The organism is Capnocytophaga sp. oral taxon 878 (genome assembly GCF_002999135.1).
Classification (GTDB): Bacteria; Bacteroidota; Bacteroidia; order Flavobacteriales; family Flavobacteriaceae; genus Capnocytophaga.
This window is the reverse complement of record NZ_CP027229.1, coordinates 1,209,333-1,255,000: the sequence shown is the minus strand read 5'-3', so window position 1 is coordinate 1,255,000 and position 45,668 is coordinate 1,209,333. Positions and strand designations below refer to the sequence as shown.

At 38.1% G+C, this 45,668-nt stretch carries 40 protein-coding genes (2 of these 40 cut by a window edge); 31 read left to right on the top strand and 9 right to left on the bottom strand.

Translation table 11 applies throughout. The features are described 5' to 3' along the window. From C4H12_RS05840 to trxB, 4 genes are all read right to left on the bottom strand, one after another. On the bottom strand, nt 1–1,262 hold the 5' portion of the coding sequence (locus C4H12_RS05840; protein ID WP_106098081.1) for an LTA synthase family protein. It extends 667 nt beyond the left edge of the window; the window shows 1,262 of its 1,929 coding nt (coding positions 1–1,262); its start codon is at nt 1,260–1,262; its stop codon lies beyond the left edge, outside the window. A 15-nt stretch (nt 1,263–1,277) separates the two neighbouring features. Continuing rightward, nucleotides 1,278–1,580, bottom strand: coding sequence for a hypothetical protein (locus C4H12_RS05835; protein ID WP_106098080.1), 303 nt, complete (start codon nt 1,578–1,580; stop codon nt 1,278–1,280). Then, complete coding sequence (surE, locus tag C4H12_RS05830; RefSeq protein ID WP_106098079.1) at nt 1,568–2,338, bottom strand: 5'/3'-nucleotidase SurE; 771 nt, start codon at nt 2,336–2,338, stop codon at nt 1,568–1,570. The genes C4H12_RS05835 and surE overlap by 13 nt, the downstream gene beginning before the upstream one ends. A 157-nt stretch (nt 2,339–2,495) precedes the next feature. Beyond that, nucleotides 2,496–3,428, bottom strand: coding sequence for a thioredoxin-disulfide reductase (gene trxB / locus C4H12_RS05825; protein WP_106098078.1), 933 nt, complete (start codon nt 3,426–3,428; stop codon nt 2,496–2,498). A gap of 555 nt (nt 3,429–3,983) precedes the next feature. Between trxB and C4H12_RS05820 the strand changes: the two genes are divergently transcribed. The 6 genes from C4H12_RS05820 to murI all read left to right on the top strand — a co-directional run bounded on the left by C4H12_RS05820 (nt 3,984) and on the right by murI (nt 10,382). Continuing rightward, nucleotides 3,984–4,679: a DUF6089 family protein gene (locus tag C4H12_RS05820; protein ID WP_106098077.1), complete on the top strand. Its 696-nt coding sequence runs from the start codon at nt 3,984–3,986 to the stop codon at nt 4,677–4,679. 12 nt (nt 4,680–4,691) lie between these two features. Next, complete coding sequence (locus C4H12_RS05815; RefSeq protein WP_106098076.1) at nt 4,692–5,414, top strand: isoprenyl transferase; 723 nt, start codon at nt 4,692–4,694, stop codon at nt 5,412–5,414. Nucleotides 5,415–5,418: 4 nt separating this feature from the next. Continuing rightward, nucleotides 5,419–7,956 (top strand): outer membrane protein assembly factor, encoded by a 2,538-nt coding sequence (locus tag C4H12_RS05810; RefSeq protein ID WP_106098075.1) that lies wholly within the window; start codon nt 5,419–5,421, stop codon nt 7,954–7,956. Between the two features lie 20 nt (nt 7,957–7,976). Further along, nucleotides 7,977–8,909 carry an OmpH family outer membrane protein gene (locus tag C4H12_RS05805; protein WP_106098074.1) on the top strand — a complete coding sequence of 311 codons (933 nt, stop codon included), beginning with the start codon at nt 7,977–7,979 and terminating at the stop codon, nt 8,907–8,909. Between the two features lie 43 nt (nt 8,910–8,952). After that, nucleotides 8,953–9,486 carry an OmpH family outer membrane protein gene (locus C4H12_RS05800; RefSeq protein ID WP_106098073.1) on the top strand — a complete coding sequence of 178 codons (534 nt, stop codon included), beginning with the start codon at nt 8,953–8,955 and terminating at the stop codon, nt 9,484–9,486. A gap of 83 nt (nt 9,487–9,569) precedes the next feature. After that, nucleotides 9,570–10,382 carry a glutamate racemase gene (murI, locus tag C4H12_RS05795; protein WP_254424827.1) on the top strand — a complete coding sequence of 271 codons (813 nt, stop codon included), beginning with the start codon at nt 9,570–9,572 and terminating at the stop codon, nt 10,380–10,382. 18 nt (nt 10,383–10,400) lie between these two features. Here the strand turns inward: murI and C4H12_RS05790 are convergent, their stop codons facing one another. Then, complete coding sequence (locus tag C4H12_RS05790; RefSeq protein WP_106098072.1) at nt 10,401–11,372, bottom strand: lytic transglycosylase domain-containing protein; 972 nt, start codon at nt 11,370–11,372, stop codon at nt 10,401–10,403. 89 nt (nt 11,373–11,461) lie between these two features. On the opposite strand from C4H12_RS05790, the gene C4H12_RS05785 reads away from it, so the two are divergent. From C4H12_RS05785 to C4H12_RS05725, 13 genes are all read left to right on the top strand, one after another. Then, nucleotides 11,462–12,736, top strand: a complete 1,275-nt coding sequence (locus tag C4H12_RS05785; RefSeq protein WP_106098071.1) for a hypothetical protein — start codon at nt 11,462–11,464, stop codon at nt 12,734–12,736. A 321-nt stretch (nt 12,737–13,057) separates the two neighbouring features. Then, a complete protein-coding gene (locus C4H12_RS05780) occupies nt 13,058–15,526 on the top strand; it encodes a M1 family metallopeptidase (protein WP_106098070.1) in 2,469 nt (822 codons plus the stop codon). A 134-nt stretch (nt 15,527–15,660) separates the two neighbouring features. Beyond that, the gene (locus tag C4H12_RS05775) at nt 15,661–16,344 is read left to right on the top strand and encodes a hypothetical protein (protein WP_106098069.1); all 684 of its coding nucleotides are present in this window, start codon (nt 15,661–15,663) and stop codon (nt 16,342–16,344) included. Nucleotides 16,345–16,788: 444 nt separating this feature from the next. After that, the gene (locus C4H12_RS05770; RefSeq protein WP_106098068.1) at nt 16,789–17,328 is read left to right on the top strand and encodes an RteC domain-containing protein; all 540 of its coding nucleotides are present in this window, start codon (nt 16,789–16,791) and stop codon (nt 17,326–17,328) included. A gap of 10 nt (nt 17,329–17,338) precedes the next feature. Continuing rightward, nucleotides 17,339–17,614, top strand: a complete 276-nt coding sequence (locus C4H12_RS05765) for an RteC domain-containing protein (RefSeq protein ID WP_106098067.1) — start codon at nt 17,339–17,341, stop codon at nt 17,612–17,614. A 342-nt stretch (nt 17,615–17,956) separates the two neighbouring features. Continuing rightward, on the top strand, nt 17,957–18,367 hold the full coding sequence (locus tag C4H12_RS05760) for a helix-turn-helix domain-containing protein (RefSeq protein WP_016420649.1): 411 nt from the start codon (nt 17,957–17,959) through the stop codon (nt 18,365–18,367). After that, nucleotides 18,339–20,417, top strand: coding sequence for a bifunctional DNA primase/helicase (locus tag C4H12_RS05755; protein WP_106098066.1), 2,079 nt, complete (start codon nt 18,339–18,341; stop codon nt 20,415–20,417). The genes C4H12_RS05760 and C4H12_RS05755 overlap by 29 nt, the downstream gene beginning before the upstream one ends. A gap of 63 nt (nt 20,418–20,480) precedes the next feature. Continuing rightward, entirely contained in the window at nt 20,481–20,822 is a 342-nt protein-coding gene (locus C4H12_RS05750) for a helix-turn-helix domain-containing protein (protein ID WP_009389008.1), read from the top strand. 54 nt (nt 20,823–20,876) lie between these two features. After that, nucleotides 20,877–22,409 (top strand): DUF3945 domain-containing protein, encoded by a 1,533-nt coding sequence (locus tag C4H12_RS05745; protein ID WP_106098065.1) that lies wholly within the window; start codon nt 20,877–20,879, stop codon nt 22,407–22,409. 32 nt (nt 22,410–22,441) lie between these two features. Then, nucleotides 22,442–24,559: a type IA DNA topoisomerase gene (locus tag C4H12_RS05740; protein ID WP_106098064.1), complete on the top strand. Its 2,118-nt coding sequence runs from the start codon at nt 22,442–22,444 to the stop codon at nt 24,557–24,559. Between the two features lie 177 nt (nt 24,560–24,736). After that, on the top strand, nt 24,737–25,600 hold the full coding sequence (locus tag C4H12_RS05735; RefSeq protein WP_106098063.1) for a type IV toxin-antitoxin system AbiEi family antitoxin: 864 nt from the start codon (nt 24,737–24,739) through the stop codon (nt 25,598–25,600). Nucleotides 25,601–25,640: 40 nt separating this feature from the next. Beyond that, nucleotides 25,641–26,114 (top strand): DUF1896 family protein, encoded by a 474-nt coding sequence (locus C4H12_RS05730; RefSeq protein WP_106098062.1) that lies wholly within the window; start codon nt 25,641–25,643, stop codon nt 26,112–26,114. Then, entirely contained in the window at nt 26,101–31,635 is a 5,535-nt protein-coding gene (locus C4H12_RS05725) for a helicase-related protein (protein WP_106098061.1), read from the top strand. The genes C4H12_RS05730 and C4H12_RS05725 overlap by 14 nt, the downstream gene beginning before the upstream one ends. Nucleotides 31,636–31,722: 87 nt before the next feature. Here C4H12_RS05725 and C4H12_RS13865 read toward each other — a convergent pair whose 3' ends face one another. After that, nucleotides 31,723–32,115, bottom strand: coding sequence for a transposase (locus C4H12_RS13865; protein WP_254424826.1), 393 nt, complete (start codon nt 32,113–32,115; stop codon nt 31,723–31,725). 28 nt (nt 32,116–32,143) lie between these two features. Beyond that, entirely contained in the window at nt 32,144–32,554 is a 411-nt protein-coding gene (locus tag C4H12_RS13860) for a transposase (protein ID WP_254424825.1), read from the bottom strand. A gap of 157 nt (nt 32,555–32,711) precedes the next feature. Between C4H12_RS13860 and C4H12_RS05715 the strand changes: the two genes are divergently transcribed. From C4H12_RS05715 to C4H12_RS05700, 3 genes are all read left to right on the top strand, one after another. Next, on the top strand, nt 32,712–34,760 hold the full coding sequence (locus tag C4H12_RS05715; RefSeq protein WP_106098060.1) for a hypothetical protein: 2,049 nt from the start codon (nt 32,712–32,714) through the stop codon (nt 34,758–34,760). Further along, nucleotides 34,754–35,284: a DUF3828 domain-containing protein gene (locus tag C4H12_RS05710; RefSeq protein WP_106098059.1), complete on the top strand. Its 531-nt coding sequence runs from the start codon at nt 34,754–34,756 to the stop codon at nt 35,282–35,284. Before C4H12_RS05715 ends, C4H12_RS05710 begins: the two co-directional genes overlap by 7 nt. A 223-nt stretch (nt 35,285–35,507) precedes the next feature. Further along, nucleotides 35,508–35,795 carry a hypothetical protein gene (locus tag C4H12_RS05700; RefSeq protein WP_106098057.1) on the top strand — a complete coding sequence of 96 codons (288 nt, stop codon included), beginning with the start codon at nt 35,508–35,510 and terminating at the stop codon, nt 35,793–35,795. Between the two features lie 319 nt (nt 35,796–36,114). On the opposite strand, the gene C4H12_RS13855 is transcribed toward C4H12_RS05700, so the two are convergent. Beyond that, complete coding sequence (locus tag C4H12_RS13855; protein ID WP_254424824.1) at nt 36,115–36,351, bottom strand: hypothetical protein; 237 nt, start codon at nt 36,349–36,351, stop codon at nt 36,115–36,117. A gap of 96 nt (nt 36,352–36,447) precedes the next feature. Then, nucleotides 36,448–36,660 carry a hypothetical protein gene (locus C4H12_RS13850; protein WP_254424823.1) on the bottom strand — a complete coding sequence of 71 codons (213 nt, stop codon included), beginning with the start codon at nt 36,658–36,660 and terminating at the stop codon, nt 36,448–36,450. 255 nt (nt 36,661–36,915) lie between these two features. Between C4H12_RS13850 and C4H12_RS05690 the strand changes: the two genes are divergently transcribed. The 9 genes from C4H12_RS05690 to C4H12_RS05650 all read left to right on the top strand — a co-directional run. Next, nucleotides 36,916–37,980, top strand: coding sequence for a PKD domain-containing protein (locus C4H12_RS05690; RefSeq protein WP_106098056.1), 1,065 nt, complete (start codon nt 36,916–36,918; stop codon nt 37,978–37,980). Nucleotides 37,981–38,007: 27 nt separating this feature from the next. Beyond that, on the top strand, nt 38,008–38,736 hold the full coding sequence (locus C4H12_RS05685; RefSeq protein WP_106098055.1) for a DUF4280 domain-containing protein: 729 nt from the start codon (nt 38,008–38,010) through the stop codon (nt 38,734–38,736). Nucleotides 38,737–38,741: 5 nt separating this feature from the next. Continuing rightward, nucleotides 38,742–39,521: a hypothetical protein gene (locus C4H12_RS05680; RefSeq protein ID WP_106098054.1), complete on the top strand. Its 780-nt coding sequence runs from the start codon at nt 38,742–38,744 to the stop codon at nt 39,519–39,521. Nucleotide 39,522: 1 nt separating this feature from the next. After that, nucleotides 39,523–39,978, top strand: coding sequence for a hypothetical protein (locus C4H12_RS05675; RefSeq protein ID WP_129588212.1), 456 nt, complete (start codon nt 39,523–39,525; stop codon nt 39,976–39,978). A 25-nt stretch (nt 39,979–40,003) separates the two neighbouring features. After that, nucleotides 40,004–42,472: an AAA family ATPase gene (locus C4H12_RS05670; protein WP_106098052.1), complete on the top strand. Its 2,469-nt coding sequence runs from the start codon at nt 40,004–40,006 to the stop codon at nt 42,470–42,472. 101 nt (nt 42,473–42,573) lie between these two features. After that, entirely contained in the window at nt 42,574–43,215 is a 642-nt protein-coding gene (locus tag C4H12_RS05665) for a C40 family peptidase (RefSeq protein WP_106098051.1), read from the top strand. Next, nucleotides 43,215–44,174: a type VI secretion system baseplate subunit TssG gene (locus tag C4H12_RS05660; RefSeq protein ID WP_106098050.1), complete on the top strand. Its 960-nt coding sequence runs from the start codon at nt 43,215–43,217 to the stop codon at nt 44,172–44,174. Before C4H12_RS05665 ends, C4H12_RS05660 begins: the two co-directional genes overlap by 1 nt. 14 nt (nt 44,175–44,188) lie before the next feature. Continuing rightward, a complete protein-coding gene (locus C4H12_RS05655; RefSeq protein WP_129588211.1) occupies nt 44,189–45,127 on the top strand; it encodes a TssN family type VI secretion system protein in 939 nt (312 codons plus the stop codon). A 23-nt stretch (nt 45,128–45,150) separates the two neighbouring features. Further along, nucleotides 45,151–45,668: the 5' portion of a LysM peptidoglycan-binding domain-containing protein gene (locus C4H12_RS05650; RefSeq protein WP_106098048.1), read on the top strand. Its footprint extends 490 nt past the window's final position; 518 of the gene's 1,008 nt are visible here — the first part of the coding sequence; it begins with the start codon at nt 45,151–45,153; its stop codon lies beyond the right edge, outside the window.

Sequence of the window (45,668 nt, the reverse complement as noted above, 5' to 3'; positions counted from 1 at the left end):
TTGTATACATCACACATATATTGGAAGAAAGGCTCATCCCAAATACCCCACATACCATCAAAATCTGCATCATTATTATACTCATTCTTACCGTAATAATGGTCAAATCCTAAAATGTTTGAAAAGCCCAAAAAGCCCATTGAACCATTAGGTGCCGAATGGAAAAATGAAGTGTCATAACCCATCTCTTTAGCTACCGATACTACCGATTGCACCTTCTGTTGTGAATAAGGTGATGACATATAAGCTACTTGTATCGTAGGTATCCCTGCCAATACTGATGACATACCGTGTATTGATTGTCTGCCAGTAGAATAAGCATCATCTAATACGTATGAGTGTTGTGCAAGCGAGTCTAAAAAAGGAGTATAACTTTGGAAGTTAGGTATATTAGTTCGTTTATTCATCGCGCCCCAATATTCTTTACTAAAACTTTCCAATATAAATACTACTACATTAGGCTTATTTGGCACTTGCCGATTGTATTGTTTAATAGGTTTTAAATTAGCATTAATATATGCCTCATCTACAAAATGATATTCTCTAAATCCTTTATTTTTACCCAAAGTACGAATAAGTGTAAAAGGGGTATTTAGTATAGCATCTGCTTGTCCTGTAATATTAGTATAACGGCTTGCATCTACTATATTAATAGGGCGTGAAGAATGATCCCAAGTACCACCACGGATACCATATACTATACCCACAGCAGCAAGCGAAAATGCCAGTGTCGATGTTATAAAATAAGGTTTTGCAGCTATTTCTACTTCAGTTACTTTTACCCTTTTATAAAGGAAAATCCATAGCCATATAAGTCCTATAAAAATAAGAGCCATATACCAGTATGTGCCTAAGAAACTAAATAGCAATGCTGTTTTGTTCTGTTCGTTCTCTACCACTGCTAATGAGGCACTTGTAAGGCGTGATTTACTAAACGGATAGTATAGTACATCAATAAAATTAGTAAGGTAAGCTATTCCGTTAGTAATAAAATAAACGTAGAATAACATTTTTTGATATGTAGCTCTTGCATTGATGCGTAAAGGCAGTAAGCTAAGCAGTATAAACAGCAAGTTTACATAGAAGATACCAGAGGTATCAAACTGTAATCCGTAATAAAAAAGCTTTGAAATCACCCCAAAACTCATATCATCACCCATCGAACTCATATTGAAGGCAATAAAAAGTCCACGAGCTATCGCATAAAATATGTATACCAATAAAATACGATACAAAAAAGCTGAATATTCTTTAATTCTCATAATATTAAATTGTTTTTAAGTGAATTGTAATATCAAAATAGCAACAGTCAGGGCTATACAAGCGTATAACACCCCTCGAGCTCGTTCATTCTCTTCTCTTTTAAGGAAGAAAAAGAATACCGCAAGGTCAAGTAGTGCTCCTAAGAGGATAAGTTTCCCTAAATACCCCTTGTAAAAAGCATCTAAAAATGTAATCTTAATACTGTACTTTGAAAAAATAAGGATATACGCCCAAATACCCAAAGCATTGGCTAATATCCCTATTACAAAGCCCAAAAGCTGGTCTTTTCTTTCACTATTCATATTTAAAATTCCCATTGCTGAAATTGCTGAATATTTTGATGGGCAGTTAAGTCAAATTGTACTGGTACTACCGAAATGTAACCATTTTCTAGCGCCCATTGGTCAGTATCTTTCCCCTCATCTTGATTTACAAAAGTACCAGTCATCCAATAGTACACTCTCCCTTGCGGATTTACCCGTTTGTCAAACTTTTCTATCCATCGTGAGCGCGCTTGTCTGCACACCATTACTCCTTTTATATCTTCTTTTTTTAAGTTTGGAATATTCACATTTAGCACTGTACCCTTAGGAAGTCCCTCTGCCAATACTTTTTCAGCTATACTTTTAATATAGTTACGTGCTTGTGAGAAGTCAGCATTCCAACTCGGGTCTAATAATGAGAAGCCTATTGCAGGTATACCTTCTGTACCAGCCTCTATAGCAGCGCTCATTGTGCCCGAGTATATCACGTTTATGGATGCGTTTGAACCATGATTAATCCCACTCACACAAAGGTCTGGCATACGCCCGTTCAGTACCTCGTGTTTAGCAATCTTCACACAGTCAGCAGGCGTACCACTACAAGCAAACTCTCTACTAGCACCATTAGTGCTTGGTACAGGGTCGCAATACATAGTAGCGTCAAGGGTTACAGCGTGACCTTTACCACTCTGTGGCGAATCAGGGGCTACCACCACTACATCGCCTAATTCTTTCATTATCTCTATTAAGTAACGGATGCCAGGGGCAGTAATACCGTCGTCGTTAGTAACTAATATTAAAGGTTTTTGCATATTTTAGATATTGTAAAAATAAAATTGAGCGCACAAAAGTACAAATAATTTGCCAATTACCAAATATATTAATTAGCAAAATTGCATAAAAAAATACATAAAAGGCTGTTCTTCTTGCAGAACAGCCTTTTGTTATTATCATCCTCCGCTCTCCTCTTTATTCAAGAGTTAGCAGATATTTCTCAGCATCCAAGGCAGCCATACAGCCCGAACCAGCAGCAGTAATAGCTTGTCGGTAACGTGTATCAGCAGCATCGCCAGCTACAAATACCCCTTTTACATTCGTCAGTGAAGTTCCAGGTACATTCTTAATATATCCCACCTCATCAGTATCAATATAAGCTTTGAACACATCAGTATTAGGTTTATGACCTATAGCAACAAAAAAGCCCGTAACAGGTATTTCTCTTATCTCTCCACTCTTGTTATTACGCACTTTAATGCCCGATACCACCTGTCCATCTCCCAATACTTCCTCTGTTTCTGTATTAAAAAGAACTTCTATCTTAGCCGAATTCATTACGCGGTCTTTCATAATTTGCGAAGCGCGAAACTCATCACGGCGCACAAGCATAGTTACTTTCTTACAAAGATTAGCAAGATAAAGCGCCTCTTCGCAAGCCGAGTCTCCAGCCCCTACTATAGCCACTTCCTGATTGCGGTAAAAGAAACCATCACATACAGCACAAGCCGATACACCTCCACCCATTTTTAGGTAGTGTTGTTCCGATTCCAATCCCAAGTATTTAGCCGATGCCCCTGTAGCAATAATCACCGCATCAGCCTGAATCTCCTTATCCTCAACCCATACTTTGTGTGGGTGAGCCGAAAAATCTACCTTAGTAACCCAGCCATTGCGAATATCAGCCCCAAAGCGTTTAGCCTGTTGCTCCAACTGCATCATCATTTCAGTACCCATAACCCCCTCAGGATAACCAGGGAAGTTCTCTACCTCATTGGTAGTAGTAAGCTGTCCACCAGGCTGTTCCCCTTGATATAACACTGGGTTTAAGTTCGCACGTGATGCATAAATAGCAGCAGTATACCCCGCAGGGCCCGAGCCTATGATAAGGCATTTTACTTTTTCCATAAACGTTTAAATTAAATTATTAATAGTTAGTGATTAAATACCAACAGCAAAAATTGTACCAACTTTCAACCATCGCCCTCATATCCCAACCCTCTCATCCCTCCAGCTCCCTCCCAATACCCATTTTACATCTCACACCCCACCCCCCCAAGAATATCTCTCCATTCTACCAATCTTCAGCCATAACCCAACCACAACCACCCTATGCACCCCCTCCAATATAATTTGAACGAACGAATAACGAAGGATAAACGAACTATAAACGAAGGATAGCCATTAAGCTACCACCCCCCAAAAAAACTATTACCAAAAAAACTTTGGCACAATATTGGTATGCCATACTACAAATAGAGTCATTTTAGCTAACACTTTTTGTATTCCAACTAAAAATAGCAATAAATTTTTAAATAATATAAAAGGTGTATTTGCTTAATAATCAGTTGTGTATAGAGGGGTTGCTCAAAAAACGGTGCCTTGGGAATAAAAAAAATGTAAAAAGATGAATGCTATGTCGGATAAAACTCCTATATTTGCACCTTGCATAGAAATAGCATAATGTATAGAAAATTATATATAATCGGATTACTATTAATGGTGCAGATCGCATCAGCACAACGTTATGAGATAGGCGTATTCCTCGGCGGAAGTAACCCAATATCCGACGTTGGAAGCACTTATTACGTATTGCCTAATCAGCCAGCCTTTGGCGGATTGTTCAAATGGAACCTACACCCCCGATTGGCAGCACGCCTGCAAATCAATAAAACAACATTGTTTGGTGATGATTCAAAGTCAGATATACCTGCCAAGGTCAACCGCCAATATTCATTCAAAAGCGATGCTCTCGAGTTCTCAGCAGGAGCCGAATTTAACTTCTTCAGCTTCCGTATCCGTAACTTGCTCGATAAGCCCTTTACACCATATATGTATATGGGCGTAGCAGCTTTTTGGCACGACGATCTCTATTTCGAGCCTCTCTCACCAGCACCCGTCGAGGCTACCGATACCACCAAGCGTACTTTTAGCTACGCAGTACCGGTAATATTCGGGGTTAAAAAGAAAATTACAATGCGCCTCATCCTTGCTGGCGAGGTCGGATTTAGATATACCTTTACCAATAACTTAGATGGCAGCCAGCCCAATGGCCGCCCCTTCTCTTTCGGTAACAAAGGCACCAATGATTGGTACACTTTCACAGGCCTTACCCTTACCTATACCTTTGGCGAAGAACCTTGTTATTGTAGAAAATAGTTTATTTATTTTATGGAAATTACAAAATATCCTACCCATTTAGCTATTATTATGGATGGTAATGGCAGATGGGCTAAAAAGCAAGGCTTGCTAAGAGCTTTCGGGCACGAAAAAGGAGTCCAATCTGTACGTCAAGTAGTCGAATATTGTGTCCAGCATAATATTCCATACCTCACATTGTACGCCTTCTCAACCGAAAACTGGAACCGCCCAGCCCTCGAAGTAAAAGCCCTGATGGATTTGCTTATAAAATTCTTGAAAAAAGAAGCCGATGCACTCCACAAAAACGGAGTAAAACTCAATGTCATAGGTAATTTAGATAAATTTCCACCCAAAGCAAAAGAAACATTACTCGCTACTATCGATAAACTCAAACACAATACCACCACAACCCTCACTCTGGCACTTAGCTACGGCTCTCGTGAAGAGCTTGCCACCGCTATAAAGCACATAACTACTGATATACAAGCAGGCAACCTAACACCCGAGGCTATTACCGAGGCTACAATACAAAAATACTTGTACACTCATAACCTCCCCGATGTCGATTTGCTTATCCGCACCAGTGGTGAGTACCGTATTAGTAACTTTTTATTGTGGCAAATAGCCTACGCCGAACTCTATTTTACCGATGTACTTTGGCCTGAATTTACCAAAGAACACCTACAAGCAGCTATACTAAACTATCAAAACAGAGAAAGACGATTTGGAAAAACAAGCGAACAACTTAAGTAAAACTATGCTCAAAAGATTTTTATTGTTGGCATTCTTGGCTGTGGTTAGCCTCGTGAATGCTCAGGAAGAAGAAAGAATATCATTAGGACAAGGAAAAAAATATACCATCGGTGGCATTGAAGTTACTGGGGCTAAAAGATATAACTCACAAACCATCCTCACCACTTCAGGCCTAAAAGTAGGTGACGAAATTGAAATACCCAGCGAAAAATTCAGCGCTATTATCCACAAATTATGGGGCTATAAGTTGTTTAGCGATATTAATATTTACATACAACGTGTTGAAGGTCATAAAGTCTTCTTAGAACTCGCCATACAAGAAACCCCCTCACTCATCGAGGCGAGAATATCAGGCGTAGGTAAGAAAAAAGAAGAAACATTGCTCAAAGAAGCTGGTATCGATAAAAAAGGAGTTAAAGTAAATGAAAGCCTCATAGCCAATACTCGTAACTACTTTATCAATAAATATAACAAAGAAGGCTACCTTAACGCCAAAGTAACAGTCAATACCCGCGTAGATACTACCGATGCCAATGGCGTAAATATGCTCATTCACATCGATAAAGGTAGCAAAGTAAAAGTAAATAATATAGCCTTTCAAGGCAATAGTGAATTTACCGAAAAACAACTACGCCGCAAACTCAAAAGTACCAAAAAAATACAACTAGGTCGCTTCTGGAAACGATCTAAGTATGTTAAAAAAGACTTTGATGAAGACCTCACTAAGCTAGTTGATTTCTACAAAGAAAAAGGCTACCGCGATGCCCGTGTAGTAAATGATACCCTCATCCGCAATGCCAATGGCAATGTCGATTTGCGCATAGCTGTCGAAGAAGGAAAACGTTACTACTTTGGTGATATACGCTTCTTAGGTAACTCAGTTTATAATGACCGAGTGCTTAATGAAATATTAGGAATCAAAAAAGGAGATGTATATAACGGAGTACTACTTAAAAAACGTATCCAAGATAACTCCAAACCCGATGCCGAAGATATATCAAGCTTGTACCAAAATAGTGGTTATTTGTTCTCACAAATACACCCTGTCGAAACCTCAGTAAATAATGATACTATCAATTTTGAGGTGCGCATACAAGAAGGCAAACCCGCTCATTTTAACAAAATTAGCGTAGTAGGTAACCAAAAAACAAACGACTATGTTATCTACCGCGAAATGCGTACCCGCCCAGGTTATCTTTATAGCAAAGATGCAATAGTACGTACCATACGTGAGTTAGGTCAGCTACAACTATTTGATGCTCAAAATATAGGCACCGATTTTAAAAATGCCGATCCCAACGCAGGTACTGTCGATATAGAATATAACTTAACAGAAACAGGCTCAAGCCAAGTACAACTACAAGGTGGTTACGGCGGAGGTACTTTCATAGGTACAGTAGCCTTATCGTTTAACAACTTCTCTGTCAAGAATTTGTTTAACCCCAAAGCCTATAAACCAGTACCTATGGGCGATGGTCAGTCCTTATCACTTAGTGTACAAGTAAGTAGATATTACCGCACCTATGGTTTCTCATTCTCCGAGCCTTGGATGGGAGGGAAGCAGCCAGTACAGTTTTCGGTACAGTTTAACCGTACCGAGCAGTTTGGCTATAACTACCGTAATTATGATGTCGATAAAAGCAAACGAGTATATATTACTAGTATAGGTGTAGGTTTAGCCAAAAGGTTACGCATCCCCGACGACTATTTCCAAATAGCACATAACCTTAGCTACCAACATTACGATTTGAAAGATTATACCAATTTAGGAGTATTCACTTTCAAAGATGGGGTATCAAACTCATTAGCTTATACATTAGCCCTATCGCGTAACTCAAGTGGTCCTAACCCTATCTACCCTATGTCGGGCAGTAACTTTAGTATCAGTGCAAAGCTCACCCCTCCATACTCTTTATTTAACGGAATCGATTATGGTAAGTTAGCCGAAGACAGAGAAGCCGCTGTAGCCGATAAAGATAGTGATAAAGTATCAGCTATTGATCAAGAGCGTTTCCGTTGGTTAGAGTTCTACAAACTCAAATTTACATCAGCTTGGTACACCAACTTGTACAGTAAGTTTGTACTCAAATTTGGTGCTGATTTTGGTTACTTAGGCGCCTATAATAACAAGCGCGGTATAGTACCTTTTGAACGTTTCTTTATGGGCGGCGATGGCTTAGGTTATTACAATATGGATAGCCGTGAGAACATACAAATGCGTGGTTATGAAAACTATTCCTTATCATCCGATGGCGGAGAAACTGTATATAACAAATTCTCTTTGGAGTTGCGTTACCCTATCACCTTAAAGCCAATGGCATCTATTTATGGTTTAGCCTTTGCCGAAGGAGGTAATGTGTACAATGGAATGAGCAACTTTAATCCGTTTCAGTTAAAACGCTCAGCTGGTTTAGGATTGCGTCTCTTTATGCCTCAATTTGGTATGCTTGGTATAGATTTTGGATACGGATTTGATAACCCAGCAAACTCTAATACCCGCAGCGGTTGGCAAACACACTTTATTTTTGGACAACAATTTTAATTTTTGGCACGATATTTTCTATGAAAAGATTACGAACCCTATTAACGGTATTGCTACTAAGTGTTGTAGGGGGAGGCTATGCACAAAAGCCCTCCAAAATAGGTTATGTAGATATGGACTACATACTCTCACACTTGGAAGACTACAAGGTTGCTAGCCAGCAGTTTGCCCTACAAGTAGAGCAATGGCAGGCTGAAATAGAAAAAAGACAGAACCAAATAGATACAGCCGAAAAACAGTTAGAAGCCGAACGCGCATTACTAACCCCAGAACTTATCAAAGATAAAGAAGAGGAAATCGCCCTCCTAAAGCATAACCTTAATGCTTATAAAGAGCAGAAGTTTAATGCCGAAAAAGGAGAGTATATCACCCAGAAGTTTATGCTGGCAAAACCTATACAGGACCAAGTGTTCAATATAGTGCAACAGATAGGTAAGCTTCGTAAGTATGATTTTATCTTTGAAAAAACCGATGCTACAATGCTCTTTTCTAATGAGCAGCATAATCTCAGCAAGATAGTGCTACGCGCACTGAAAAAGAAAGATAATGCCGACGATCGTAACAAAGATATGGCCGAGCTGTTAAAAGAAAGCTATGATTTTGAGTTTGTGGAAGAGCGCGTGAAAAAACGCAAAGAAGCCGAAAAAGCACGTGAAGAACGCCGTGTGCAATATGAGCAAGAACGCTTGCGCAAAACTGAGGAAATGAAACAAAAACAAGAAGCTCTCAAAGCTCAGCGCGCTAAAGAACAGGCCGAAAAGCAAGAAAAAGCTAAAAAAGAACGTGAAGCTCTACAAGCCCAACGTGCCAAAGAACAAGCTGAACGCCAGCAAAAAGCCAAAGAACAGCGTGAAGCCCAACAAGCACAACGCGCCAAAGAACAAGCCGAACGCCAACAAAAAGCACAACAAGAGCGCGAAGCACGTACAAGCAAACAAACACAAACTAATTAATAAATTAAGGAAGTAAATAATTAAAATAACTAATATTAAACAAATGATGAGAAACATTAGAACGTTGATGGTGGCATTAGCTCTGTTTTTAGGAGCTACAACAATGGTAACTGCACAAGTAAAAGTTGCCCATATTGATGTGCAAAAACTTTTAGAAGAGATGCCTGAAAGAAAATCAGTTGAATCTCAACTAAAAAGATTGCAACAAGGCTATGAAAACGACATTCAGGCTGCTATTAAAGAGCTACAAGCTAAAGCTGAAAGATACCAAAAAGAAGCTCAAGCTCTTACCGAAGCTCAACTTAAAGCTCGTGAAGCTGAATTTATGAAAAAATCGGAAGAAATCCAAAATATGGAAAATAACATCCGTCAAAATCAGCAAACTGCTATGCAAAACATTCAGAAAAAACAACAAGAGTTGGTAGAGCCTTTATTGAAAAAAGTAAAAGCTTCTATTGAAAAAGTTGCTAAAGCAAAAGGTATTCAATACGTATTGGATGCAAGTGCTGGTTCAAGCGTAATTGTAGCTACTGGCGAAGATTTGTTCAGTGCAGTGAAAAAAGATTTAGGTTTTTAATCTATTCATATTAAAAAAAGAAGAAAAAAGTGTTCGCTATAACGAACACTTTTTTTATTTTTGCAGCTTGAAAAGTAGCAGTAATGAATATGCAGGAAAATATAAACAATAAAACAGCCCCTATAGGCCTATTTGATTCGGGGGTGGGAGGAACTACTATCTGGAAAGAAGTAAACGCCTTAATGCCTAATGAAAATACATTATTTATAGCTGATAATAAGAATGCCCCTTATGGCGAGAAAACAAAAGCTGAAATTATTGCCTTATGTGATGCAAATACGCGCTTATTGCTTGCCAAAGGAGCTAAAATTATAGTAGTAGCCTGCAATACAGGTACTACAAATGCTATTCAGTATTTGAGGGAAACTTATAAAGAAGTTCCTTTTATAGGAATTGAACCAGCTATTAAGCCTGCCAGTTTGCAGAGTGTTACTAAGAAGATTGGTGTACTAGCTACCCGTAGTACTCTTGCCAGTGACCTTTTTGCTAAAAATAGTGAACACCTTAAGCAAGAAGAACAAGTAGAGATTATTGAGCAAGTAGGTGAGGGGCTAGTAGAACTTATTGAAACAGGGCGTATGAATACCCCCGAAATGACAGAACTCTTACGTCATCACCTATTACCAATGGTAGCACAAGGTATTGATTACTTAGTGTTGGGCTGCACACATTACCCTTACTTACTACCACAAATACAACAGCTTATTCCCCCTCATATTAAGGTAATTGATTCGGGGTATGCAGTAGCTAAACAAACCCGCCATATACTTGAAGAATATAACCTACTGAACGATACTGATACTCCTGCTCAACACTTTTGGTATGCCAATGGCAAGGCCGAAGTACTACAACAATTCGCTCCTGATATTAATAACCTGCAAATATCGGTACTGTAACTTCTAATTATAAAATAATTATTTCTTCGGGATTTTTATATAGTAGGTTTTATTACTTTTGTTATCTAACTTCCTATCGCGTAGCCAAGGGTTATAAATCTTCAAATCTTTATAGGTAATGTTATGGCTCTTGGCAAAATCGGTGAGGTTTTCAATAGCGCCATCTACCATTACATTGTAGGTAGGAAGTTCATTATACAAGTGTTTTGTTTCAAAAATAAACCCATACTTTCTGGGATTCTTCATTATTTCTTTTACCGCTAAAATGCGGAATACATACCGAGAGGTTTCGGTATTCAGCCATAAATCATAGTAGTTATCGGTTTGCTGGAAAGAGGTTTGCTTATTCATACCTGCTACTCCGGCGTTATAGGCAGCGGCAGCCATCGTCCAAGAGCCTGTGGAGCGTTTAGCCCGATTTAGATAATCGCAGGCTGCTTGAGTTGCTTTTTCAAGGTGATAGCGCTCATCTACTTGGTCATTTACTTCTAAGCCATATTCTTGGGCAGCAGCTTTCATAAATTGCCAAAAGCCACTTGCTCCGGAGGGCGATACGGCATTGGTAAGTCCGCTTTCTATAAGAGCTAAGTATTTAAAATCGTCGGGGATGTTATTGCGTTTTAGTATAGGCTCGATGATAGGGAAGTACTTATTAGCCCGCTTGATAAGTAGCAATCCGTTGGATTGCCAATAGGCATTGACAAGGAACTCTCTATCCAAACGCTCATATACATCGGGGTCGTTTAGAGGTACTTGTTCACCTGCAAAGTCTATTTTATCAGGTAAATCAATAGCGTAGACTTTGTAGTTATTAAAAAAGCTGTCTTTATATTCGGAGGCATTGGCAGATAGTGGGTTATGGGTTACTTCTTCTTGAGCTTGTTGGTAAATATTGCGTTCTTCTTTTTTTACTGACATAGCATTCACCAAAAAACCAGAGGTTATAATGATGCCTAAGCCTAAGCTAATGCGTTGTAAGGTTGTTTTCATTTTTATATTATTTTTATGGGGCAAAGGTACGAATTAATTAGGAATTTAACAAATAATCGTTATCTTTGCACCTAAAAAAGTGTTTTTAAATGAAATCTTATTACTTACATTCACTGGCTTGGTTTCAACTCATAGCTCCTGTAGTTTTTATAGGGGTATTATTTTTTTGTGCAAATTATGAGGAGGCTTGTAACTGCTTGCGTTTCATAGGTGAACCGTTGTATTACTTTGATCTGTCGATGGAGGAGCTTTATCAAGATTCGTTCATATTTGTGCTTTTTTACTTTCTTCTTTTTGTTTTGCTATCGGTATTGGTAGCGGGTATTATAGCTCCTATTGTTTATTTTGCTAAGAAAAAGGCTCCTATGCAGACTGCTTTTTGGGTGAAAAATCTGCTTTTATCGGAGTTGTTTTTTATGGGCTTTCTTCTTATTACTTGTTTATTATGGTTATTGCCGCATCACGAGTATTATAATTTGAGTAGCGATATTACGGGAGATTTGTACTTGCGTATAGCATTGGTGTATTTTCCTCTTTTTTGGTTGGGTAATTATCTGAGAAAAAGGAAATTGACAATGGTAGGTAATACTTTTCTGATTTTCAGTGGTATAGCTCTTGCTTTTGGTTTGTGTATGTCATATTGTGCTTTTCGTATGCCGGAGTATGCTTTGGGGTATGCTTATTCTAACTTTAATGTTCCGCAAGAGGTTAATGAAGATGAGTTTGGGGTGGTGAATGATACTATTATAGATGATTATGATGATTATGGAGGAGGTGAGGAGGAGGAGCCTTTTGAGTGGGATAAGGTTCAGTTTAATGCGGACTCATTGGCTAAAATTTTATCTGATAAGCGCTATGATAGTTTGACGCAAGTATCGCATTTTACGAAGTATCTTAAAGCGCCTAATAAGCAGTTAAAGCGCCAACATCCTACGCTAAATAGACTAGCTGAAATTGTGGGGCGTGATAATAATAGGCTGGCTGTTTTTTGGTATACTTTTAGAGACGAATTGTTGCGCTATTTGTTGCCCCAAAAAGGGAAGGAAGGTAAAGCTACGGCTTTTACTATTAGGCTGTATGCTAATGAGTTACTTACTATATACCATCAAATGGAGGATAGTGCGCCAGATGTGTATGAAGATATATTGGATGTGATGATATTGCAAAAACCTCTGGAAGAGCAGCTTGAGAGGCTGAGACCTATTTTTGAGCGATATGATATTGCTGATTTTGAGAAAGCCCTTGATGAGCGTGATGCGGCTTTTGTTCGTTGGGCATATACTTTTTGGGCGAGGCGTTATTACGAGAATAATATTTCTATTACACTTACGGTTATTAATCAGTTGGTTTTGGGTAAGAAATAGTTTAGGTGTTAGGGGGTAGTTTTTAGGAATAGAAGGGTATAAGTTATAGGTTATAAGTTTGTGTTTGCTCACTAACTATCCTTCGTTTATAGTTCGTTTATCCTTCGTTATTCGTTCGTTCAAGCTTTTTTCATCTTATATTGATCTTAGACTGAATGTTTGGGGATTGTAGGGTGAGGGTAGGAGGTAGGGGGTGCTGAAATTTATAATTGTTGGTTATTGATTTGCAAATTTGGTAAGTATTTGTACCTTTGCGCCGAAATTAAACCTTTAGGAATAAAGAATTAAATATATTTTTATAAAGTAAAATAAGCTAAACTAATGAAAAAAAGACTTTTAGCCAGCATAGCCCTCTTAGTAATGGGCTACGTTTCGGCACAAACTGATACTTCGGGAAGAGGCCTTTATCACGCAACTCCTGAAAAGAAAACGGCCTTAAAACATACTTCGTTGAAGGTGAGTTTTAACTTTGATAACCAAACCCTTGATGGAGAAGAGTGGATTACAGCGGCTCCTTTTTTCTACGCTAATGATAGTCTTATTCTAGATGCTAAAGCAATGCTTATTCACAAAGTGGCTCTTAGCCAAAAGGGTAAGCAAACACCGCTTTCGTATCGATATGAAAAAGATATGCTGCGTATAAAGCTTAATAAAACCTACAACAAAGGAGAAAACTATACAGTTTATATTCAATATACGGCTCAGCCTGAGATGGTAACTGATAAAGGAAGTCGTGCTATTACAGATGCTAAAGGTCTTTACTTTATCAACCCAAAAGGAGAAGCTGATAAGCCTATGCGCCAAGTATGGACACAGGGAGAGACAGAAGGTTCATCATGCTGGTTCCCAACTATTGATAAGCCTAACCAAAAAATGACTCACGAAATAGAGATAACTGTGCCTAATAGCTTTGTTACTCTTTCAAACGGGTTGCTAAAAAGTAGCTTGAAGAAAGGTAGTATGCGTACAGACCGCTGGGTGATGGATAAGCCTCATGCTCCTTATCTTGTATTTATGGGAGCAGGTGAATTTGCAGTAGTAAAAGATAAACCTTGGCGTGGTAAAGTGCCTATAGAGTACTATGTGGAAAAGGAATATGCGCCTGTAGCTAAAAAGATTTTTGGTAATACATCTGATATGATTACGTTCTTTTCAGAACGTTTTGGGTATGATTTTCCTTGGGCTAAATATGCACAAATGATAGTGCGTGAGTTTGTGAGTGGAGCAATGGAAAATACAACTGCTGTAAGCCACGCAGAAACTGCTTACCAAAGTGCTGATGCTCTTAACGATCAAAACCACTGGGAACCTATTATTGCACATGAATTGGCTCACCATTGGTTTGGCGACTTGGTGACAACTGAAAGCTGGTCTAACCTTACAGTGAATGAATCATTTGCTAATTATAGTGAGTACTTATGGATAGACCATAAATACGGTAGAGATGCGGCTGATTATCATTTGCGTAATAATACTTTGCAATATCATCAGCGTCCAGATGATTTTACTAAAGATTTGGTGCGTTTTGGGTATGACTCACGTGAGGATATGTTCGACTTGGTATCATATAACAAAGGGGGTGCTATACTTCATATGTTACGTAATTACCTTGGTGATGAGGCTTTCTTTAAAGCTATTACTGATTATTTGAAAAGCAATGAATATGGTACTGGTGAGGCACATCAGTTGCGCCTTTCATTTGAAAAGATAAGTGGTAAAGACCTTAACTGGTTTTTTAATCAGTGGTATTTTGGGAGTGGTAACCCTATAGTACAGGTTAAAAAGGCTTTTGATGCTGAAACTAAAAAACTATCAGTTAATATTATACAAAAAGGAGAAGATAATTATTTTCAGTTTCCTTTGGATATAGATATTTATCATAATGGTAAAGCAGTACGCCATAAAGTATGGGTAAATGCTAAAAAAGAGAATCTGTTTACTTTTGAAATGTCGGTAGCTCCTGAACTAGTAGATATAAATCCTGAGGGAATAGTGATATTGGAGGAACGTTATATTAAAACGTGGGAAGAGAATCTGTACCAAATGCAGCATGCTAAAGCCTTAAAAAGCCGTATGGAAGCTGTAACCGCTCCTACTGCACCTCAGGGTAAAGAAATACTATTGGCAGGGCTAAAAGACCCTTATTTCCAGATACGTATTATAGCCCTCCAAAAGTTGGCAGATTATGAACTTACTAAAGAAGATGTTACCTTGGTAGAGAAGGTAGCTGCTAATGATGATAAGAACTTAGTAAAATCGGCAGCTATATGGGTGTTGGCAACTTCAAAATACAAAAGAGATTATATAGATTTGTATGAAAAAGCACTAAATATCGCTTCGGGATCTGTAAGAAATGCAGCACTTAATGCTTTAGCCCGTACCAATCCTGCTCGTGCTAAGAACTTCTTAGAAAAAGCAAACCCAGCGGATCTTGATGCAGACCAGCTATCTGGACTTACCCCGGTGATTATAGATAACAAGATGGAAAAATACCTTCCTGCTATTATGCCTTACACGGTGTACTATCCTTTTATTGAAAGAGATAATGCCGAAGTAGCTGCTAATTTCAAGAAAGCTTATGATTGGGCAATGGGCTTGGATAATACAGAATTGGTAGTTCTTTTGAACAAGTCGTTGAAAGGGATAGCTCAAGATATGGAAAACCCAGAAGGGAAACAAATGCTTATAAAGGCTTTAGAAGAAGGGATTAGTATAAAACGTGGCTTACATCAGACAGAATCGGTAAAAGAACAAATTAGATTATTGGAAGAGATTAAAGCTATGTTTTAATTAGTGTTTGCTTGTTAGTTTCTAACAAACAAATGATTGTAAGTTTTGCCAAAGGTTGTAGTGCGATAGGCGCTTCAGTCTTTGGCAAAATTTTAATAAAGCGTATTCTAACTTAAATTAAACAATATTATAGGATGTACTTCGGAAATACTTGGCATAAATTTTATTTTGTTATCACTCCTGAGGAGTTTGAAACTATATTTGGTAGAGAGGATTGTGAGTTTGTAACTAACAATACTCGTGTGAATATAGATTATTTTGGCACTGAAAAGCAAGAAATATTTGCAGCTTACCAGCAGTACTATGAAAAAATACTACTTCGTGAAGAAAAGTATGATCACAAAACATTGGCTTCAGTAGAAGATGCGATGCGGCAGGGGATGATTGACCAAATAGAGAAACTTATTTTTCCGGAAGTGGTACTAGGAGGTAAGGTATCGGAGGAATATAAACTGGTACGGAGCAAGGAACCTTTTATGGAGATAGATCCTTTTCATCTTCTATACAAAAAGGAAAAAAACTTGCTATCGACCATCTATCACCAGCCTGAAAATGTATTTGGATTACGGCTTACTTATCCTAAAACTATCAGTTTGAAGGATAAAAATGATAACCTGAAAGGTAATTATGCTACTGAAAAGTATCCTATGTGTACAATTTTTAAAGATATTGTTAAGCATATTAAAAAAGTAAGTCATAAGGCTAAAGTAATGAAAGATGGACTTCTGCTTACACCTGATTTTTGGATATCAGACAAAGCAAAAGAAGCTGTAAGACAAAATTATTACTTACAAAAAACCGGATTGTTTTTGGTTTAGTTAATAGAAATAATGCAAGATTATATGGCTGGAGATATAAAATTGGAACAGTATTATGCTGGTGATGGTGTATGGTTTGATTTTGGGCAAAAATTGAAACTACTTTTATAATCTATTCAAAATAAAGAAGATATAGGAATTACAATAAGAGTAGGTAACGATTTAGTAATGGTTCTTATTTCATTTGATTATACCTATTTTCTCAGTAACTTCTGGGTGCAAAGGTACAACATCTTGACAATATAAACAAAAAATTTTACCTTTGCACCCGCAAACGTGCGCTGCTGCATAGGCTTCTGTAGAAGCCTATGCAGCAGCGCACGTTTGCGGGGAGCTAATTGTAAATCTCCTGCAAACCAGTTGTTTAAAAAATGAAGATTTTTTTTAGTTTGCGTATATCATTGTTTTTTCGTAATATAGCGCAATAAATTTAATATTTTATTTATGTTTCAACAAATCTTGAATCAGTTGGCTGTAAGAGAACGCCAAACCGCGCTGGAAGGATCCGCCGTGGTTAAAGAATCTTTACAAATGGTACAATTCCTAAAAGACCTTTTAAGGAAGGTCAAGGAAGAGGTATTGCAACAAGGTTTTACGGGCCAAGCAGAAGAGATACATTTCTTCCGCGAGGTACAACCTCAAATGGTTAGCAGACTCATTTTCTATAATGAGATCTACCAGATAGAAAGTAAAGCAACTTTACTCTCTACTGAGGCTGCTAAAAAGTTTCTAAAAGACAAAGAAGCCCAATGGTTTAAAGAGTCAGAGACTTTAGAAGCAACCGATTTCTTCAGCTACATTGCTTTAGGAAGAACCAATCGTGATGTAGAGTATTTTACTCGCAATTACGACTACCTTCCTCAAAGCAAAGAGGAGTATTTGTTTTCTTTTGATGGAGCCTTTTCTACTTGTGGTAGCTTTGAAGTTGCTAAGATAGGGGCTGCCAAGGAACTCTCCGATTATCTTTTTTTTTCGTACTCGTGAAGAAGAAGATATGCCTTTAGAAATTCTAAATCTCTTAGAATGGACAGGGAAAAAGACTGAACTCATAGAGCTAATCTATGGTTTGTATGCTACCAATCGCATTTCATCAGGAAAAGTTTCTATCAAGAAGCTAACTGCGGTATTTGAAAAGCTCTTCAAGGTAGAATTGGGAGATCTGTATCACACTTTTCATCGTATGAAAGGACGCTCAAAAAACCTTACACCTTTCCTCGATGCTTTAAAAGCGGCTTTACTAGATCATATAAACAACTCCGACCAAAAGTAGTTTTGCTAACTTCAAATAAAAACGTTTAAACATTGTTTAATCAGTTTTTTAGGGAAATAGACAGTTTCCCTTTTTTAGGGAGAAGGATTTATAATCAAATATTATATTCATTATTTTCAATTATATTTATTATTTTCAATTTAACTCTTCTATAGAAACTCCCTAAACACACTTTTACCTCCATTTCTCAAAAAGCCCATTATAGCCCATTGGCATTTTTTAGACATTTCTTCCTATAAAAGTAGTTTATACTCCAAAAATACGTTACAATTATCTTGTAATACACTCATAATCAATAAAATAAATAAAAATCACTTCAACTGCGTTAAAATGCACATTTCAATGGGTAGTACTTGGCAGTTTATGTTTTGTATTTGTCAGAACTTTGCTGCCGAGAATTTAACCCTATACGCAATGAATTTAATCACCATTGAAGAATCCGCTTGGAAAGCCCTTATGGAGCAACTCCAAAGCATTGAAAACCAACTCAAGCAAGAGCCTATTGAGTGGGATAGTTTGTGGCTCAACCAAAAAGAAATCTGTCAATATCTCCACCTAAGTGAGAAAACTCTATGGCGAATGCGCAAACGCAATGAAATCACCTACTCCAAAATCTATGGACAGTATTTCTATACCTTGGGAAGCATTCGCAAACTCCTTATCAGTCAATCGGTAGAAAACACTGAAAGCTACCTGCAATCCCTCACTCAAAAAGCCAAAGGTTATGTTGAAAAAGCAAGATATTTTAAGTAGAACCGAAGGAGGACTACAGGTCTTCCAGCACTATCTACAAGGCAACTGGCGGGTAGGTAAAAACTTTAAAAACCCTTTCTATGACGATAAAAATGCTTCCTGCAATATCTATAAGGACAGACAGGGGATTTATAAGATGAAAGATTTTGGCAACGATACTTTCAGGGGTGACTGTTTTTTCTTAGTAGGTTACCTATATCAATTGGACTGCCGAAATGCCTCTGATTTTATCGAAATCCTAAAGATTATCAATCGAGATTTACATCTGGGTTTAGAGGAATCCACCTCTATAATTACACAAAAACCTCAAATACCTCCCACTATCACCATAGAAAGTATTACCTCAGAAACCAAAAAATCTATCTCTTATCAATTTACCCAAAAACCTTTCACCCAAGAAGAATTAGCCTATTGGCAGCAATACGGCATCACCCAAGAAATCCTAAACAGGTACAATGTAATCTCTCTGCAAAGCTATTCAAGCACCAATAAAGACGGCAAACCTTACACTATTACCTCCACCTATAATGAGTGGATGTTTGCTTACCTTTTTAAAAAACACTTAAAGGTCTATCGTCCCTTTTCTAAACTGCGCTTTCTCTATGGAGGTAATCCCGAAAACTATTGCTTTGGTGAGTCTCAGCTACCACTACAAGGCGACATTCTCTTTATCACCGCAGGTGAAAAAGATGTAATGAGCTTAGCCAGCAGGGGCTTTTCGGCTATCTGTTTCAATAGCGAAACAGCCCACATTCCTTTACAAAAACTCCAAAAGCTAAAAATGCGATTCCGACATTTAGTCCTTTTGTTCGACAGCGACGAAACAGGTAAAAGAGCCTCTTTAGAGCAACAAGCCCAATTAGCACCTTTAGAAGTATTTCGTTTGGTCTTACCTCTTTCAGGTACTAAAAAGGATAAAGATATATCCGATTATTTTGCGCAAGGTAAAACGGGTAGAGACCTATTGCAACTCTTTTATCAGACCCTTAGCAAACACTATGAAGAAAGCCTATCACTACTTAAAAACTGCGAAATCCAATGGGATAAACCTCCCCAAAAGCAAGAAACAATCATCTCCATTGGCAGAACTCCTGTAGGAGTACAGAGTAGTTTATTGGGTATTACAGGAGGCGAAGGTACAGGCAAAAGCCATTATATAAGCGCCCTCATTGCAGGTTGTCTTAACAGTAAGAACCTACCTATTGACACATTGGGCACAACGCTACTGCCTTGCCCAAAAGATAAAGTGGTGCTATTTTTCGATACAGAACAGTCTCAAGACCAGCTCTATCAAAACATCAGCAAGCTACTTAAAAGAGCTAAACTAACCTCTCTTCCTGATTTGCTACACGCCTTTTGCCTCACCCAACTCCCTCGCAGAGAGCGATTAAAGGTCATTCGTGAAGGCTTGGAGAGTTTTTACTACCAATGTGCAGGAGTGCATTTGGTGGTTATAGATGGTATAGCCGACCTTATTGGAGCTGTGAATAACGAGCAAGAAAGCGTGGAACTCATAGAAGAGCTTTACCTTTTGGCAGGTAACTACAAAACCTGTATCGTATGTGTATTACACCTCACCCCCAGCGGACTTAAACTCCGAGGTCATTTAGGCTCTGAACTACAACGCAAAGCAACGGCAGTGCTTTCTATCGAAAGGGAGAAGAACAGTCCTATCTCAGCGGTCAAACCGATGAAAATACGCAATGGCAGCCTTAGCGACACCCCACAAATACTTTTTAGATGGAACAATGAACTGGGAATGCATAGCTATGTAGGCAATCAGAAAAACGAAGACCAAAAACCCAATAAAGCCAGTACCTTAGCCTCGTTAGTTTCTCCTCTTTTTAAAGAGCGAACTTTGTGGACAGTTCAAGAACTGAACATAGAAATTCAAAAAAGGACTGATGTAAAGGAACGCACCGCAAAAGGTTATATCCGCACCTTAAAAGAAATGGGCATTTTAGTTCCTCAAGAGGGTAATGACCAACTCTTAGGAATGGGCAGTGTGCTAAAAGAACTTTTGGAGGATAACAAGAACTCACAAGGATAAGAAGAACTTTTAGATATTCTAAGATTAAGATCTAACAATCGAAGTATTAAACAAATATAAAAAATGGAAATCGACAGAATAGAATTTATAGCGTGGATGGAACGCATTATGGATCGTTTTGATTTGCTTAAAGAGCAAATAGACAAAGCTGAAAAACGCAAAAACAGCTTGGATGGTGAGGAACTCTTGGACAATCAAGATTTGATGCTCACCTTTAAAATCTCTGCACGTTCCCTGCAGAGGTATCGCTCCAATGGCAAACTGCCTTATTATACCATATCAGGCAAAATATACTACAAGCTTTCGGATGTACATCAATTTATCCGAGAACATTTCAGTGTGCCAGTAACAGCCTTAAAAGCCAAAAACGGAAATACTATGCCTAAAAAGGACAGCCTCTCTTAGACGTCTTACAAAGGGAGTAATTTTACCCCCAAATTAAAAAAAGATGTTTAAATAATGGCAGAAAATCAACACGCCGATACGGCAAATTACGACAATCAAATCCCAGTGGATGAACAACTATCTGATATCCTACTGGTATTTGACAAAGAAGAAAAACAGCTTAAGGCTGTAAAAGGAATTGATGAGAAAGGAGAGTTAAAAACGGCTCCTGCTGACAGCAAATCCTTGGATGACTTTATGAAAGTAGACAAGCAAGGTAATATGCTGTCTAATTTCTTTAGCAACTTTATGCGCCAAGCCCAGAACCCTTCTCGTTTTTCTTTCTTTAAAATACCGATAGAAAAATCGGTAAATACGATAGAAAAACTTCAAAACCATCTGGCAAAGCTCACTGAAAAGGGTAAGGAATACCTCAAGAAGTACGAAGTATCTCCTGAGCAGTATATCAAACAAGAGCAAAAAGCAGCTACTCTAAAACAAGAAGGAGAGACTGCCGTTGCTCAGACCCCTCCTGAAGCTCCTGCTCAAGCACAAGTACAAGAAGCTCCTGCTCAAGCGCAAGCACAAGAAGCTCCTGCTCAGGCACAAGCACAAGAAGCTCCTGCTCAGGCACAATCTCAAAATACTCCTGCCCAAGAGGAACTCAAGTACAACCCTGATGCTATTGATTGGGAAACGTTACAAAACTTAGGGGTGAGTCGAGAGTCTTTAGAGAAGAGAAACCTATTAGAGCCCCTCTTAAAAGGTTATAAAACCAATGAACTGGTACCTATTAGTTTCAATTTAGGCTCTACAGTAACCCGTTTTGATGCTCGTCTATCCCTAAGGGAAGTTGATGGAAAAGTAGCAGTAGCCATTCACGGGATGCGCAAGGAACCACAATTGGATTATCCTTTCTTTGGTCACGAGTTTTCAGAAGAGGATAAAAAGAACCTGCTTACCACAGGAAATATGGGACGTACAGTTGAGCTTACCAATAGCAAAACAGGGGAGAAAATCCCTTCTATCATCAGTATTGACAAGCTCACCAATGAAATCATTGCCTTGCGCAGTGAACACATCAAAGTCCCCGATGAAATCAAAGGAGTCAAACTCTCCCAGGAGCAAAAACAAACGCTCAAAGAAGGCAAGCCTCTGTTTGTCGAGGGAATGACCTCTAAAAAAGGAGAGCCTTTTAACGCAACTGTGCAGTTCAATGCCGACAAGCGTTATGTGGAATTTCTTTTTGAAGACAAAGCTCCTAAACTTGCTAATCAAGAGAAACTCACTGAGGCTCCTACAATCATACGAGGAGTAACTCTTACCGAAGAGCAACACAAGGAACTGAGCAAGGGTAATCCTATTTATTTAGAAGGTTTACAGAGCAAAGCCGGTAAAACTTATAGCGGTTATTTTACTTTTGACAAGGACAAAGGCAAGGTAGAGATGAGCTTTAACAATCCTCAAAAGGACATTACTGATAAAGTTTCTTCTACCAAACAAAAAGCTGAAACTTCTAAAGCTAAAGAAGAAAAACGCCCTCAAAAGCAATCAGAAAAAACAGCTCAAAAAGAAACTGCTAAGAAGTCCAAGGGACGCAAAGTATAACTCTAATTTTTAACCTCAATACACGTAGAAAAATGAAAGTTATATTAGCAGAAAAGCCCAGTGTGGCAAGAGAGATTGCCGCTATAGTGGGGGCAAGTGAAAAACAAGATGGATATTTGTTAGGTAATGATTATGCTGTTACTTGGGCATTGGGACATTTAGTGCAATTAGCCCTTCCAGAGGCGTATGGTTGTGTAGGATTCCACAGAGAACACCTACCTATTCTACCTCGCCCCTTTATCTTGGTACCCAAACAAATTCCTGAGGATAAGAAAGGTTACAGGTCAGACCCTATGGCTTTAAAACAGCTTAAAATCATTGATAGCCTTTTTAAGAAGTGTAGTTCCATTATTGTAGCCACCGATGCAGGTCGTGAAGGAGAACTGATCTTCCGCTATATCTATGAATATTTGCAATGTCAAAAACCTTTTCAAAGGCTTTGGATTAGCTCCTTAACCGAAAAAGGTATCAAAACAGGACTTGCCAATCTGCAAGAAGGAAGTGCTTTTGATTTGCTGTATGCCTCTGCTCAAAAGCGTAGTGAGGCTGATTGGCTGGTGGGTATCAATGCTACCCAAGCCCTAAGTATAGCCGTAGGTGAAGGGATTTATTCCTTAGGTAGGGTGCAAACACCTACCTTAGCAATGGTTTGTAAAAGATTTTTAGATCACACACATTTTCAAAAGAAGCCTTTTTATCAATTACGACTCAAGCACCAAAAAAGCTATACTGATTTTTTCAGTATCTCAGCTAAAATTGAGGATAAAAAAGAAGCTGAAGCCTTACAAAAACAATTAGAAAAGTCTCCTATGGCCGAGGTGATTTCCACTGAAAAAGAAGTGGTAAAAGAACAACCTCCTTTGCTCTATGATCTAACAGGTCTTCAGAAAGAAGCTAATAAAAAATGGAACTTTTCAGCCGATGAGACCCTGCAAATCGCTCAAAGTCTCTACGAGCAAAAATACATTACTTACCCACGTACTGGTAGTAAGTACATCTCAGAGGATGTATGGGAAGAAATCCCACAGCTGATACGTTTGTTACAAGAAAGTGAGGCATACGCCAACGAAGCTAAACTTGTGAAAATTGGGGCGCTGAATAAGAAGATGGTTAATGATTTGAAAGTAACAGACCATCACGGACTTCTTATTACAGAGCGCTTTCCTACCAACCTTACAGCAAAAGAAAATACTATTTACAAAATGATTGCCACCCGACTTTTGGAAGCGGTATCTGAACCCTGTGTAAAAGAAGTGCAAAAGACTCTACTGGAGGCGCTGCACACTGACTTCTTGGTAAAAGGTGTTCAAGTGTTACAAGCGGGTTGGCGCGCTATCGGTGGTTTTTACTCTGATGAAACTGCCAAAGATAGTGAAAAAGACAATGAAGGTGATAGCAATCAAGTGCTGCCTGAACTTGTACAAGGAGAAAGTATAAAGATTAAAGCCGTTGAAATCCTTTCTAAAACCACCCAACCTCCCGCTTTATATACTGAATCAGGACTGTTGGGGGCTATGGAAACAGCAGGAAAGACCTTAGAAGATAAGGCGCAACGAGAACTATTGCAAGGAGCAGGTATAGGTACTCCAGCCACACGTGCCGCTATTATTGAGACGCTTTTAAAGCGCAATTATATTGAACGCAAACAAAAGTCTCTTATTCCTACCGATAAAGGAATGCAGGTATATGAGTGGGTAAAATCACTTACTATAGCCGATGTTGCCCTTACAGGCGAATGGGAAAGTCAATTGCAAAAAATAGAACAAGGAGAGCTCTCTCCCGATAGTTTTTCTTCGGATATGGAAGCCTATACCCATAGTCTTACTGATACGTTTTTGGCTATGGATATACCCCAAAAAGAAAAACTCAAAATCACCTGTCCTAAATGCAGAAATGCTTCCTTATTACTGTTTGAAAAGGTAGCCAAATGCCCTGATGAGGACTGTGGTTATGTGCTTTTTAGGAATGTATGTGGCAAACCTCTTACTGATGAGTTGCTCAAAACGCTCTTTGAAAAAGGAAAAACACCTCTGATAAAAGGAATGAAAAGCAAATCAGGCAGCACTTTCGATGCCTATATACATCTGAAAGAAAATGGTGAAACTGCCTTTGAGTTTCCTGAGAAAACTTCCAAAAAGCGAAAATACTAACAAAGGTTAGGTAAAGATTTTCAGTAAAGAAAGTCTGTGAGCTAACACAACGGATTATGTACCATATCCTAAGTGAAGTTTAGTCCTCCTGTTGATAACTTTTTGTTCCAATATATTTGCTCTTTAGAAATAATATAGTACTTTTGCAAATGTTTTGCAACGATATGTATTTTCAATATGAAGGGACTAACTATACGAAAGTGGATACAATCATTGGAGGAAAAGGGTATTTACAGCTTTTCTATGCAGGAGCTAAAAGAGGTATTTGCTCACCTTAAAGAAAAAACTATTCTCAATACTTTAGGGACACTTAAAAAGCAAGGAAAGCTCCTGCCACTTTGGAATGGCATCTATAGCATCGTCCGTTTTGTGGACATTGGTAATGCTACTGATAACAAAGCTATCAGAGAAGAGGGAAAACCTTATTTCTACATTGAAACACTGATGCAACACCTAAAAAGGGAATACTATGTAGCCCTGCTCAGTGCAGTAGAAGTACATCTATCTCCCAAAGAGGCTTTACAGGCAAATGAAATTACAGTGATAACTTCCTTACCTCCACTGAGAGATTCCTTTAGGGGACAAAGTAAGATTCGTTATCTTGTCAAAAAGGATATCAAAAACTTAAGAGAAATAGGAGTAAAAAGAAAAACCTTACCTTTTTCTATAGAGGAAAGAACTTTACGGGTAGCCTCTTTGGAGCTCACTGCGGTTGATTTGCTCCTCTATGAAAAAGAGATAGGAGGCATTCAAAAAGCAGTAGAGGTAATTCAAAGGATTAAAAAACATCTGAGTTGGCAAGAACTTCCTACAGAGGTAATCCTCTCTACACCTGTCTCTATTTTCCAGCGCTTGGGCTATGTTCTTTCTTTTATCAAGGAGGAAGAACTGGCCGAGGGGCTCAAAGAGAGAGTTCTTAGCACAGGGAAAAAATTTAGAAGAACCCTTTTAAAAACAGATGTCCCTGAAAAGGGAGGAGAGCCTTTTTGCCCTATTTGGAAAATCGTGGTAAATATATCTTTGCAGAACGACACTTTGTAAGAATTAAAATTTGTTGAACCCATTAAAAGTAATTTTAACAATGAAAGAAACACAAACCAAACCCCAGATCACTGACAGTACCTTAGGGTCATTGTCTTATTACGAGTTAAGACTCAAAGAGCTGTTACAAACGAGCTTCCCTAATCTTTTAGCTGACACTGTCTTTATCAAGGACAGAAGTGAGTATGCTGCGCAGGCTTACCAAGAGGCTTTTGAGGCGGGTATCAGTATTCCTGAATGTGATAAAATAGCCTCAGGAGTACTCTTCGATGGGCTCTTCTTCTCTCCCTTTGATATGATTTTTGAGGTCGTTTCTCAGGAGTTCGATACTCAATTAGCCGATGAGGATTTGCGCCCCTTTGCCCTAAAAATCTTCCCTGAACTGGTTCCTTACTTTAAAAAGTACGAGAATGAAATCGATGAGGATTTTCAGCACTCCGCTGCCTATCAATCCCTCTATACAGAACTTACGGGTGCCATCGAACTATGGATAGAAGAAAATGGCATATCTTAAACGACTGAGCTTTAATCGTAATGCTCGTGCATTGGCGTTGGCTTTCGATTTAGAGAAGCAAAAGCGCACACTTCTAAGCCAAGAAGAGCGAGAACTCTTGCAACACTATTCAGGCTTCGGGGGATTGAAGTTTATCCTCAATCCCCACCAGTCTGAAGCTGATTTAAAGTACTGGGCAAAAGCTGACCAAGTCTTTTGGCAAGATGTAAGGAGTCTGTATGCCCTTATTAGAGAACATTCCACTGATGAAAGGCAATTCCAAAACTATGTACAAAGTCTTAGAAATTCTGTGCTAACGGCTTTTTATACCCCAATGCGTCTTACCTCGGCTATCGCTTCAGCAATAAAGGAAACAGGCGTACCTCTGCAAACAATGTTAGAACCCTCGGCAGGAGGAGGCAATTTTATCCGTGCTTTTAAAGAAGAGCATCCTTCTCTTGTGGTTACTGCTTTTGAAAAGGACTTGCTCACAGGCAAAGTGCTCTCTCATCTTTACCCAGAGGAGCAAGTACATATCGATGGCTTCGAACAAATCAGCCCACTGAAAAGAAACCAGTTTGATTTGGTAACCAGTAACATCCCTTTTTCCGATACCGCTATCTTTGATTTGAGTTACTCTCGCAGCAATGACCCTGCTAAGGTACAAGCCTCCCGTAGGGTGCATAACTACTTTTTCTTAAAGGGCTTGGATATGGTAAAGGAAGGAGGACTCCTTGCCTATATCACCTCCCAAGGGGTAGCCGATAGTCCTCAAAATGAGATTATCCGCCAAGCGATGCTCTCCAATGCGCGCCTTGTCTCTGCCGTGCGCCTGCCTAACAACCTCTTTACCGATTATGCAGGTACCGAAGCAGGAAGTGATCTTATTATCCTTCAAAAAGACAGTCAAAGAGGCGCTTTAAACCCTATAGAAGAGCAGTTTTGCAATACAGCAAGGCTACCACAGGGGATACTACAAAACGAGTATCTTTCACAAAGAGAAAACGTTATTTGTACGGATGCTCTTGCAGGTACCAACCTATACGGACAGCCTGCGATGGTCTATACCCATAGTGAAGGAGTAGAAGGTATTGCCAAGGAGGTAAAAGAAAGAATCCTAAGCGATTTTAAAGCACATTATCTATCACCTGAAACAGCACAACAAAGCCAAGCAACACAAATTAAGCTACAAGAGGTTCATTCACAAAAAATTGAGGTAAAGGAAATTGAGGTAAAAAAGGTTGAACGGCAAGAATTTATTGAAATTGAAAGTAAAATCAACGAGCCTTCCTTTGCTATTTCCAATACTAATCTCATCTCTAAAGAGTCAAAAGAACTTAAGAATCAAAAAGTTGAACCCAAAGTCGTTCAGCTAAGTCTCTTTGATTTTCTCTCTGAGCAGGAAGCCACCGCTACTTTAGCAAGTCCTCCCAACATTTCAGCAAAAACAGTCCCTACTATACCCACAGGAGCTAAAAAGAAAACAAAGAAGAAAACAACTACCTCTCAATTAGGGAATGCTCAAAAGTTGGACTTGTTTTCTTTTACTTATCCTGTCAATCAAGGGAATGAAACAGAGGTGCTTTCAAAAGCTTCTCCTGCATTGTATTACACACCTCCTGCGGTATCATTACTAAAAGAACCTGTACCTTTTGAGGGAGAATATTTGCCTCATTTCAGAGAAGATACTTTGGTAGTACAAGCCGATACGGTGGGCTTTTTGCAAGATCTCAATAAGAACAAAACAGCTGCTACCTTTGTGCCTCTTGCGCTTTCTTCTTTGGAAAGGCAAAAAGCCATTGCTTATATCGCTCTGCGTGATGCCTATGCCAATTTGTACCATAAAGAGGCTACCACCTATACCCCTTATCCTACGGAAAGAGAAAATCTTAATGCCCTTTACGATACTTTTGTCAAGAACTATGGTCGGCTAAATAGTGCTGATAATATCAAGCTAATAAAAACCGATGCCTCAGGCGCTGAAATCCCTTACTTAGAGCGTATCAAAAACGGTGTTTATCAAAAAGCAGATATCTTTCACAAGCCTGTGGTATTCTCTCTGAGGAAGAATGAAAATATTTCTACTGAAGAGGCGCTACTCACTTCCTTAAGTGAATTGGGGCGGGTGGATATTCCCTACATAGCTGAGCTTTCTAACACCAATGAGGAAGAAGTCAAAGCACAGTTACAGGGCAAACTCTTTTACAATCCTATAGAGGACGAATACCAAATTGCCCAAAAGTGGCAAGCGGGGGATGTCTTTACTAAAATCAAAGCGGTAGAAGCATATCAAAATACTCACCCTGAACATCCTAAGCAATCAGAAATTGAGCACGCTTTAGAGGGACTCAGGCAGGTAATTCCTACCCCTATTCCTTTTGAAGAGTTGGATTTTAACTTGGGCGAGCGTTGGATCTCCCCACAAATCTATAGTGATTTTGCCTCTTCGCTTTTTGACACCAAGGTAGGCGTGCAATACAGTGCTCAAACCGATGAGTTTTCAGTGGAATGCCGACAAAAGAACTTACATATCTGGGAGAAATACGCTGTAAAAAGTGAGAGCAGAACCTACGATGGTATTGCCCTCTTCAAAAACGCCTTGGTAAATACCACCCCTGATATTACCAAGAAAATCAAGATAGACGACAAGGAAGTCAAGGTGCGCGATATGGAGGCAATCCAACTGGCAAACAGCAAGATTGATGAAATACGCAATGCTTTCCCTCTGTGGCTTTTAGAGCAGAGTCAGGAGTTTAAAGACCGCTTGGCTGAGCAGTACAATCAGTCTTTTAACTGTTTTGTACGTCCGCAATATGATGGTTCTTTTCAGTCCTTCCCTGGACTTGATAGAGAGAGTTTAGGCATAGAGGATTTGTATGATAGTCAGAAAGATGCTATTTGGATGATAAAGCTCAACAATGGGGCGATTTGCGACCACGAGGTAGGAGCTGGTAAAACCCTTATTATGTGCTGTGCTGCTCAAGAGATGAAGCGTTTAGGATTAGCGCATAAACCGATGATTATAGGGCTTAAAGCCAATGTACACGAAATAGCCGAGACCTATCGCCGTGCCTATCCTTTTGCTAAAATCCTTTACCCTGGCAAGGAGGATTTTACCCCTCAAAAGCGTTTGCGTATCTTTGGAGACATCAAAAACAATGATTGGGATTGCGTAATTCTCACCCACGACCAGTTTAAGATGATACCGCAATCCCCCGAGGTGCAACAGAGCATTTTGCAAGAAGAACTCCAAGATGTTGAAGAGAGTCTTTGGCAGTTGGAAAAACAAGGCAGTGAAGTCTCTCGTGCGATGATTAAAGGAATGTACAAGCGTAAAGAAAACCTAGAAGTAAAGCTCAAAACCTTAGAACACGACATCAATGAGCGCACCGATGATACAGTAGATTTTAAGATGATGGGCATTGATCACCTCTTGGTAGATGAAAGCCATAAGTTCAAGAACTTAATGTTCAATACAAGGCACGATAGAGTGGCAGGCTTGGGCAATTCCCAAGGCAGTCAAAAAGCCCTCAACCTGCTTTTTGCCTTGCGAACTATTCAAGAGCGTACTGGTAAGGATATGGGGGCTACTTTTCTATCGGGGACTACTATTTCCAATTCACTTACTGAGCTTTATTTGCTCTTTAAGTACCTGCGTCCTCAAGCCTTAGAAAAGCAACAAATTCACTGTTTCGATGCGTGGGCAGCAATCTATGCCCGCAAGACGACCGATTACGAATTTTCAGTGGCTAACAACATTGTGCAGAAAGAACGCTTCCGCTACTTTATCAAAGTACCCGAATTAGCGCAGTTTTACGCCGAAATAACCGATTATAGAACCGCAAAGGATGTTGGGATAGACAGACCCGAAAAGAACGAAATTTTACACAATATACCTCCTACCCCCGATCAAGAGGTGTTTATTCAGAAACTAATGGAGTTTGCCAAAACCGGTAATGCAACCCTCTTGGGGCGTGCGCCACTATCCGAGTCCGAGGAAAAAGCCAAAATGCTTATCGCAACTGATTATGCCCGTAAAATGTCCTTAGATATGCGAATGATCTCCAATAAGTATGAAGACCATCCCGATAACAAAGCCTCTCATTGTGCGATGAAAATTAATGAATATTATCAAAAGTACAAAGCACAGAAAGGGACTCAGTTTGTCTTTTCTGATTTGGGTACTTACAAGCCCAACGAATGGAATCCCTACACTGAAATCAAGCGCAAATTAGTAGAAGACTATGGTATTCCTCCTAATGAAATTCGTTTTATCCAAGAGGCTAAAAACGATAAAATGCGCAAACAACTCATCAGCGACACCAACGAGGGCAAGATACGGGTACTCTTTGGTTCTACCGATATGCTTGGCACAGGGGTCAATGCACAGAAAAAAGCCGTTGCTGTACATCACTTAGATACCCCTTGGCGACCCAGCGATTTGCAACAAAGGGACGGACGTGCCATTCGCAAAGGCAATGAAGTGGCCAAATATTTTGCTGATAATAAGGTGGATGTGATTATCTATGCTGTTGAAAAGTCTTTGGACTCTTACAAGTTTAATCTACTGTTTAACAAACAGCTCTTTATCGACCAGCTTAAGAACAATAAGTTGGGCAAACGAACCATTGATGAGGGTGCTATGGACGAAAAGTCGGGAATGAACTATTCTGAATATGTGGCTATCCTCTCAGGAAATACCGATTTACTCGAAAAAGCGAAGTTGGAAAAGAAGATTGGAGCTTTAGAGAGTGAAAAACAAACGTTCTTACGCTCTAAATATACCTCTAAAAACCGTTTAGATAACCTCTGTAGTGATTTGAAAGCCCTACAAGATCGCTTACATCGTTTTCAGACGGATTGGCAAAACTTTTCAGATAAAGCGGTGCGCCGAGAAGATGGCTCGGTAGTCAATGCATTGCGTTTGGATGGATTAGACGAAAAGAGCAGTGTAAAGCAGTTAGCGCAGAAGTTACAAGATTATGCCCAAAACGCCCGTACCAAAGGCGAATATCAAGAAATAGGAAGTATCTATGGTTTTCAGATATTAGTTAAGACTGAAGTCTCCAAAAAAGACGAACTTGACCTAAAAGAAAATCGTTTTTTTGTACAAGGGGAAGGAGGTATCAAGTACACCTATAACAACGGACGATTGGCAAGTGACCCTAACTTGGCTGTGATGAATTTTGTCAATGCCATTGAGAAAATCCCTGCAATGATGGAAAAGGAAGAAAAAGAGATTGCCCTTATCCAAAAGGACATTCCTCTTCTAAAGGAAATCATCGAGAAAGTATGGGGTAAAGAAACACAGCTCTCCGAACTTAAAACTGAGCTCTCAGCCCTCGATAGGAAAATACAACTTTCGCTCTCCTCCGATACTCCACAAGAGGCTCAAGAAGAACAAGAGGAACAAGAGGCAGAAGAACCAACTAAAGAGCTATCACAAGAGAGTCAAAAAAGTGAAACTCAAGAAGTTCCAACTCCCACAAAAGAGTTTGTAAGAGAGACTCTTAACAGAAACTCAAGAGGGTTTAAAATGTAGTATTTATTCCTTAAAGAACCTGTATATCTCCATTTTGAAAATCAGCAGAACTGATGTTTTGCTGGTTTTCTTTATTTTTAAACGTGTTTAAACTTTTTTGAGGAACTTGGATATAAACCCTAATAAGAGCATTCCAATCCAAGTTACATCAAGATACTCATATCTCATTATCAAACCTTTATATCCGTCAAGCCAACCATTTGCTTGTTCAATCTTAAACCTATTTTTGTACAATTCTTCATCAAAATAAACATCTGGTTGCTTTCCATTTCGGGGATTAGGTTTAATATTTGCTATAATTTCTTTGCTTTCTAAAAACTCTCTAAGAGATTTGCTATCAAATCCTGCATCAGCATTGAGAAATAGACCTTTGTGTTCTATTCCTGCTTCTTCTAATAAAGCTAAGATTTCTTTTAGTACTTCTTCTATTTCATATAAGTCATTGTGATTTCCAGCTTTAGGACTCCTCATTGCTATCATTTGCCCTTTATTATCACACAAAAAAATACTATTTGTGGTTACGGATTTTTTTTCTTGCTTGATAGCCTATAGATTCTCCTTTTTGCCGACAATGTGTATGAGTACCATCCAATTGAACGCAAGACATATCTAACTTTCTTTTCTTCTTACTTAATAGATTCAACCATACTCGCTGAAAACTACCATCTTTACTCCATTTATTGAAGTAGTAGTAATAGACATTTTGCCAAGAGATTTCACCTTTTTCAAAATAGCTTTCAATTGGAAGTTCTCTCCATTGTACCCCTGTTTTTAATCTCTTGAGAATCAATAAAAATATTGAAGCTAAATCAAAATTACTTTTAAATCCTCTTTTTCCTACACTTAAAAAGGGAATAATCCATTTATTTATTGTATCTTTGTCCAAAGTTCCTGAATTTTGGTGTTTTTTCTCAAACACAAAATTACTAATTTTTGGGAACTTTTACTTTATTATAGGAAAAGTTTAAACAGCTTTACAAATAAAAAACCATACCAACAAAAAAATAACCATTAACCATTGCCCATAGAATAGTATTTTGTATCTTTGCCGAAAATTAAGAACACCACAATAAGCTATGCCCGACGAAAAGATAAAAATAACAAAAGGAACTCCCTCCCATACTTTAGGAGAAAGACTAAAATTTAAAGTGATAAACCCTATATCGAAAAATGAAGGATATTATCTATGGAACGTTTTTACGTACAATGATGAAGAAAAAGAATGGAAGCCTATAAGAACTACAAATGGCAAATCATATAAATTTGAATGCCATTTTGAAAAAGAGAGTAGTGATGGCGTTACTTTTCAAGTAAGAGTTTATAAGAATGACAAAAAGCCTAAAATAGAAGAAAATACACTTTTAGATTTTATTGAAGTTACCCCTCATAAACGTATTGAGAAAGCCCCTAAAATCATCTCAACACACTTCTTCCCTGAAGGAGAATACGATACTAACAACAAAGTCAGTGTTTATGATTCCCTCCATCTACGTGCTAAAACAGAAGGCTTAACAGGTAAGGAAATACAATTCCACGTGTGCCAAGAAGAAAACGGAAAAGAAATAGTAAAAGATACTGTTTCAGCTCGTGTAGACCATACCGATTACGCCACTACAAAAATAAAACTACCCATCGACACTATCAAAAGCATACTTACTAATAAAAACCAAGGAAACCAAAAAGATTACTACATTAAAGCCAGCTTTGGGCTTGATAAGAACGGAAAGAAATCAACAGGAGAGATTACCAAAACCTATTTTATTGATAAACAGGGCAACCCAATCGAGAAAATATCCATTGGTGATACTATACGTGTGTGCATTGACTCCAGAGGAGAAATAACGGATTATCTACGCTATACTATTTACGAAAAAGACAAGCGTACATCTGATGACCTTATCTTCCAAAGTCCTAAATTTAAACTCAACAACAACCACTTCTTTTGTAGAGAAATAGTAGTAACCAAAGAACTCTTTAACAAAGGTTACGGAGTCTCTCACGCTACCTTCGATTCTGATTATAATGTACAAGATTACTACATCAAAGTAGAGCGTTTTAGCGGGAGCGCAAACTCCAAAACCTTTGCAGTAACTTCCGATACCCTTAAAGTTCACTATGGCAAAAGCGCTGTAAAAGTAACGGTAGATGATAAGAAAGAAAAGCAATTACCTTTCTTAAAAGATATTTTTCTACCTGCACTTAAAATAGAAACAGCTAATAAAATCTCATTAGAAAAAGAACCTTTACATATAGCTATAGAAAAACAAACCTATCAAATACTTTCCTCAAAGAGTATTATGGATATAAAACAAGATGGTAGAGCAAGATATATTGATATACCTATTACAAGAATTGATAAAAATAGTATGTACATACACTTTTCCCTTTTTCATCTTGGAGAACGTAAATATGGCTATATTTATCCCATAATAAGCACTATGCCTAACACTGAAAAGGATTATAGAGATCATCAGCAAATAGAAAAGAGTCTTACGGGTAAAATCTTTGTTGATAGTAAAGAAAGAACAACACCTTTTGGTGATTTAGTATACAAAATCTATCCCACTACCACTTATATTGACTTTGAAATTACAATTACAAGTAAAATTGATAAAGATATTTATATAGATTTCTTCTATTCTGACTTTTCTTCAATAATAACTCCTACCACAGATGGATTAATATTTAAAATTAAACTACCCACTAAAAGATCTGGCTTTGATATTGATGCTGCAGTAGCACACTTAAATGCAGCAGCTAAGGAAAAATCTACTGGTTATTGCGCAAGATATGTCAGAGAAGCCATAGAAGCAGGAGGAATGAGTACAAATGGACGTCCTGATTATGCTTGTAAATATGGTCCTTTTTTACTGAGAAAGGGATTTGATCAAATAAATATAACAGACCCTAATGATTATACTCCTATCAAAGGGGATATTGTTGTTTTTGACACATACCCAGGTCAGCCAAAATATCCTGCTGGGCATATCCAAATGTACAATGGAGAGAAGTGGGTGTCAGATTTTGTGCAAAGACGTTTCTGGCCTGGTACTGCTTATGAAAATGATTATAAAAAGAGAAAAGAAGAAAAAAGAGAAATTAATTTTAAAATATTCAGATGGTAAAAATTTATTATTTTATTTCAGCGTGTTTATTGTTGTTTTCTTGCAATAATAACAATACCCAAGTATCATCTTCTGATGATATTAGAGATACTATTTCCTCTATCAAAAGAGATACCATAGTAGAAAAAGATACAATTGCACCAATTCAAGTGCCTAAAGAAGAAACTGATGAAGCTACAAAAATGATTTTAGAATTTTATGACAAGTATATCAGGCAGCAAGATAAAATGCCTTGTCTTGATAAAAGGGAGTTTTGTGAAGAAGAATTGATAAGAATTAAGAAAAAATATTTATCAAATAAATTAATAAAAAAAATAGAGCCCACTGAAGATAGAGATATGGATTTTATTGTAGATGCCCAAGATATTTTCATAGAATGGTTGGACTCTATTAAGGTAAAGAAGATAAATTCAAAAAGATATAATGTGTATCTTTTTAACTTTTATGATAACAGATATGATAGCATACAATTAAAAGTTGCTAAAAAGAAAGACAGGTACATCATTGATGATATTATATTTTAAAATATTCAGATGGTAAAGATTTATTATTTTATTTCAGCGTGTTTATTGTTGTTTTCTTGTAACAATAATAATAAAGAGGGCAATGTCAATGATACAATAAATGACACAATAGTAGAGAGACTAAATAATCCTCTTGCAGGTAAAAAGTTTTATTACTTAGAGAAAGATAAAACAGGAACTCTAAATATTAAAAAAATATCCTCAGTTTGAAGGTGATTTTGAGATGCAGAAAATTGTATTTACAGATACAATGCTCATTGATGGTTGGAATGTTATGAAACCATATGAGTGGAATATAGTAAAAATTGCTAACAAATCTCCAGAATTGATATATTATGTTGAGATGGGAGATGTTGAAACCGATGATAGTTCACGCGACACATTATATTTTCGGTATGATAATGAAACAGGTTTTTTATACAATATACTGGAAAATACAACACTCATTTTAATAGATTCTTTACATAGTGATAAAGTTAAGACAAAGAAAGTCAAGGTAAAAGATGATTGATCAAAATAATTAGGCATATCTGTAATATAGATTATTACAGTCCTACTTGAAGAATTTGAGAAAAAAACTATAGAGATTGCTAAAAATATAATTTACCCATATCATTTTAAAAAATATGAATATGAGAGTAATGAATAACTGTATTTTTTTAGAAGGTAAACGTGTTTAAACTTTTTTGAGGAACTTGGATATAAACCCTAATAAGAGCATTCCAATCCAAGTTACATCAAGATACTCATATCTCATTATCAAACCTTTATATCCGTCAAGCCAACCATTTGCTTGTTCAATCTTAAACCTATTTTTGTACAATTCTTCATCAAAATAAACTTCCTGCTTCTTCTAATAAAGCTAAGATTTCTTTTAGTACTTCTTCTATTTCATATAAGTCATTGTGATTTCCAGCTTTAGGACTCCCCATTGCTATAATTTGCCCTTTATTATCACACAAAAAAATACTATTGGTGGTTACAGCTTTTTTCCTTGCTTGATAACCTGCTGACGCTCCTTTTTGACGACAACGTGTATGACTACTATCCAATTGAACGCAAGACATATCTAACTTTCTTTTCTTCTTACTTAATAAATTCAACCATACTCGCTGAAAACTACCATCTTTACTCCATTTATTGAAGTAGTAGTAATAGACATTTTACCAAGAGATTTCACCTTTTTCAAAATAGCTTTCAATTGGAAGTTCTCTCCATTGTACCCCTGTTTTTAATCTCTTGAGAATCAATAAAAATATTGAAGCTAAATCAAAATTACTTTTAAATCCTCTTTTTCCTACACTTAAAAAGGAAATAATCCATTTATTTATTTGTATCTTTGCCCAAAGTTCCTGAATTTTTGTGTTTTTTCTCAAACACAAAATTACTAATTTTTGGGAACTTTTACTTCTCTAAAAAGTTTAAACAGCTTCAATATCAAATTGGTAAAACATTAGTAGTTTTGTTGTAAAACACAAAAAGATAAGAACGTCTAAAATGTTTTGTATCTCACTGATTGTCAGTAAATAATAAAATATATGTAAAAATATTTTGAAAAAACTTGTTTTTTATTTTGCAATACACGAAATTTTTAGTAATATTGCCGCGCAATTCATCAATTTTCCTGTTTTATGAAGAAAAGCGTGCTAAAATACTTCCCAAAACTCGATACTACAGTCTTTCTCACCTTTGGCGGGATACTTTTGCTCGGGCTCATAATCTTAATATACCAACTCAATCACCGCACAGACTGCACTGAAGCCAAATATATTATCCACACAGACGACTTCATCACTAAAAATCTCATTGAGTTCATCGATAACACCAAAGGAGCTACTTCTTGGAAGTGGGATTTTGGGGATGGCTCTGCCGTAGATTACAACCAAAACGCACTTCACTCTTACAACAAAGCAGGACAATACATCGTTACCCTTACCATCAACAACACTTGCAGTTTTCAAAAAATAGTAACTATCACAGACCCTGATGCCGATTCAGGCTATTTGCCTGTTATCATCGCCCCCAATGTAGCCTTTGAGGGGGATACCATCAAGTTTAACGCCCGCAAAGAAGGTGGCATTTCTTTTGAGTGGAGCTTTGGCGAGGGTGCTGGTACTGATGCCCTTGGTGAAAAAGTTACTTATAGCTTTAAAACCACTGGCAAAAAGACCGTTTCCTTGATTGTCAATGGCGATATAGAGCATATCGCCACTAAAACCATCTACATTGCCCCTAAACATATTGCTGCTAAAAAGAAAAGCGATGCATCCTCTTACGAATTTGAAAAACCTCATTCCGACTTTGAGTTGCCACGGGGTAAGGCTCAAAAAGACCCTTTAGTAGATTTTATTGGACACCTACCTGTAACCCCTGCACCCAAAAAGGAGAAAGACAGTATTCCTTCCCCTAAAAAAGCACCAGATATCTCAGTAGAACAGTTCCAACTCTTGCTGGGTCAAGTAGCCGCACAATCTAAGACAAAAGACGATTTTAAAGAGTATCTCTGTGGTAATTTCAGTACTCCTGTGGTGGTAAACGACCAGAAACTCGTGCCCTTTGAACAGCTTTGTAGGGATATTGCAGGCAAGAAAATCAAAATCTCCACAATGCGCCTACAAAAAGATACTAAAAACTGCATTCAGAATATCCATATCTACTATAAAGTCAAAAAATGGGGCGTATGGATAAAGGAATAAAAATCAAACTACTAAAAATACAGCAAAATGGCACAGAAACATTTAGTATGTCAAGGGGCAACCTGCCAATGTCAATTTGGCAATGCTCCCGATAAGTTAAAGGTACTTACACAGACCAAGGCATTCATCAATGAGGAAGAGCCACAAGAGAAATTGGTAGCTACAACTGCGGATATAGGAGCTACTTTTGAGAAAAACACCTTTGGACTATGTCAGATGCAACCACTGCCAGGTGGGGGCTATAAACCCTGTCAGGCAATGGTAACTCAGTGGAGTGGTGCTTATGAGAATGTTACCTATGAGGAAAACAATGGGCACCCCCTTTTAGAGGACAGCAAAGCCACCTGCCCCATAGGTGGCAAAGACTGCATCAGCATCATCAACCACGGACAAGTCTCTGAGATAACAAACCGCAATCTACATAGTGCTGACCCTATTAAAATGGATATGATCAATCCTTTTATGGATTTTAGTAAGTTTGTAAATGATATACTTACCAAACCAGATATTACAGAAGCCTATTTCACAGATTTACAAGGTAATAAAATAGAACTTGGAGAAGATGAGCAAGATATTTATTTAGTAATTGAAGGCAAAAATCTATTAGGACTAACAATGGATTTTAACCTCAACAATAAAGATCTTGACTTCAAATATAAGGACAACATCTTAGAAAATGACACATTAAAAGATTACACCTTTACAAATGACACTCAAGAACAAATACCGCTAACCGTTATAAACACTAAAAAATAACTCCTATGGCAACAATAACAATTACACTTAGAGAAACAGGCAAATCCGTAACAGCTACCCTGAGAGCTGCAGGAGGAACGTCTCCTATAAAGTTAGTTATAACCACTGAAATAACAGGATATACTTGTTTATTTATCTATGGAGATGTTGCTGAATTAAAGTATGAATCAATAGTTGTCCCAACTTATAAAATGAATGTAGTAAAAGAAGGAAAAATTATTGCATCATACAATGTTACAAGAGATTCTTGGTACTCAAGAGGAGTAAAAGAAGACGGTACTATAGCATTATCTAATAGATGTTTTGAACCTGCTGACGAGAAAGTCAACTTATACGCTACTGTTCCTACAGCATACCCTCCCAGCGCAGGAGTAGATGCATTTGCACTAAGACAACATAATTCAGAGGAACTAAATGCTGTACCTCATACTAAAAGGATGCAAACTTTTGTGAATGGGGAAAATATTGATGACTATAGAAAAAACTTATCCATAGCTAAAGGGGTTATGATACATATAGGAGGTTGGTTCAAGGGTGCTGAAGGAAATAAATTAGCAGGTTCTTATGGATGTTTTGGAATTGTTCCAAAAGTTCAAATAAGTACTACAGCAGCAGAAGCCGAAAGAGTAAGGAAAGGCAGTTTATACCAAAATTATGAGCCTGCAAACAAGGCATACAAAACAGCAATAAAATATATTGTAGGACAAGCAGAAGGGAGAGCTATACAAGTGGTTGTTGAGAAAAGAGGTAAAGTAGAAGAATTAAGAACCTTAAAAAATCAATAAGATGAGGAAAATTATAAATTTAGTAGCAATCACTTTGTTGTTTATTAGTTGCAACAACACTTCTAAGAGATTAGAGATGCTAAAAGAAAATATATTTATTTATGAAAGAGAAAGAGTTTTTGAGAAAAAAAATATTACAGTTGAACAATCAAAAATAGAAATGATAAGAGGAACTAAATATGTTGTTGAAGAAAAAGTTATTTACGATAGTTTAGGTATTTTGCAAATATATGATGGTGCTGCAGAGGGTTTTATTATTCACACAAGAAATAAAAGTGATGGAAATATTATATTCAAAAATAGGGGGTATAGTAATAAAATATTAATAAATAGAAAACTGGATTGTCTTATAGACGGAAAAGATACAATTAGGAACTTTGAAGTGTTTTTAAAAGATAGGCTTATAATGGTCTATCCTAAAGAAGATGATAGAATTTATGTATACAAATTTAAATAATTAATATATCTTATTTTAAAACCCTATGCAACAAAAGCCCTATACTCAGGAAGTCCAAAAAGCCCTTCAAATAGCCCAAAAGATAGGCAAGGAGCATATCCACGCTCATTACTCAGGAGCGCATTTGCTGAAAGCAATGCTCAACCGCGATTTGTCTTTGCTTAAAAGTTTAGAGGCAAAGGGTATTGATGTGTTTTACTTAGAGGAATGGGCAGAAGTGCGTCTTGAGGAACTTCCTAAATCTACACACACTTATAGCTGCGAACCCGATGAGGTGATTGATACCATCTTCACAGAGGCTAATGAAGTCGCCGAAAGCCTCTTAGAGGAAGAAATAAGCCTCTTTGCGGTAATAGTAGCAATCAGCAGTCCAGGGGTAGCTTTTAGCTTTGACCAAATGAAGACCTTTCCCGTCTCTCGTGCTGAACTCCTGAAAGACCAAACCGTAAGCGGTACCATCTTCTCTAACAACACTCCTAACGAACCCTCAGCAAAAAAGAAAAACAACTTCTTACAAAAATACTGCATCCACAAAAACGCACAGGTAAAACCTCAAAAAGAAAAAGACCTTTTAGTAGGGCGCGATACTGAAATCAACAAAATCATTGAAATACTTTGCCGTTTTAACAAGCCTAATGTGCTGATTATCGGTGATTCGGGAGTAGGTAAAACAGCGGTTTTAGAGGGGTTTGTCCAGAAAGTGGTATGGCAGCAAATCCCAGAACTGCTCGCGGGCTTAGAAGTCTTCGAGTTGGATATGGGGGCTATCGTGGCTGGGGCTTCTTATAAGGGCGAGATTGAAGACCGCTTAAAGAACATCGCCCAAGAACTTAAAGCTCTCCCAAAAGCGGTGCTTATTATTGAAGAAATCCACTCTATTTTGGGCGGACAAGGTTCAGACTCCTCTATTGCAAACTTGCTGAAAAGCGAACTCTCCAAAGGCTTACGGCTTATTGCGACCTCTACCATTGAGGAATACACCAAAAAGATAGAAAAAGAACAGGGACTATCGGGTATGTTTGAACTTTTAAGGTTAGAAGAAAGCGATGACGACACTCATTTTAGGATGCTCAAACAAGCTTTAGCCGACTATCAAAAGCACCATAACATCAGCATTGACGACCTGACCATTAAAGAAGCGATTCGCCTTTCCAAGCGTTTTATGAAGGAACGCAGTTTGCCTGCTTCGGCAATTGACCTGATAGACCAGACAATGGCATCGCTTAAAACAGCAGGGGAGTCATTCTTAAAAGAACGCAACTATTTTATAGGCAAAGTATTGGAGCTAAGAGAAAACAAAAAGCTCCTCAGCGAAAAAGACCGCCAATTGCTGGCTCAGTGGCTTTATAAAGACCTATGCCAAAAACTGCAAAACCTCAGTGGCTCAGAGAGTGAAACACAGAACGAGCATAATCCCATTGAAAACACCTCTACTGATGAACTTCTCAACCTATGCCGCAGTCTTATTGATCGCATCGAAGCCATAGCGAAGGAAAAGCGAAGCCATATCACTGAATACGACCTTGCTTTTATCATCTCTCAAAAGACCAACATTCCTATTGGCAAGCTTAAAGAAGAGGAAAAGCAGCGGCTCAATGATATGGAAAACGTATTAGCCCAGCGGGTAGTAGGGCAAGACCACGCCATTGAGATTGTCTCTGAGGCTATCTTGGAAAGTCGTTCAGGCTTAAATAAGGCAGGACAGCCTATTGGTTCTTTCTTCTTTTTAGGTCCCACAGGTACGGGGAAGACAGAGCTTGCTAAGTCGTTGGCTGAGTTTCTATTCCAAGATGAGAATGCGATTATCCGCTTTGATATGTCTGAGTTCAAGGAAGAGCACTCCGCTGCTTTACTTTATGGCGCACCACCAGGTTATGTAGGCTATGAAGAGGGTGGCTTGTTAGTCAATAAAATACGCCAAAAGCCTTATGCCATCGTGCTTTTTGATGAAATTGAAAAGGCGCATAGCTCGGTATTTGACGTCTTCTTACAGATAATGGATGAGGGTAAGCTTCACGATCGCTTGGGCAAAGAGGGTGATTTTTCTAATGCTATTGTGCTCTTCACTTCCAATATAGGCTCTGAGTTTATCGTACAGTCTTTTGAAAAGGGAAATATCCCTACTTCTTCTGAGCTTTTAGAGCGTATGAGTGGTTATTTCCGTCCTGAGTTCTTAGGGCGACTTACCGAAACGATACCCTTTGCCCCTATCAGCAAGGGGAATGCGCTTAAAATCTTTGAGATACACTTAAAGAAAGAGCTGTTGGACTTGGTAAAGAATATCAACATACAGTTAGAAATCACCGATACTGCCAAAGAACAGCTTTCAGAAGAGGGCTATGATATCAAATACGGGGCACGTCCTTTAAAGGGCGTCATCCGTGCCAAACTACGTCGTCCCTTAGCCAAAAAGATTATCGCAGGAGAGTTTAAAGAAGGCGATAGCATCATAGCGGATTGGCAGGACGGGAAAATCGTGTGGAACAGAAAATAAATGAAAATAATTGAAGTAAATAACATCTATTTTCAAAAATATTTTATATCTTTACCCCGCGTAAAGGTCTTAGAAAGAACTTAATAAGAACAAAAACCGCAATGACCTATAAGAGACTCATTTACATATCAGCACTCATCTTTACAGCCGCTTGCTCAACAGGTAAGTACATTCGTGAGGTGCCCTATCATTATTCTACGGATAGCTTTCGCAAAGCCGCGCAAGCTCATAAGGACAGTATAGACGCCAAATACACAGAAAGCAATTACAAGGATGAGCAGCTTTCAGATGAGGAAATACGGCTTAAAGAGAAGTATTCCATCATCTTAAAGATGATGCCACAGGATATACGCAATTATCCCTTATACGCTTATATTGATGCTTGGATAGGTACGCCTTACAAGCCGCAGAGCTTGGATAAGAAAACAGGCGTTGATGCTTCTTACTTTGTACAAGCACTATTTAGTGATGTTTACAAAGAGACTTTTCCTAAAACTGCTGATGGTATATTCCGCTCTAAATCTTTACAGCTCTTTACAGGAAGGGATTTTTTAAAAGAAGGTGATATATTGTTTTTCAGATATTCCAAAGAACAACCTATCTCAGATGTGGGGATATACCTACACAACGACCGTATCTTAGCCTGCACTGAGGAAGGGTTAAATATCTATGATTTTAACGACCCTTATTTTCAGTTGCGCTATGTAGCTGCTGGGAGACTAAAACAAGAGCAAAAAAAGTAATGGCAACAGACTTAGAACATATCGCCCAAGAAATCACTGCTTTGAAATACGACATCAAGGCAGAAGTCCTTGTCAGTGACCTGATACAACACAAACATATCAAAGAAAACCAGTGTATTGTAGAGAAAGAAGGGCAGTTTTCACGCAGTTATCGCTTTGATGTGTTGGATGCTTCTGTAAAGGACTATCTCTACGATGCTACTCAGATGCTTTACATAAGTCTCTCCCGTGATAGTCTGTATGATACCTTACCAGAAGGAATGGTACACAGCAAGAATGCAGATACCTCAAAGAAAGGTATAGAGACAATGGTTAAGGAGTATCGCCAGCAGAAGGAGGAAGAAAAAGCAGCGAGATTATTCTTTGCGCCTTTGGAGAATGAGCTGTTTCAATTCAATGTACAAACTGAAATCTTTGAGAGTTCGTTCTTAAAAGAAATCAATAGCACCCTTGCTCCTGATGTACTGTACACCCTATGGAATGTCCCTATGAGCTTTGAGCCAGTATTAGCCTTAAAGTTTATCAGCATATTACCCTATGCACATAAGATTATAGGCGACCTTGATAAGACTTGCGAGGTACTATCACTGCTTATTGGTGAAGAGGTCAAGGTAAATATCAGAGAATATGGCAACTATGCAGATACTGCCCAAGATACCCTACTTGGGAGTTGCTATTTAGGCTTGGATACGATTGCAGGTACTGATTATACAGATTACACCAAGCATTTGGACTTGCAAATAGGTCCTTTGCAGCAAACTGAGTTACCTGAGTACCTACATCAAGGAGCTATTAAGGAGCTTTTGGCGTTTTTCTATAGACACTTTTTCCCTATGGAGGTAGAGGTAACCACAGAGGTGCTACTGCCCAAGGAAAAGCAGTCATCAACCCTAAATGCAACAGAAAGTCCCTCCTATTTGGGATACAATACTTACCTAACAGAAATTAAAGCAGATTAATATTACAATATACTATGAACCATATAAAGAAATACTTTGGACACTTACTTGACCCGCAATTGATTATCATTGTGCTGGTTATCATAATGGGCTGCGTCGCCTTAAAGATGTTTTTTGCCTCAAAGGTAGATGGTTTTAAGGAAAAGTATAAAACCAAGTTCTATATCTATATAAGTGCAGCCGTATTTGTTTATGCAGTTGTATCTCTGATGGGCTATAGCCGCCTTTTTATAGACAACAACCTATATGAGTTTATCTTTTATCAGATAGCTTCATTAGGACTGGGAATACTCCACTGCTTTTTATACCGCTACTACTTTAAGAAGTTTGAGTCAAAAGAGGCACTCACAGAGTATCTCTTTGCTATCCTGATAGTAGCTTTTGCAAGCATTCCATTCTTGCTTATTTATTCTTTCCTCAATGATGTAATCTTTGCTTATTGGATGTTGATGCATTTCTTGTGGTTTTTTGTACCTACCTTGCTTAATGACAGTTTTAACAGAGCTATCAGCATACCTCCTGTGGAGTACGAGTCTTGGCAGTTCCCTGCTGATTACAAACAAAGAGGAAGTATCAAGGATGAGGAAATGCGTGATTTGGTACTCATCTCTTTAGTAGTAAAGAAGGAAGAAACAGATGAGAATTTCAGTTCTTTTAGAGCTAAAGCACCCTCACGTATTGATTTTGGGAGACTTTTCTACAGTTTTGTATTAGACTACAACGAAAAACACTTTAATGAACCCATACAAACAGAAGATGACAATGGCTTGTGTCATTGGATATTCTATTTGCAACCTAAATGGTATGAGAAAACGCGGTTTATTATCCCTGATGGCACACTTCTTTCCAATAACATCGTTGAGAACAGTGTAATATTCTGTATACGAAAAGAAGGCGTAGACAATAAACTTAAAGAAGAGGAGGAAGAGGAAGAAACCTATGAATTTCAATAGTATAACCCTAAAATGATACGCTTATGAGTAGAATATACAAGGTAAAGAAAGGGGATACCTTACAGTTGATTGCTGAGAAGCTTCAAATCTCAGTAAATGACTTACGGCATTATCACAATATGCGTTGTGAGTTATGGGAACTATTGGAACAAAAGCTAACCTCTAAGACAGAGCGCATTATAGTTCCTTCAGAAGAAGAACTCGCTATTTTGCAAGGACATCAAAAGGCTGTACAAAAAGAATTAGAGCGTCCTTCCCGTTATTTGGATAAGAAGTTTTATGCAAAGGACTATAAAGTAAAAGAAGTAGTCATCACCTCAGATAAGGAAGTAAAAACAGATTATTCCCTTTCTTTGCAGATGGAGAAAGCAGAGAAAGGGTGGAGTATGATTGTAAATACAACTTATGAGGAAGCTGATACCAAATTCACCGAGTTAGCAACGGCTTGTATGCAGGCGATGCAACCATTAAAGTACCATCTATCTATAAATGGAGGTATCACAGATATAGAAAACCACCGAGAAATCATTGAGCGATTTAG

Excerpts from the sequence above, each read along its gene's own strand:
- C4H12_RS05670 (WP_106098052.1), top strand. The coding sequence starts at position 40,004 with ATGCAACAAAAGCCCTATACTCAGGAAGTCCAAAAAGCCCTTCAAATA.
- C4H12_RS05715 (WP_106098060.1), top strand. The coding sequence starts at position 32,712 with ATGCCCGACGAAAAGATAAAAATAACAAAAGGAACTCCCTCCCATACT.
- C4H12_RS05680 (WP_106098054.1), top strand. The coding sequence starts at position 38,742 with ATGGCAACAATAACAATTACACTTAGAGAAACAGGCAAATCCGTAACA.
- C4H12_RS05820 (WP_106098077.1), top strand. The coding sequence starts at position 3,984 with ATGTATAGAAAATTATATATAATCGGATTACTATTAATGGTGCAGATC.
- surE (WP_106098079.1), bottom strand. The coding sequence starts at position 2,338 with ATGCAAAAACCTTTAATATTAGTTACTAACGACGACGGTATTACTGCC.
- C4H12_RS05730 (WP_106098062.1), top strand. The coding sequence starts at position 25,641 with ATGAAAGAAACACAAACCAAACCCCAGATCACTGACAGTACCTTAGGG.
- C4H12_RS05710 (WP_106098059.1), top strand. The coding sequence starts at position 34,754 with ATGGTAAAAATTTATTATTTTATTTCAGCGTGTTTATTGTTGTTTTCT.
- C4H12_RS05755 (WP_106098066.1), top strand. The coding sequence starts at position 18,339 with ATGTTGAAAAAGCAAGATATTTTAAGTAGAACCGAAGGAGGACTACAG.
- murI (WP_254424827.1), top strand. The coding sequence starts at position 9,570 with ATGAATATGCAGGAAAATATAAACAATAAAACAGCCCCTATAGGCCTA.
- C4H12_RS05745 (WP_106098065.1), top strand. The coding sequence starts at position 20,877 with ATGGCAGAAAATCAACACGCCGATACGGCAAATTACGACAATCAAATC.
- C4H12_RS05735 (WP_106098063.1), top strand. The coding sequence starts at position 24,737 with ATGAAGGGACTAACTATACGAAAGTGGATACAATCATTGGAGGAAAAG.
- C4H12_RS05750 (WP_009389008.1), top strand. The coding sequence starts at position 20,481 with ATGGAAATCGACAGAATAGAATTTATAGCGTGGATGGAACGCATTATG.
- C4H12_RS05725 (WP_106098061.1), top strand. The coding sequence starts at position 26,101 with ATGGCATATCTTAAACGACTGAGCTTTAATCGTAATGCTCGTGCATTG.
- trxB (WP_106098078.1), bottom strand. The coding sequence starts at position 3,428 with ATGGAAAAAGTAAAATGCCTTATCATAGGCTCGGGCCCTGCGGGGTAT.
- C4H12_RS05740 (WP_106098064.1), top strand. The coding sequence starts at position 22,442 with ATGAAAGTTATATTAGCAGAAAAGCCCAGTGTGGCAAGAGAGATTGCC.
- C4H12_RS05655 (WP_129588211.1), top strand. The coding sequence starts at position 44,189 with ATGAACCATATAAAGAAATACTTTGGACACTTACTTGACCCGCAATTG.
- C4H12_RS05790 (WP_106098072.1), bottom strand. The coding sequence starts at position 11,372 with ATGAAAACAACCTTACAACGCATTAGCTTAGGCTTAGGCATCATTATA.
- C4H12_RS05765 (WP_106098067.1), top strand. The coding sequence starts at position 17,339 with ATGCCTTTAGAAATTCTAAATCTCTTAGAATGGACAGGGAAAAAGACT.
- C4H12_RS05775 (WP_106098069.1), top strand. The coding sequence starts at position 15,661 with ATGTACTTCGGAAATACTTGGCATAAATTTTATTTTGTTATCACTCCT.
- C4H12_RS05760 (WP_016420649.1), top strand. The coding sequence starts at position 17,957 with ATGGGTAGTACTTGGCAGTTTATGTTTTGTATTTGTCAGAACTTTGCT.
- C4H12_RS05685 (WP_106098055.1), top strand. The coding sequence starts at position 38,008 with ATGGCACAGAAACATTTAGTATGTCAAGGGGCAACCTGCCAATGTCAA.
- C4H12_RS05700 (WP_106098057.1), top strand. The coding sequence starts at position 35,508 with ATGCAGAAAATTGTATTTACAGATACAATGCTCATTGATGGTTGGAAT.
- C4H12_RS05770 (WP_106098068.1), top strand. The coding sequence starts at position 16,789 with ATGTTTCAACAAATCTTGAATCAGTTGGCTGTAAGAGAACGCCAAACC.
- C4H12_RS05805 (WP_106098074.1), top strand. The coding sequence starts at position 7,977 with ATGAAAAGATTACGAACCCTATTAACGGTATTGCTACTAAGTGTTGTA.
- C4H12_RS05800 (WP_106098073.1), top strand. The coding sequence starts at position 8,953 with ATGATGAGAAACATTAGAACGTTGATGGTGGCATTAGCTCTGTTTTTA.
- C4H12_RS05815 (WP_106098076.1), top strand. The coding sequence starts at position 4,692 with ATGGAAATTACAAAATATCCTACCCATTTAGCTATTATTATGGATGGT.
- C4H12_RS05660 (WP_106098050.1), top strand. The coding sequence starts at position 43,215 with ATGGCAACAGACTTAGAACATATCGCCCAAGAAATCACTGCTTTGAAA.
- C4H12_RS05665 (WP_106098051.1), top strand. The coding sequence starts at position 42,574 with ATGACCTATAAGAGACTCATTTACATATCAGCACTCATCTTTACAGCC.
- C4H12_RS13855 (WP_254424824.1), bottom strand. The coding sequence starts at position 36,351 with ATGTCTTGCGTTCAATTGGATAGTAGTCATACACGTTGTCGTCAAAAA.
- C4H12_RS05810 (WP_106098075.1), top strand. The coding sequence starts at position 5,419 with ATGCTCAAAAGATTTTTATTGTTGGCATTCTTGGCTGTGGTTAGCCTC.
- C4H12_RS05785 (WP_106098071.1), top strand. The coding sequence starts at position 11,462 with ATGAAATCTTATTACTTACATTCACTGGCTTGGTTTCAACTCATAGCT.
- C4H12_RS05675 (WP_129588212.1), top strand. The coding sequence starts at position 39,523 with ATGAGGAAAATTATAAATTTAGTAGCAATCACTTTGTTGTTTATTAGT.
- C4H12_RS13865 (WP_254424826.1), bottom strand. The coding sequence starts at position 32,115 with ATGATAGCAATGAGGAGTCCTAAAGCTGGAAATCACAATGACTTATAT.
- C4H12_RS05690 (WP_106098056.1), top strand. The coding sequence starts at position 36,916 with ATGAAGAAAAGCGTGCTAAAATACTTCCCAAAACTCGATACTACAGTC.
- C4H12_RS05780 (WP_106098070.1), top strand. The coding sequence starts at position 13,058 with ATGAAAAAAAGACTTTTAGCCAGCATAGCCCTCTTAGTAATGGGCTAC.
- C4H12_RS05835 (WP_106098080.1), bottom strand. The coding sequence starts at position 1,580 with ATGGGAATTTTAAATATGAATAGTGAAAGAAAAGACCAGCTTTTGGGC.